General features: G+C 71.7%; 49 protein-coding genes, 1 tRNA gene, 1 other RNA gene and 3 pseudogenes (1 of these 54 running past the window's edge). 26 read left to right on the forward strand and 28 right to left on the reverse strand.

The features are described from left to right. Positions 1-130: 130 nt before the first annotated feature. The 6 genes from AAH979_RS22195 to AAH979_RS22220 all read right to left on the reverse strand — a co-directional run bounded on the left by AAH979_RS22195 (position 131) and on the right by AAH979_RS22220 (position 7069). The gene (locus AAH979_RS22195) at positions 131-610 is read right to left on the reverse strand and encodes an OsmC family protein (RefSeq protein ID WP_346260038.1); all 480 of its coding nucleotides are present in this window, start codon (positions 608-610) and stop codon (positions 131-133) included. Between the two features lie 94 nt (positions 611-704). Further along, positions 705-3410 carry a hypothetical protein gene (locus AAH979_RS22200; protein ID WP_346260039.1) on the reverse strand — a complete coding sequence of 902 codons (2706 nt, stop codon included), beginning with the start codon at positions 3408-3410 and terminating at the stop codon, positions 705-707. Between the two features lie 306 nt (positions 3411-3716). After that, positions 3717-4094, reverse strand: coding sequence for a hypothetical protein (locus tag AAH979_RS22205; RefSeq protein WP_346260040.1), 378 nt, complete (start codon positions 4092-4094; stop codon positions 3717-3719). Continuing rightward, entirely contained in the window at positions 4091-5122 is a 1032-nt protein-coding gene (locus tag AAH979_RS22210) for a hypothetical protein (protein WP_346260041.1), read from the reverse strand. Before AAH979_RS22210 ends, AAH979_RS22205 begins: the two co-directional genes overlap by 4 nt. Positions 5123-5244: 122 nt before the next feature. Then, on the reverse strand, positions 5245-5643 hold the full coding sequence (locus tag AAH979_RS22215) for a hypothetical protein (protein ID WP_346260042.1): 399 nt from the start codon (positions 5641-5643) through the stop codon (positions 5245-5247). A gap of 31 nt (positions 5644-5674) precedes the next feature. Further along, positions 5675-7069: a cellulase family glycosylhydrolase gene (locus AAH979_RS22220; RefSeq protein WP_346260043.1), complete on the reverse strand. Its 1395-nt coding sequence runs from the start codon at positions 7067-7069 to the stop codon at positions 5675-5677. Between the two features lie 161 nt (positions 7070-7230). On the opposite strand from AAH979_RS22220, the gene AAH979_RS22225 reads away from it, so the two are divergent. From AAH979_RS22225 to AAH979_RS22265, 9 genes are all read left to right on the forward strand, one after another. Beyond that, positions 7231-7635: a cellulose binding domain-containing protein gene (locus AAH979_RS22225; protein ID WP_346260044.1), complete on the forward strand. Its 405-nt coding sequence runs from the start codon at positions 7231-7233 to the stop codon at positions 7633-7635. A gap of 119 nt (positions 7636-7754) precedes the next feature. After that, complete coding sequence (locus AAH979_RS22230) at positions 7755-9320, forward strand: TIGR02677 family protein (protein WP_346260045.1); 1566 nt, start codon at positions 7755-7757, stop codon at positions 9318-9320. Then, positions 9317-10528 carry a TIGR02678 family protein gene (locus AAH979_RS22235; protein ID WP_346260046.1) on the forward strand — a complete coding sequence of 404 codons (1212 nt, stop codon included), beginning with the start codon at positions 9317-9319 and terminating at the stop codon, positions 10526-10528. Before AAH979_RS22230 ends, AAH979_RS22235 begins: the two co-directional genes overlap by 4 nt. Further along, positions 10525-14823 carry a TIGR02680 family protein gene (locus tag AAH979_RS22240; RefSeq protein WP_346260047.1) on the forward strand — a complete coding sequence of 1433 codons (4299 nt, stop codon included), beginning with the start codon at positions 10525-10527 and terminating at the stop codon, positions 14821-14823. The genes AAH979_RS22235 and AAH979_RS22240 overlap by 4 nt, the downstream gene beginning before the upstream one ends. Then, the gene (locus AAH979_RS22245) at positions 14820-16067 is read left to right on the forward strand and encodes a TIGR02679 family protein (RefSeq protein WP_346260048.1); all 1248 of its coding nucleotides are present in this window, start codon (positions 14820-14822) and stop codon (positions 16065-16067) included. Before AAH979_RS22240 ends, AAH979_RS22245 begins: the two co-directional genes overlap by 4 nt. A 335-nt stretch (positions 16068-16402) precedes the next feature. Then, on the forward strand, positions 16403-17848 hold the full coding sequence (locus tag AAH979_RS22250; RefSeq protein WP_346260049.1) for a TIGR02710 family CRISPR-associated CARF protein: 1446 nt from the start codon (positions 16403-16405) through the stop codon (positions 17846-17848). Between the two features lie 11 nt (positions 17849-17859). Beyond that, a complete protein-coding gene (locus AAH979_RS22255; protein WP_346260050.1) occupies positions 17860-21171 on the forward strand; it encodes an AAA domain-containing protein in 3312 nt (1103 codons plus the stop codon). A gap of 16 nt (positions 21172-21187) precedes the next feature. Continuing rightward, entirely contained in the window at positions 21188-22366 is a 1179-nt protein-coding gene (locus AAH979_RS22260; RefSeq protein WP_346260051.1) for a hypothetical protein, read from the forward strand. Continuing rightward, positions 22359-23915: a phosphatidylserine/phosphatidylglycerophosphate/cardiolipin synthase family protein gene (locus AAH979_RS22265; RefSeq protein WP_346260052.1), complete on the forward strand. Its 1557-nt coding sequence runs from the start codon at positions 22359-22361 to the stop codon at positions 23913-23915. The genes AAH979_RS22260 and AAH979_RS22265 overlap by 8 nt, the downstream gene beginning before the upstream one ends. A 50-nt stretch (positions 23916-23965) precedes the next feature. On the opposite strand, the gene AAH979_RS22270 is transcribed toward AAH979_RS22265, so the two are convergent. The 5 genes from AAH979_RS22270 to AAH979_RS22290 form a co-directional block, all read right to left on the reverse strand. Then, positions 23966-24580, reverse strand: coding sequence for a hypothetical protein (locus AAH979_RS22270; protein ID WP_346260053.1), 615 nt, complete (start codon positions 24578-24580; stop codon positions 23966-23968). Continuing rightward, the gene (locus AAH979_RS22275) at positions 24577-25959 is read right to left on the reverse strand and encodes a hypothetical protein (RefSeq protein ID WP_346260054.1); all 1383 of its coding nucleotides are present in this window, start codon (positions 25957-25959) and stop codon (positions 24577-24579) included. Before AAH979_RS22275 ends, AAH979_RS22270 begins: the two co-directional genes overlap by 4 nt. Further along, positions 25956-26759 (reverse strand): ABC transporter ATP-binding protein, encoded by an 804-nt coding sequence (locus tag AAH979_RS22280; protein ID WP_346260055.1) that lies wholly within the window; start codon positions 26757-26759, stop codon positions 25956-25958. The genes AAH979_RS22275 and AAH979_RS22280 overlap by 4 nt, the downstream gene beginning before the upstream one ends. A 118-nt stretch (positions 26760-26877) precedes the next feature. Beyond that, positions 26878-27672, reverse strand: a complete 795-nt coding sequence (locus tag AAH979_RS22285; protein ID WP_346260056.1) for a zf-HC2 domain-containing protein — start codon at positions 27670-27672, stop codon at positions 26878-26880. Further along, positions 27669-28220 (reverse strand): RNA polymerase sigma factor, encoded by a 552-nt coding sequence (locus AAH979_RS22290; RefSeq protein ID WP_346260057.1) that lies wholly within the window; start codon positions 28218-28220, stop codon positions 27669-27671. Before AAH979_RS22290 ends, AAH979_RS22285 begins: the two co-directional genes overlap by 4 nt. A 266-nt stretch (positions 28221-28486) precedes the next feature. Between AAH979_RS22290 and AAH979_RS22295 the strand changes: the two genes are divergently transcribed. Beyond that, positions 28487-28846 carry a hypothetical protein gene (locus tag AAH979_RS22295; RefSeq protein WP_346260058.1) on the forward strand — a complete coding sequence of 120 codons (360 nt, stop codon included), beginning with the start codon at positions 28487-28489 and terminating at the stop codon, positions 28844-28846. A 195-nt stretch (positions 28847-29041) separates the two neighbouring features. Here the strand turns inward: AAH979_RS22295 and AAH979_RS22300 are convergent, their stop codons facing one another. Continuing rightward, positions 29042-30262, reverse strand: coding sequence for a DUF5937 family protein (locus AAH979_RS22300; protein ID WP_346260059.1), 1221 nt, complete (start codon positions 30260-30262; stop codon positions 29042-29044). Between AAH979_RS22300 and AAH979_RS22305 the strand changes: the two genes are divergently transcribed. Then, positions 30252-31610 (forward strand): MFS transporter, encoded by a 1359-nt coding sequence (locus tag AAH979_RS22305; RefSeq protein ID WP_346260060.1) that lies wholly within the window; start codon positions 30252-30254, stop codon positions 31608-31610. The genes AAH979_RS22300 and AAH979_RS22305 overlap by 11 nt on opposite strands. 90 nt (positions 31611-31700) lie before the next feature. Next, positions 31701-32051: a hypothetical protein gene (locus tag AAH979_RS22310; RefSeq protein WP_346260061.1), complete on the forward strand. Its 351-nt coding sequence runs from the start codon at positions 31701-31703 to the stop codon at positions 32049-32051. Here AAH979_RS22310 and AAH979_RS22315 read toward each other — a convergent pair. Next, entirely contained in the window at positions 32039-32572 is a 534-nt protein-coding gene (locus tag AAH979_RS22315; protein ID WP_346260062.1) for a GNAT family N-acetyltransferase, read from the reverse strand. The two genes, AAH979_RS22310 and AAH979_RS22315, sit on opposite strands and share 13 nt — an antisense overlap. Positions 32573-32680: 108 nt before the next feature. On the opposite strand from AAH979_RS22315, the gene AAH979_RS22320 reads away from it, so the two are divergent. Then, positions 32681-33745, forward strand: coding sequence for a fatty acid desaturase family protein (locus tag AAH979_RS22320; protein WP_346260063.1), 1065 nt, complete (start codon positions 32681-32683; stop codon positions 33743-33745). A 117-nt stretch (positions 33746-33862) separates the two neighbouring features. After that, positions 33863-34927, forward strand: a pseudogene (locus tag AAH979_RS22325) (PLP-dependent transferase); the annotation flags it as partial. 31 nt (positions 34928-34958) lie between these two features. Here AAH979_RS22325 and AAH979_RS22330 read toward each other — a convergent pair. Then, positions 34959-35384 (reverse strand): YbaB/EbfC family nucleoid-associated protein, encoded by a 426-nt coding sequence (locus AAH979_RS22330; RefSeq protein ID WP_346260064.1) that lies wholly within the window; start codon positions 35382-35384, stop codon positions 34959-34961. Between the two features lie 131 nt (positions 35385-35515). On the opposite strand from AAH979_RS22330, the gene AAH979_RS22335 reads away from it, so the two are divergent. The 6 genes from AAH979_RS22335 to AAH979_RS22360 all read left to right on the forward strand — a co-directional run bounded on the left by AAH979_RS22335 (position 35516) and on the right by AAH979_RS22360 (position 38182). Further along, positions 35516-36082, forward strand: a complete 567-nt coding sequence (locus AAH979_RS22335; protein ID WP_346260065.1) for a hypothetical protein — start codon at positions 35516-35518, stop codon at positions 36080-36082. Then, positions 36079-36411: a hypothetical protein gene (locus AAH979_RS22340; RefSeq protein ID WP_346260066.1), complete on the forward strand. Its 333-nt coding sequence runs from the start codon at positions 36079-36081 to the stop codon at positions 36409-36411. The genes AAH979_RS22335 and AAH979_RS22340 overlap by 4 nt, the downstream gene beginning before the upstream one ends. Positions 36412-36421: 10 nt before the next feature. After that, positions 36422-37096 carry a hypothetical protein gene (locus AAH979_RS22345; protein ID WP_346260067.1) on the forward strand — a complete coding sequence of 225 codons (675 nt, stop codon included), beginning with the start codon at positions 36422-36424 and terminating at the stop codon, positions 37094-37096. Positions 37097-37131: 35 nt separating this feature from the next. Further along, entirely contained in the window at positions 37132-37389 is a 258-nt protein-coding gene (locus AAH979_RS22350) for a hypothetical protein (protein ID WP_346260068.1), read from the forward strand. Positions 37390-37461: 72 nt separating this feature from the next. Then, on the forward strand, positions 37462-37785 hold the full coding sequence (locus AAH979_RS22355; protein ID WP_346260168.1) for a hypothetical protein: 324 nt from the start codon (positions 37462-37464) through the stop codon (positions 37783-37785). Next, positions 37703-38182, forward strand: coding sequence for an integrase core domain-containing protein (locus AAH979_RS22360; RefSeq protein ID WP_346260069.1), 480 nt, complete (start codon positions 37703-37705; stop codon positions 38180-38182). Before AAH979_RS22355 ends, AAH979_RS22360 begins: the two co-directional genes overlap by 83 nt. 187 nt (positions 38183-38369) lie before the next feature. Here AAH979_RS22360 and AAH979_RS22365 read toward each other — a convergent pair. The 3 genes from AAH979_RS22365 to AAH979_RS22375 all read right to left on the reverse strand — a co-directional run bounded on the left by AAH979_RS22365 (position 38370) and on the right by AAH979_RS22375 (position 39276). Next, positions 38370-38442: transfer RNA gene (locus AAH979_RS22365), tRNA-Ala, on the reverse strand. Between the two features lie 94 nt (positions 38443-38536). Beyond that, positions 38537-39127, reverse strand: coding sequence for a YqgE/AlgH family protein (locus AAH979_RS22370; RefSeq protein WP_318402109.1), 591 nt, complete (start codon positions 39125-39127; stop codon positions 38537-38539). A gap of 11 nt (positions 39128-39138) precedes the next feature. Beyond that, on the reverse strand, positions 39139-39276 hold the full coding sequence (locus AAH979_RS22375; RefSeq protein WP_346260070.1) for a hypothetical protein: 138 nt from the start codon (positions 39274-39276) through the stop codon (positions 39139-39141). A gap of 115 nt (positions 39277-39391) precedes the next feature. Between AAH979_RS22375 and AAH979_RS22380 the strand changes: the two genes are divergently transcribed. After that, positions 39392-40195 carry an S-methyl-5'-thioadenosine phosphorylase gene (locus AAH979_RS22380; protein WP_346260071.1) on the forward strand — a complete coding sequence of 268 codons (804 nt, stop codon included), beginning with the start codon at positions 39392-39394 and terminating at the stop codon, positions 40193-40195. A gap of 129 nt (positions 40196-40324) precedes the next feature. Here AAH979_RS22380 and AAH979_RS22385 read toward each other — a convergent pair whose 3' ends face one another. The 9 genes and pseudogenes from AAH979_RS22385 to pruA all read right to left on the reverse strand — a co-directional run bounded on the left by AAH979_RS22385 (position 40325) and on the right by pruA (position 50057). Further along, a complete protein-coding gene (locus tag AAH979_RS22385; RefSeq protein ID WP_346260072.1) occupies positions 40325-40831 on the reverse strand; it encodes a hypothetical protein in 507 nt (168 codons plus the stop codon). A gap of 217 nt (positions 40832-41048) precedes the next feature. Beyond that, positions 41049-41424, reverse strand: a transfer-messenger RNA (tmRNA) gene (gene ssrA, locus AAH979_RS22390). Between the two features lie 213 nt (positions 41425-41637). Continuing rightward, positions 41638-42114 (reverse strand): SsrA-binding protein SmpB, encoded by a 477-nt coding sequence (gene smpB, locus AAH979_RS22395; RefSeq protein ID WP_346260073.1) that lies wholly within the window; start codon positions 42112-42114, stop codon positions 41638-41640. A 133-nt stretch (positions 42115-42247) separates the two neighbouring features. Next, positions 42248-43123, reverse strand: coding sequence for a permease-like cell division protein FtsX (gene ftsX / locus AAH979_RS22400; RefSeq protein ID WP_346260074.1), 876 nt, complete (start codon positions 43121-43123; stop codon positions 42248-42250). Between the two features lie 100 nt (positions 43124-43223). Further along, positions 43224-43904: a cell division ATP-binding protein FtsE gene (gene ftsE, locus AAH979_RS22405; protein WP_101369892.1), complete on the reverse strand. Its 681-nt coding sequence runs from the start codon at positions 43902-43904 to the stop codon at positions 43224-43226. A 164-nt stretch (positions 43905-44068) separates the two neighbouring features. Next, positions 44069-45190, reverse strand: coding sequence for a peptide chain release factor 2 (gene prfB, locus AAH979_RS22410; RefSeq protein WP_346260075.1), 1122 nt, complete (start codon positions 45188-45190; stop codon positions 44069-44071). A 109-nt stretch (positions 45191-45299) separates the two neighbouring features. After that, a complete protein-coding gene (locus AAH979_RS22415; RefSeq protein ID WP_346260076.1) occupies positions 45300-45812 on the reverse strand; it encodes a PadR family transcriptional regulator in 513 nt (170 codons plus the stop codon). A 449-nt stretch (positions 45813-46261) separates the two neighbouring features. Next, positions 46262-47413, reverse strand: a pseudogene (locus AAH979_RS22420) (protein kinase); the annotation flags it as partial. Positions 47414-48428: 1015 nt separating this feature from the next. Continuing rightward, positions 48429-50057: an L-glutamate gamma-semialdehyde dehydrogenase gene (pruA, locus tag AAH979_RS22425; protein ID WP_346260077.1), complete on the reverse strand. Its 1629-nt coding sequence runs from the start codon at positions 50055-50057 to the stop codon at positions 48429-48431. Between the two features lie 376 nt (positions 50058-50433). Between pruA and AAH979_RS22430 the strand changes: the two are divergent. Beyond that, a pseudogene (locus AAH979_RS22430) lies at positions 50434-51399 on the forward strand (hypothetical protein); the annotation flags it as partial. 409 nt (positions 51400-51808) lie between these two features. Here AAH979_RS22430 and AAH979_RS22435 read toward each other — a convergent pair. After that, on the reverse strand, positions 51809-52321 hold the full coding sequence (locus tag AAH979_RS22435; RefSeq protein WP_346260078.1) for a hypothetical protein: 513 nt from the start codon (positions 52319-52321) through the stop codon (positions 51809-51811). 219 nt (positions 52322-52540) lie between these two features. Between AAH979_RS22435 and AAH979_RS22440 the strand changes: the two genes are divergently transcribed. The 3 genes from AAH979_RS22440 to AAH979_RS22450 all read left to right on the forward strand — a co-directional run bounded on the left by AAH979_RS22440 (position 52541) and on the right by AAH979_RS22450 (position 54159). After that, complete coding sequence (locus AAH979_RS22440; protein WP_346260079.1) at positions 52541-52855, forward strand: winged helix-turn-helix transcriptional regulator; 315 nt, start codon at positions 52541-52543, stop codon at positions 52853-52855. Positions 52856-52883: 28 nt separating this feature from the next. After that, a complete protein-coding gene (locus tag AAH979_RS22445; RefSeq protein ID WP_318402053.1) occupies positions 52884-53111 on the forward strand; it encodes a helix-turn-helix domain-containing protein in 228 nt (75 codons plus the stop codon). Positions 53112-53457: 346 nt separating this feature from the next. Continuing rightward, positions 53458-54159 carry an Rv3235 family protein gene (locus AAH979_RS22450; RefSeq protein ID WP_346260080.1) on the forward strand — a complete coding sequence of 234 codons (702 nt, stop codon included), beginning with the start codon at positions 53458-53460 and terminating at the stop codon, positions 54157-54159. A gap of 206 nt (positions 54160-54365) precedes the next feature. Here the strand turns inward: AAH979_RS22450 and secA are convergent, their stop codons facing one another. Next, positions 54366-57224: a preprotein translocase subunit SecA gene (gene secA, locus AAH979_RS22455; RefSeq protein WP_346260081.1), complete on the reverse strand. Its 2859-nt coding sequence runs from the start codon at positions 57222-57224 to the stop codon at positions 54366-54368. 171 nt (positions 57225-57395) lie between these two features. Between secA and AAH979_RS22460 the strand changes: the two genes are divergently transcribed. Beyond that, positions 57396-57671 carry the 5' end (the start) of a GNAT family N-acetyltransferase gene (locus tag AAH979_RS22460; protein WP_346260082.1) on the forward strand. Its footprint extends 966 nt past the window's final position, so only the first 276 of its 1242 coding nucleotides appear in the window; the start codon lies at positions 57396-57398; the stop codon falls past the right edge of the window.

A 57671-nucleotide genomic window follows, 5' to 3' on the forward strand; every position in this document is an offset into this window, starting at 1 on the left:
GGGACGTCCAGACGATGGCGGTGCAGAATTCCCGCCGGCTGGCGGTGGTCGGCGCGGACCGGGTGCCGGCCTGACCCTGGCCGACCCGGCCCGCGCTCTCGTCCCCGCCAGCCGAAGCTGGTGGCGATGCTCAGGTGGGCGGCGCGACCTCGACGACCGGTTCGTGGCGTACCGGGAAGTTGACCGAGCTGGCGATGAAGCAGAGCTTGTGTGCCTGCTCGTGCAGCTCGGTCGCCCGGTCCACCATCTCCGGCGCGGCAACGGTCACCCGGGGCCGGAGGACGACCTCGGTGAACGCGCCGCCGCCGTCCCCGCTCTCGGCCATCGTGCCGACCGCCTCGTCGACGTACCCGGTGACCACCACCCGGCCCCGGGCACAGAGGCTCAGGTACGACAGCATGTGGCACTGGGCCAGCGCGGCGACCAGCAACTGCTCCGGGTTCCACCGGGCCGGGTCGCCCCGGAACGTCGGGTCGGCGGAGCCGAGCAGCGGTGCCGGACCGTCGGCGGTGACCCGGTGGTCCCGGCCGTAGTCGCGGTAGTTGACCGTGCCGGCCTCGCCGGCTCCGGTCCAGGTGACGGTCAACCGGTAGTCGTGGCTCCTCGGCACTGGTCTCCTCCTCGGCTCGCTACCGCGAGTATCGACCAGACGAGTGTGGTCTGTTACCACCTCGCCGGGGGTAGTAACAGACCACACAGTCGGGCTAGTGCTTCGCCGTGACGTCGATGTCGGTGCGGCGGGGCGGGAGCGGTGCGGCGGGGTCGAGGAAGAAGCTCGGGTGCGGTGGCTGGTTGTAGACCACGTTCTCCGAGGCGACCTGGTTGCGGTACTGCGGGTCGTGCATCAGGGTGCGGATCTTGTGCTCGGTCGGGATGACCGTGGTGTAGATCCGCAGGGCCGAGGTGCCCACCCGCCAGACGACCTCCTCGCGCCAGTCGCCGTACAGGTCGGCGGAGACGATCGGACTGCCCTTGCCGCCGTCCCGGACCGCCGAGGCGCCCGGGGCGACCAGCAGGTCGGTCTTGTTCACCGTCGCCGGCCGGCTGCCGTAGTCGGTGTTCGCCTTGGAGATGACGTTGTCGGTCAGCAGTTCCCGGGTCAGGTCGCCGTCCCAGTAGACGAGGAAGTTCGCCGGCAGGTTGCCGGAGCCGTAGAGCTGCTCACCGGTGACCGCGCTGTAGACCCGGCCGCCGCTCCAGTACTCCGCACCGGGGTTGTTCGGGTCGATGTTGCCGGCGGCACCGCGCTCGTTGTCGCCGCCGCCGTACATCGCGGCGGTCACCTCGCCGGTCTCCGGGTCGTAGACGGCGGCGCCGGGCCGGTAGCCGAGGCCGGTCTTGCCGTCCCGCCCGACCGAGTCAAGCCCGGCCGCCTGCTCCTGGACCAGGAAGACCTCGGTGCCGGGCCGCGCCGGGTCGAAGTCGCCGACGTGGTACGCGTCGCCGTGCGCCAGGTGGATGAACCGGTCGTCGGCGTCCGGTGCCGTGATCTGCGGGGTCAGGTCGACGTTGACCGGCGGCACCGGGTACGGGAACCAGGTCCCCGCCACGGTGCTCAGCCGCAGGTTCTCGTCCAGGATCATCGCGCCGTAGACGATCTCGTCCCGGCCGTCGTTGTCGACGTCGGAGGTCATCAGCGAGTGCATGCCCCGGTCCTCACCGAGGTGCGGGTCGGGCAGCGTGGCCGAGTCGAAGGTCCGGCCGAGCACCAGCTCGCCGTTGCGCAGCGTGTACGCGGCCACCGTGGTCCGGGCGTAGTAGCCGCGCGCCATGATCGCGCTCGGCCGCTTGCCGTCCAGGTAGGCGACGGCGGTCAGGAACCGGTTGGCCCGGTTGCCCTGGTGGTCGCCCCACGGGTAGTAGCCCCACCGGGTGTCCGGGTCGGTCCAGTACGGGTCCGGGATCTCGCTCGGGTCCACCGGTACCTGCTCACCCGGGCCGGAGCCGTCGCGTACCGCGCCCTGGAAGTTCGCGCCCCGGTGGTCGACCGGCGCGGCACCCCAGTTCGGCGCCCCGTACGGGAAGGCGTAGTCGACGGTGTCGACGACCCGGCCGGTACGCCCGTCGAAGGCGGTCAGGTACTCGTCGCTGGTGCCGATCGGCCCGTAGGTGTAGACCTTGCCCCACTGCCGGACGTTCTGCTCCGGCGGCGTGTTGCCCCCGGGCAGGATCCAGCTCACGTTGTAGCCGTTCATCGCGTCGTAGTACCGGTCGAGCGCGGCCTCGTCGCCGGTGGCGAAGTAGCCGGCGAACTTCTCGGCGGTGGCCTGCTCGCGGCCGATGGTGTCCCGGACCCGATAGCTTCCGTCCGCCGCGACGGTGCCGCTGGTGGTGCCGTCGGCGGTCTTCATGATCAGTTCCGCCCGCCCGTCGCCGTCGAAGTCGGCCACGGTGAGCTGGGTGTCGTGTGCGCCGGCCCGGATGTTGTAGCCGACGTTGATCCGCCAGAGCAGCGTGCCGTCCAGCTTGTAGGCGTCCACGATCGCCGGTGCGGTGAAGCCGGATTGCGAGGAGTCCTTGGCCCCGGCCGGGTCCCACTTGAGGATCAGCTCGTAGCCGCCGTCGCCGTCCAGGTCGCCGACGGTGGCGTCCCCGGGGGTGTACTCGGCCATGGTGGTCCGGATCGACCCGTCGGCGTTGCGCTGCCAGGGCAGCTTCTTGCCCCGGTCGAGTTCGTCGACGTACCGGGTGAAGGCCCGATCCAGCTCGGCGAAGAGCCTGTCGCTGATCCGGTAGCGGTCCCCCGAGACGTGCGTGGCCCGGGTGCCGAACGGGTTGCGCGGGGCCCACTCCGGATCGGCGAAGTAGGTCCGGAACGGGCTGATCAGCGCGGCGAACTCGGCCTCGGTGATGCCGTGCCGGTTGGCGTGCGCGGTCCGGATCCGGCGCAGCAACTCCATGTCGACCGGCTCGAACTGCTTGCCGGTGGTGCTGGTCGGATAGGTCTGGACCAGCGGGTACGGCGCGGCCGCCGGCCGTTGCAGCGGGATGTCCCGGTACTGCTGGGCCAGCGGGGTGGTGGCCGGCGACAGTGGCCGGGTCACCCCGTGCACGATCGCCGCCACCCGGTAGGCGGAGCTGGCGGTGCCGTCGGTGTCGGTGTAGTTGCTGGCCCCGGAGACAGTGGTCAGCACCGTGCCGTCCCGATAGATCCGGTACCGGACGTCGTCCGGCTCGTCACCGAGAAAACGCCAGCTCAGGTAGACCCCCTCGGGCACCTTCACCGCGACCAGTCCCCGGTCGAGGTGTTCGAGCTGGCGCAGCATGGGCTTGCCCTTCGGGGCCTTCGCCTGGGCGGCCGCCGGAGGCAGCGGCCCCGCCATCACCAGCGGTACGGCGGCGAGCAGCGCGACGGCGCGGCGGGGCGACCGGCGGCGGGGTGGGATATCGGATGGTGCGGTACGACGCATCGGTGCGTTCCTTCCGCCAGGGGGTGGCCAGGGACGGGCCCCCGGGGTGGTGTCGGCGAATCGGATGGTGCGGCGAGCGGTACGGCGGCGAGGGGTACGGAGGCGGACGACAGCGTCGACGGGACGGCGCCGGACATGGGTGAATCGTTTCAAGATCGCCGCTTCTCCGAAGCTAGCCGCCGCCTCGCTGAGCTGTCAAGACTTCCGGAAGCCAGGGAGGGAAGGGCTTTCCGGGGGCACGGCGCCGCGCCGCTCCCGATCCGTACGGGTCGATCAATTCGGGTCGGGCCGGGCCGGGCCGGCGGGCTACCTGCTGGGCCGGCTCTCCGGGTCCATCGGGTCGAACTCCTCGTCCTCCTCGATCGCCCGGACGATGTCGTCCCGGTGTTCCGCGACCATCCGGTCGAGATGCCCGCGCAGCAACCCGGCGTTGGGTGACTCGCCGGAGTAGATCCGGTCCCAGTCCTCCTCGCCGGCCTCCACCAGCCGGGCCAGAGTACGCATGTCGTCGCCGAGATCACCGCGCAGCGCGGCCTCCTGGAGGGCCCGGCGTTCTTCCTCGGTCGGCCGGTTCTCCCGCTGGAACCGGAGCATCTCCTGCAACGCGGACTCCATCGCCTCGCGCAGCTCGGCCGTTGCGGCCCGCATCCGCTGCTCGATGTAGGCGAAGTCGGGCGAGGTCATACCGCACCCATCGCCGGGACCGGGCCGGTCACCGGGGCGGGCGGCAGCTTCGCGACGCTGAAGTAGTCGACGCAGAGTTCGATGGTGCTGATCAGCATGGTCAGCGCGTTCAGGAAGACCTGGACGACCTTGATGGCCTTCCAGACCATCGTGATCCCCTCCTTGACCGTCTGGATCAGCTTCCACTGCCCGTAGGCGGGGATCGCGGCGTTCGACAGCGCCGCGCTGACCAGGCTGACCAGGGTCCTGATGATGTCGACCACCACCTGGGCCATCTTCACCGCATGGTCGATCATGTCCCAGAGGTGGTCGCCCATCTTCCGCATCGCACCCGCCTGCTCGGTCAGGCTGGAACTCCACCGGTCCACGTGGGCGGTCGCCGCGCTGGCCGCGTCCCCGCTCCAGGTCCTGGTGATCGCCTGCCGACCCGAGGCCAGGTTCGCCTGCGCGAGATCGAGACACTGGGCTACCGCCCGCCACGCCTCGACGTGCCGGGCGGCCTTGTCGATATCACCGGCGAGCCAGCGGGTGACCTTCTCGCGCGGGTCCGGACCGCCGACCCAGACCACGAGGTCGCAGACCTTGTCGAAGACGAAGCCGAAGGAGACCTCCGGCAGGTCCGGCATGCCGGCGCCACCGCCTCCCGGTGCGACCAGAGCACCGGCCGGCGAACCGGGATCGTTGAACCCGTTGGCCTCACCGTCGTCGGTGATGAGCCCGGTCTGCCCACCGGCCAGCCTGGTCAGCCGGCCACTCGACCGCTCGTCGGCCTCCCGGTACGCGGCGGCGGAGGAGTTGAGCCCGTCCCGCGTCTTGCCGAGCCGGAGACTGTCCTCGGACAGCACATTGTGAAACTTCGGGATCATGGCGGCGTACGGGCCGGTGATGAGCTCCAGGATCCGGCCGAAGTCGGCGTCGGCGATCTGCCCGGCGGCGTATTCCCGGGCCGAGCCCATGTCCGTGGACACCCGTCCGACCTGCTGGGCCCAGCCCCGCAGGTCGGAAAGTTCAACTGAGACAGCCGTCACGACAGACCTCCCCCGACTCCACGTGTCCGCCCCGGGTACCATCCGCCCCGCGATCGGCCATGGTGGATTGTGCCATCGGGTCCGCCGCGCTACAACCTGTCACCGGACCTCGCCGGCAGGCGTCAGTGGGTCCGCCAGAACGTCACGACCAGGACGATCTGGACGGCGACGACGCCCAGCAGGACAAGCCACTGGCGACCGAACGACCAGCGCCGGGCGATCGACCAGAACACCAGCGCGATACCGGCGACCCCGGAGCCGATCATCGGCACCATCCAGGCGATGTCCCCGCCGGTCGCCCCGAACACGGCGGCCAGGAGAGAGAAGAGGACCGCGCCCCAGACGAAGGTTTCCCGGAGAAATCCCTCGGCCAGCGCGACCGCGGCGGCCCGTAGGAAGCCGCCCCACCCCCGGCGGCGCCCGCCGGAGTCCGGCGCGTCGTCGATCTCACCTGCCCGCTCGTACGCCGCCCGGAACAGCGGGCCGTCCGCCTCGGTCGGCTCACGTCTCTGCTCGGACACACCGCCACCGTAGTCGATGCGGGCGACCGTGTCAGAAGTCGTCGGGAGTGTTGATCCGGCTGCGGACCCAGACGCCCGCCTCCTTGAGCCGAGTGGTACCGCCGAACGCGCCGGCCGCGCAGGTGCCGGTGGTGAAGACCGCGCCCGAGCGGAAGTCGTCGGAGAAGTTCCAGTTCACCCAACTGATCTTCCGGCTGGCGAAGAGGTCCAGGTAGCGCTGGGCCATCGTGAAGTCGTTGGGGCCGTCCCCGGAGTAGTCCTGGGTGCCGAACTCCGTGACGAAGAGCGGCAACAGGTCCGCCGCCCGGGTCACCGTGTCGAGGTAGTAGTCGTCGTGCGAGGCGGCGTAGAAGTGGAAGACGTACATCACGTTGCCGGCGCTCACCGGGTTGGCGGCGATGACGTCCGCGCCGCCGCCCTCGCCGGAGGCGCCCAACGACGACCAGTCGGGGGTACCGACCAGCACCACCGCGTCGGCGTCCCGGGTACGGATCACCGGGATGATCTGGTCGGCGTAGCTCTTGATGGCGCTCCAGGCCACCCCGTTCGGCTCGTTCGCGATCTCGTAGATCACGTTGTTCTTGGCCCGGTGTCGATCGGCGATCTCCGCGAAGAAGGTACGCGCCCGCTCCAGGTTGTGGTTGGGGTCGCCGGGGGTGAGCATGTGCCAGTCCACGATGGCGTACATGCCCCGGGCGCTGGCCAGCTCGATGTAGTTGTGCACCAGGTCGGTGAAGCGACGCGGGTCGGTCTCGTAGCCGCCCTCCTGGATGTACATCGAGATCCGCAGTACGTCGGCCTGCCACTCCCGGGCGAGTACGTCCAGCGAGGCCGGGGTGGCGCAGTTGGCGTACCACTGGAGACCGTGCGTGCTCATCCCGCGCAACTGGATCGCCTTGCCGGCGGCGTTGCAGAGCTGCCGGCCGCAGACCCGGAGCTGCCCGTTCGCCGCCACCGGCGTGCGCCCGCCCGGCGGCACCGTCGGTGGTACCCCGGTCGGGCTCACCGTCGGGGTCGGGGTGGGCCCGGTACCGCCGCCGCAGGGCTGGCCGTTGAGCTGGCAGCCGTTCGGGGCGCCGGTACCGCTTCCGATGAAGCCGAAGGTCACCGAGGCACCGGGGGCGATCCGGCCGTTCCAGGAGAGGTTGCCGAACGTGTGCCGCTGGCCGCTGCTGGCCAGCGTCGCGTTCCAGTGGGAGCCGAGGGTGGTCCCGGCCGGGAGGTCGAACTCCACCCGCCACGAGGTGATCTCGGTGCTACCGCCGTTGGTGATGGTGTAGCGGCCCTCCCAGCCCGACCCCCACTCGGAGACCTTGGCGAACGAGGCGGTCGGGGTCGACGCCGCCTGGGCGACCACCGCCACCGGTGCCGCCGCGACCGCCGCGACGAGCCCGACCAACAGCAGCAATCTGCGGGTACGCCTCACGATTCCTCCCGGCGCTCGACGGCGGCGACCCGACCGGCACACGGCGAGCCATCAACTCCTGTCGAACTATAAGGACAACTAACTGTGCCCGCAACACAAGGGCCACACCCGGCGTCGATGAACGCATTCCCACGCCACATCGATAGCTGTATATTGCCCCCATGGCCCTCCGGATACGCATCGCAGCACTGGCCGCACTCACCGTGTTCGCCGTGGCGCTGCACGCCGCACCGGCGAGCGCGGCGCCGGCCACCGGGTCGGCGGATCCGTTGTTGTGCGAGGTCACCACGACGACGAACTCGTGGGGCAACGGCTTCACGGTGAGCGTCACCATCACGAACACCAGCGATGCGACGATCACCTGGCGAGCGACGCTGACGTTGCAGGGCGGGACACTCTCCACCGCGTGGGGCGTGACCACCACATACGCCAACGGCAGGCACATCATCGTGCCGGAGCGGTACGGCGAGTTCATCGCGCCGAAGCAGAGCTACCGGTGGGGTTACAACGGCACCGGGCAGCCTGCCATACCCCAGGTCGTCTGCTCGTCGACAACGCGCCCGTGACCGAGGCACTGCTCGGCTGAACAGATCACGAGGTACCAGCGCCAGCGCCACCGGCCAGCTCGAAACGCCAGGGCCGGCCGGTACGACCGGCCCGGCCTCGCCGATGCGATGATGGCTCGATGTCCGCCCGGACCGAGCCCTCCGTGCAGCCCTTCGCACACCTGCAAGCCCAGAACGTCGCGCTCTACCGGGCCGTCCTGGCGACCTTCGTCCGCGCCAAGCAGCGCTTCACGGTGCACCTGCGCCCGGAGGACGTACTCGCCGAACTCGGCGCCGGTACGTCAGCCGAGGCCGTCACCGCCGCCCTGACCCAGCTCGCCGAGTGGGGAAACCTGCGGGCCGACCCCGACACCGGCCGGGTCACCACCGTCGAGGACTTCCACCGGGCCCGCTACCTCTACCAGCTCAGTCCGCACGGGCACGCCGCCGAGCAGGCGATCGCCGTCTACGAGGAGTCGGTGGCGCGGCGCGGGGCGCTCCAGTCGGTCGCGCTGTCGGACATCGCGGGTCAGTTGCGCGCGCTGCTGGTCGTCGCCACCGAGGCGGGGGCCGGCGATCCGCCGGACGCGGCCAAGACGCACCTGCTGTTGATGAGTCTGGTCGACCGGTTCACCGGGCTGGCCGACAACGCGCAGGCGTTCATGGCCTCGCTACGCCGTACCGTCGACTTCGCCGACGCGGAGGTGGAGGTCTTCCTCGCGTACAAGGAGCAACTGATCTCGTACATCGAGCGGTTCATCGCCGATCTCGCCAACCGTGGTGCCGAGATCGCCGCGCTGGCCGGGCAGATCGAGGCGGCGGGCGTAGATCCGCTCCTGGCGGTGGCGGCGCGGCGCGAGGCGATCGACGCCGCCCCGGTCGACAACACCGACGAGCAGGCGCGGCAGAGAGCCACCCGGGAGGCGCTGGCCGCGTGGCAGCAGCGCTGGCAGGGCCTGCGCGACTGGTTCGTCAGCGCCGACAGCGGCCGGCAGTCGCAGGCCAGGCTGCTGCGGTCGGCGGCGATCGGTGCGATCCGCCAGCTACTGGGCACGGTCGCGGCGATCAACGAACGGCGGGCCGGCCGATCCGACCGCTCGGCCGACTTCCGGACCCTGGCGCTCTGGTTCGCCCAGGCCCCGGACGACGAGTCCGCGCACCGGCTCTGGCACACCGCCTTCGGGCTCTCCCCCGCACGTCATCTCAGCACCACCGCGGAGAGCCTCGCCCTGGCCGAGGAGCAGCCGGTCTCCGCCTCGACACCCTGGGCCCAGGCACCGCGGCTGGAGATCAGCCCCCGACTGCGGCGGACCGGGTCGTACGAGCGGCGGGGCTCCCCGAACCGGGTGATCGACCGTTCCGAGCAGCGGCGGCTCCTCGCCGAGCGGATGGAGCTCCAGTCCGCGCAGGTGGCGAGGGCTCGGGCGGCGCTCGCCACCCCCGGCCCGATCATGCTCTCGCAGCTCGGCGAGCTGGACAGCGCCGAGTTCCGGCTCTTCCTGCAACTGCTCGGCGACGCGCTCGCCGCGCGGCGACCGGACGCCGACGAGGTGGTCACCACCACGTCCGACGGCACGCTGCTGGTCCGGCTCGCCCGGCTGGAGCATGCTCCTCCGGTACGCGTCGTCACCCGGGACGGCGTGCTCATCGGCCCCGACCACCTGATCGAGATCACCGATCTCGCCCCGGCCCTGGCCGCCCGATGAGAAGAACCAGGATCTCGGCCGGCGACGAGCCGGCGGTACGGCTGCGGCAGGCGGCGCGGATCCTGCTCGCCCGTCCACTGCTGGTCGCCGGTATCACCGACACCGAAGAGTTCCGGCTGGTCCGGGCGTGCGCCTCGGAGCTGCGGGAGTGGTTCGAACGCGAGACCGGCTGGCGACTCGTCGCCGACGCGCAGACGATCCGGCTGATGAAGCTCACCGCCGACCCGTACGACGAGACCCATCCCGCCCGCGACCCGCGCGCGAAGACCCCGTTCTCCCGGCAGCGGTACGTACTGACCTGCCTGGCCCTGGCCGCGCTGGAGCGCGCCGACGGTCAGGTCACGCTCGGCCGGCTGGCCGAGGAGATCGTGCTGGCCGCCGCCGAGCCGGCGCTGGCGGACACCGGGTTCACGTTCACCCTCGACAGACGGGAACGCCGCGCCGACATGGTGGCCGTGGTCCGGCTGCTGCTGCGCTGGGGGGTGCTGCGCCGGGTGGCCGGCGACGAGGAGGCGTATCTGGGCGCCAGCGGAGACGTCCTCTACGACGTGGACCGCCGGGTCGTCTCCGGGCTGCTCGCCGCCGCACGCGGCCCGTCGATGATCTCCGAGTCGACCCCGACCGGGCGGCTGGACGCGCTGACCCGGGAGGTCGTACTCGACCTCGACGACGCACGGAACCGCGCGCTACGCCACCGGCTGACCCGGCTGCTGCTGGAACAACCCGTGGTCTACTACGACGAACTCTCCGACCCCGAACGGGCCTATCTGACCAGTCAGCGTTTCGCGCTGCTCAACCGGATCACCCAGCTGACCGGACTGGTCGCGGAGGTGCGGGCCGAGGGGATCGCGATGGTGGACCCGGACGACGAACTGACCGACGTGCGGATGCCCGCGGAGGGTATGCAGAGCCACCTGACCCTGCTGCTGGCCGAGCGGATCGCCACGGCCGACCGGGGCGTACGGGTCAGCGAGCTGCACCGGCACACCCGGACGCTGGCCCGGGAACACCGGTCCTACTGGCGCAAGCACGCGACCGACCCGGGCGCCGAGCTCGACCTGGTGGCGACCGCGCTGGAGGCGCTGCGCGCGCTCAAGCTGATCACCGTCGAGCCGGCCGACGACCCGCTCGTGGTCGCCCGTCCGGCGATCGCCCGGTACGCCCTGGCCGACCCGACCATCCGCGAACGGAAGGAACCCGCGCTGTGACGGTGCCCACGCCCCCGGCACTGCCCCTGCCCGAGCGGGAGCGCTGGCAGCCGCTGCGTGCCGGCCTGGTGGACATCTTCTACTACGACCAGGAGGAGTTCCACTTCCACGGCGGGAGCCTGCTGCTGCGCGGCAACAACGGCACCGGCAAGTCGAAGGTGCTGGCGCTGACCCTGCCGTTCCTGCTCGACGGGGAACTCGCGCCGTACCGGGTGGAGCCGGACGGCGACCCGAACAAGCGGATGGAATGGAACCTGCTGCTCGGCGGCCGGCACCCGCACCCCGAACGGCTCGGCTACACCTGGCTGGAGTTCGGCCGCCGGGACGCCGACGGCCGGTACCACTTCCTGACCCTCGGCGCCGGGCTGAAGGCGGTCACCGGGCGCGGCATCGCCCGGCACTGGTTCTTCGTCACCAGTCAACGGATCGGCCCGGACCTGCGGTTGCTCACCCCGGCCGGCACGGCACTGGCCCGGGAACGGCTCCGCGACGCGCTCGGCGGCGCGGGCATGGTCTACGACCGGGCCGGCGACTACCGGCGGGCCGTCGACGAGGCACTGTTCGGGCTCGGCAACCGGTACGAGGCGCTGATCTCGCTGCTGATCAAGCTACGCCAGCCACAGCTGTCGAAGCGGCCGGACGAGAAGAGCCTGTCCCGGGCGCTCGGCGACGCCCTGCCACCGCTGGACGAGAACCTGATCGCCCAGGTGGCCGAGGCGTTCCGCAGCCTCGACGACGAGCGGGAGACGCTGCGGGAGCTGGCGGAGACGAAACGTGCCGCCGACGACTTCCTGGCCCGCTACCGGCGGTACGCGCAGGTGGCGACCAAACGCAAGGCCGGCGTGCTACGCCAACGGCACAGCCGCTACGAGCACCTCGGCCGCGACCTCGTCGAGGCCCAGCGGGCGTACGCGGAGGCGGACGAGCGGGTCCGGCAGGCGCAGGCCCGCCTCGACGAGTTGGAGCACCAGAACCGCGACTTGGCGGCACGGCGGCAGGCGCTCGCGGAGAGCCCGGAGGCCCGGACGGCGGAGCACCTGCACCGGCTGCGGGAGATCGCCCAGGAACGGGCCCGGCTCGCCCGCCGCCAGCGGGAACATCTGCACGACGTCGAGTCGGACGTCGCCCGCAACCGCCGCCTCCTCGACGAGATGACCGAGGAGCTGCGGCACGCCGAGGAAGCCGAGACGGCTGCCCGGCAGGAGGTGGCGGAGAGCGCGGAACGGGCGATGATCGCGGATCGGCACCGTAACCGGGTGGTCGCCGCACTGCCGACCGGGCCGACCGGCGAGCCGACCGAGGCCGCCGACCGTCCGGGCACCGATGGGCCAGCCGAAGCGGACCGCACCGGGACCGCCGAGCCTGGGACGGCGGGCCACACCGCGACCGGCGGACTGACCGAGGCGAGCCGCGCCGCCGCCGAGCTGGTCGACACCTGGACCACCGCGCTGCGTACCCTCGACCGGCTGCGCGAGGCGGCCGACGCCGCGAAGGTACGGGCGGACCGGGCGCGCCGGGAACTCGACCGGCTCGACGGGGAGCTGGCCGCCGCCGACCTGCGGATCGCCGACGCGGAGACGTCCGCGACACAGCAGGGCGACCTGCTGGTCCGGCGGGTCCGGGAACACCTCGCCGGCCTGGTCGAGCTGCCGATCTCCGACCCCGAGGCCGTCCTCGCCCAACTGGAGCAGTGGGTCTCCGGGCTGGCCGGTGACAACCCGGCGACCAGGGAGATCGCCCGGGCCGCCACCTCGGCGACCGAGGCGGTCGCTCGGCGCGACGCCGCGCTGGAGGCCGAGCAGCGCCGTACCCGGGACCGGCTGGACGAGATCGACGCGGAGTTGCGCCGGCTCGCCGACGGCGTACACCAGCCGCCGCCGACGCCGCACACCCGGGTGCCGGAGGTACGGGCGGACCGGCCCGGTGCGCCGCTGTGGCGGGTGGTGGACTTCGCGGAGAGCGTGCCGGACGCCGACCGGGCCGGCATCGAGGCCGCCCTGGAGGCCGCCGGAGTGCTCGACGCCTGGCTCGACCCGGACGGCTCGCTGCGCGACCCGGTCTCCGGCGACACGGTGCTGCGACCGACCGACCCGGTCTCCGGCGACCCGGTGCCGCGACCGACCGGTTCCGGTCCGGTGAACCTCGACGGCCTGCTCCGGCCGGCCATCGACGCCGCCGATCCCGGCGCCGCCGCGCTCACCGACCGGCAGGTGGCCGACGTACTGGCCGCGATCGGGTACGGCGCCGGGTCGGCGGTGACGTGGGTCGACCCGAACGGCCGATACGGCACCGGCATCGTCGCCGGGCGGTGGACGAAGCCGGCGGCGGAACACATCGGCGACGGGGCCCGGGCGGCGGCGAGACGTGCCCGGGTCAGCCGGCTGCGGCACGAGGCCGCCGAGCTGTCGGCGCTGGCGGACGACCTCACCGAGCAGCGCGCCGCGCTCGACGAGCGACGCCGACGGATCGTCGAGGAGGCCGAGGCGCTTCCCACCGACCAACCGGTGCACGAGGCGCACACCCTCGTCCGGGCCGCCTACGACCACCGCCGGGAGACGCTCGCCCGGCGGGACGAGGCGCGGACGGAACTGGAGGCGGCCGCCGCAGTAGCCGCCGCCACGCTGGCCGAGGCAACCGACTTCGCCGGTGACGTCGGGCTGCCGTACGCCGCCGAGCAGCTCGCCGACGTACGCGAGGGGTTGCAGGCGTACCGGGTGGCGCTCGCCGCGTGGTGGCCGACGGTGGGCGGCGCATGGACGACGGCGCGGCGGTACGGCGAGGCGCGGCGGGCGTACCAGGAGCGGCTGGCCCGGCTCGAACCGGCCGCCGAGGAGGCCGCCTCGGCCCAGCGGCAGGCCGCCGCGGCCCAGATCGAGTTCGATACGCTCGACGCGACCGCCGGAGCCTCCGTCGCCGAACTGCAACGGCAGATCGGCGAGGTGACCGGGGCACTGGCCCGGTGTGCGGAGGCACAGCGCAGCACCCGCGAGCAGGAGGGCGCGGCCCGTGACGCGCGTGGTGTCGCCAGCGGCCGGCGGGACGGGCTCGAACGGGAACTCGACGAGGTCAGCCGCGGCCGGGACGAGGCCGTGGAGGCCCTGCGCGCCTTCGCCGGCACCGGCCTGATCGGCCTGGTCTGCCCCGGGCAGGACGTGCCCGATCCACGGCAGCCCTGGGCCGCCACCCCGGCGGTGGCGCTCGCCCGTGGCATCGACCGGTCACTCGCCGAGGTCGACACCGACCACGCCCGGTGGGAACGCCTGCAACAGCAGGTCAGCGTCGACATCAAGCTGCTCGCCGACAATCTCTCCCGGCACGGGCACCAGGTGCTGCCCGCCGTACGGGAAGAAACGATGATCGTGGAGGTGGGTTTCCAGGGGCAGACCCGTACGGTCGCGGACCTCGCCGCAGCGCTCGTCGGCGAGATCGAGGAACGGCAACGGGTGCTCTCGGCCCACGAGCGGGAGGTGCTGGAGACCCACCTGGTCAACGAGGTCGCCGGCGCCCTCCAGGAACTCATCTCCGGCGCCGAACGGCAGGTCGAGAGCATGAACAGCGAGCTGGAGGCGCGCCCGACGTCGACCGGGATGCGGCTGCGCCTGCTGTGGCGGCCGACCCGGGACGCGCCCGCCGGCCTCGCCGAGTTGCGCGCCCGGCAACTGCGGCAGAGCACCGACGTGTGGAACGAGGAGGACCGCCGTACCGTCGGCGCGTTCCTGCAACAGCAGATCGACCGGGAACGCCTGCGCGACGAGGCGGCCACCTGGACCGAACAGCTCACCCGGGCACTGGACTACCGCGCCTGGCACGAGTTCGCCGTGCAGCGCCGCCAGGACGGGCAGTGGCGTCCGGCGACCGGCCCCGCCTCCGGCGGCGAACGGGTGCTCGCCGCCAGCATCCCGCTGTTCGCGGCGGCCTCGTCGTACTACGGCTCCGCCGGCAACCCGTACGCCCCGAGGCTGATCGCCCTGGACGAGGCGTTCGCCGGGGTCGACGACGACTCCCGGGCCAAATGCCTCGGGTTGCTCGCCACCTTCGACCTGGACGTGGTGATGACCAGCGAGCGCGAGTGGGGCTGCTACCCGCAGGTCCCCGGCCTCGGCATCGCTCAGCTGGCCCGGCACGAGGGCATCGACGCCGTACTGGTCACGCCGTGGCGGTGGGACGGCCGTGAGCGGCACCTGCTGCCCCGTACCACACCGCAGCCGCCCCGGCAGCGTGATTCGGAGCCCGGCGACCCGGCGACCTCCGCCGGCCCCGACGAACAGTCGCCGGGCCTGCGGGCTGTCGAGTGACCGACCCGGAGCGACTGCGCCGCCAACTCGGCGGGGCGGATACGGCCCGGCTCGTGCAACGGCTGCGTCACCGGCTGGCCCACGGCCGGGCCCTCACCGGCGTCCTCTCGCTCGACCATGCCACGGAGGATGAGCGACGGGCGGTGGAGCGGCTGCTGGGGCGGCGCCCCGGGCGTGGCACCTCGCTCACCGTCAACCTCGACGAACTCGACCGCGTCGTCCGGCGCAGCGGAATGCACAGCGAGGGCCTGGCCGCCGCGGTCGAGTTGCTCGGTGGAGCAGTCGCGGTAGTCGCGGACGTCCGGGCCGCGGAGGCGGCCGCCTGGCGTACCGCACAGGCGCCGCTGGCGGCGTTGCGCGAGCGCAGGGCAGAGCTGTCCGGCTGGTACGCCGACCCGGGCACGCTCCCGCTGCTCCGGCGGCTCGGCCGGACCCCGGAGGCGGCGGCCCGGCTCACCGCCGACCTGGTTGCCGTGCTCGGCGAACTGCCCGCTGGCGGCGTACCACTGGCGCGGCTCGCGGTGCACGCCACCGGCGACGCGCACGCGCTCGACCCCGACCGTCCGCTTTCGACGCTCGCGCTCTCCGCCGTCCGGGCCACCTGGTGGCGGGCCGGACCGCTGCCCGCCTCCGCCGCGGAGCAGCGGCGCGCGCTGTGGGACGCGGTCGGCGTACTCGTCGACGAGTTGTCCTCGACCGTGCTCGCGCTCAACCTGCCCGCCGTGGCCGGCAGCCGGCTGCACGCCCTCACCGCGTCCGCTGCCGACCTCGGCGAACCGGTGGTGCTCACCCTGCGGCAGATCGCTCGCGCGCGACCCGGCTTCCACGCGGCCCGCGTGCACGTCTGTGAGAATCCGACGGTTCTCGCCGCCGCGGCGGACCGGCTCGGCCGGGCGTGCCCGCCGCTGGTCTGTGTCAACGGCCAGCCGACGACCGCGGCGCTGCGCCTGCTCGCCGCCCTGGCGGTCGGCGGATGCGAGCTGCGCTACCACGGCGACTTCGACTGGGGCGGGGTGCGGATCGCCAACCTGCTCCGGGCCCGGGTGCCGTGGCAGCCGTGGCGGTACGACACCTCCGCGTACCTGGGTGCGGTCCACGCCGGCGTGCCAGGGTCGCTGCGCGGAACTCCGGCCGAGGCGACGTGGGATACCGGGCTGACCACGGCCATGCGCCGGCACGGCGTACGGGTCGAGGAGGAGTTGGTCCTCGACGAGTTGCTCCTGGACCTGTCGACCCCACGCTGACCGGTCCACCGCGCCGGCCCGGGCCGTTCAGCACCGATCGGATCGCCTGGCAGTTCTCTGTCTGCGCGCGGACGACTCTATGACGCGTCAAGTGGTGCCGTCGCCGGGTCCGTCGCCTGGACGGAGCTGGACCACGTTGTCGTCAGGCGCCCGATTGGGAATCGCCTACGCTGTCACGTTTCTGACCAACCCGGGGTCACCCCTTTCAGAAGCAGACCCGGCCCCTGGTCCTCACGCCGGCCAAGCAGCGCTCGGTAGACCGACTCGCGGTCTACCGGCCAGCACGCCGGATCACATCGTCGCGCAGTGAGCGACCCCGTTCGATAGGGTCAGGCATGCCGTCTGACGAAGCGGGATCCTTCGCCGAACGGGTCGAGACGATGCGCCGGATCGAACGCGGCGAGCAGCGGTACGCCGACGGCAGCCCCGCGCTCCAGGCCACCGCGTACTATCTCGACCATCTGCTCGCCGACGCGGTCGCCCGGGCCCGGGCCGCCAGCGACCTGCCCCGGCGCAAGGTCGAGGTGCTGATCAGCCTCTGCGGCTTCGCGGCCACCCCGACGGTGCTCACCTACGAGTTGCTCCGCCCGAGCCGGCTCGTCGTGATCACCTCCCGGGACGCACCGGACAGTGTGGACCTGATCGGCCAGCGGCTGGTCGGCCCGGACCGGCTGCGGCACCAGGACTTCCGGCACGTACCGGTGGACGCCAGCGACCCGCTCGACATGTACCAGCAGATCGCCCGGGAGCTGGCCGGGCGCGACGGGCGGCACGCGGTCATCGACATCACCGGTGGCCGGAAGGTGATGAGTGCCGCCGCGGCGCTGGCCGCCTGGCAGCTCAACCTCGGGCTGACCTACATCGAGAACCAGTTCGACCCGGTGACCCGGCAGCTCCGGCACGGCGAGGTCCGGCTCATCTCCCTGGAGAACCCGACCACGCTCTTCGGCGAGCAGGAACTCGCCCGGGCGCTGGAGATGTTCCGGTCCGGCGCGTTCGAGGCGGCCCGGCGCCGCTACGACGAGATCGCCGAACGGATCGCGGTGCCCGGCCGGGCCCGGCTGATGCGTGCCCTCGCCGAGCTGTACCGGACCTGGTGCGACCTCGACCTGGCCGCGCTGCCGGCCGCGGTCGCCGGGGTGGAGCAGAGCCTGCGGCAGGGCCGCCGGCACCTCCGGCCGGACACCTCGGCGACCATCGACCGGCAGCTCTCCTTCGCCCGCCGGTTGGCGGCCGGCGACGCCACCGCCTTCGTGGTCTGCTTCTACGTGCTCGGGCTGCACTACCAGCAGCTCGGCCGGCACGACTTCGCGGCGCTGCTGTTCTACCGGACCGTCGAGGCCTGCCTGACCACGCGGCTGCGGCACCGTTATCCCGGATTCGACCCGGACGACTGCGACTGGTCCCACCTCGGTGACCCCGCCGCCGTCCGGGCCGGCTACGCCGAGGTGTCCCGCTCGCTCGCCCCGCCCGCCTCCGCCGGGCCGCCCAACAAGCTGACGCTGTTCGCCGCCGCCATCCTGCTCGCCTCGCTCGACGACGAACTGGCCCGGCGTACCGGGCTGGTCGACCCGGAGCGGCTGCGCGAGCTGCGCGACCGGACCTGGGCCCGGAACAAGTCGGTGCTGGCGCACGGCACGCAGCCGATCGCGGCCGAGCACACCGAGTCGCTCCGGGCGGAGGCGTCCGGGCTGCTCACCGCGTACTGGGCGCTGCACGGGGACGGGAACGACGTCGACGAGCTCTGCGTCGAACTCCGCTTCCTCCGCGACGACCGGTGACGGTGCCCGGGATGGCACCGCTCCGCATTCCGCAGTCGTGGGCCGACGAGTACTGCCAGGCGACCGAGCCCGAGCTGTTCGCGCCGAGCGAGGCCGAGCAGACCGAGGTGTGCCTGTCGTACCCGCAACGGGCCCGCTGGCTCGCCGAGCACGGCCTCGAAGAGATCCGGGCGGACCTCGCCGGGGGTCTGCTGGTCGAGGAGTTGACCGGGAAGGACGGCCGGTACTACCGGCTGACCGGTACCCGGTTCGAGGTCTACGCCCAGTCCCGCGGCGCCCGGGACAGCGGGGTGCCGCAGGCGTACGTCACCTCGGTGAAGCCGGCGCGTGGACTGGGTCGCACCGAGACGGTCCGGCCCGGAAAGGTCCGCCTGGTGCCGGTCTGGGACGAGGAGTACTGCTACCTCCCGGAGCTGCTGGAGACGTTCACCGAGGGGCTGCGGATCGTCCAACGGCGACGGTCGCTGCGGGACTCGGCCGGCCGCGAGCTGCACCGCGGTGCCGCGCAATCCCGGCCCCGGGGCGACCTGCACGCCCGGATCCGGCGCCGCTACCAGCCGCTGATGCAGATGCTGGAGCTGCTGGAGCAGCGCAGCATTCACGAGGGCACGGTACGCGGCAGCGCGACCGTGGTCGGCGAGGGTCGGCTGGCGGAGCAGCCGGTGCTCTGGCTCCGGCTCGACCAGCCGGCCACCTTCGCCGAGGGGCGTACCGTGACGGTGCGCGCTCCGGACGCGACAGCGGACCGGGACGCGGTGCCGGCAAACGCCCCGGAGGCAACGGCGGAGCTGCGGCTGCTCTCGGTCGAACCGGACGGCGCCGCCCCGATGCTCGCCCTGGCCGCACCCCGTACGCCGATCGCGCCCCAGACCCCGGTCCGGCTGGAGCAGCAGGGCCGGTTCGCGCTCGGCAAGCACAGCGCCGCGCTGAGCCGGTTCCTCGACGAGCAGGTCGAGGGCGACTGGGAGCACCTGGCGCTGCTGCTCGGCGCCCCGGAGCGGCTGCCGGCGGTGGAGTTGCCGCCACTGCCGGCGTACTTCGACGACCGGCTCAACCCGGAGCAGCGGGCCGCGGTGAGCGGTGCCGTCCGTACCCCGCACGTCTACCACGTGCAGGGCCCGCCCGGCACCGGCAAGACCACGGTGATCACCGAGGTCGTGCGCCAACTCGTCGGCCGGGGCGAGCGGGTGCTGCTGCTCGCCCCGATGCACGTGGCCGTCGACGAGGTGCTGCGCCGGCTCGCCGACCAGCCGGGGATCCTGGCGCTGCGGATCTCCTGGGACGAGTCCCGGGTCGCCAAGGAACTCCGCCGGTACCTGCCGAAGGAGGTCAGCCGGACGTACCTGCGGCAGGCCCGCCGGCCGGCGAACTCGCAGGCCGGACGCTGGCAGGCCGAGGCCGACCGGCTGCGGGACCGGCGCGACGCGGTGGACGCCTTCCTGGCCGCCGACGCCCGGCGGCGGGCGGGGGCCGAGGCGCTGCGGTCGGCGGAGCACGATCGCCGCGCCTGGCGGGAACGGCTGGCGGCCGACCTGGCCGGCAGCCGGGCCGGGGAGGTCGAGGCGGCTGCGGCGCTGGAGCGGCTGGCGGCGGCGCTGCCCCCGGTGGCAGCCCGGACCGAGGCGCTGCGCGCGCAACTCGCGGCGGTGCCGCTGAGCCGGCGGTTCTGGTCCCGGGTCCGGGTCTTCTTCGAGGCTCCCGACGAGGTGGCCCGGCTGGGCGAGGCCTACCGGGCGAGCGAGGCGGAACGCCGCCGGCTCGACCACGACCGGCGGTCCTGGTCCGGGCGCTGGGAGGCGGCCCGGGCCCGGGCCGCCGCGCTGGAGGCGGAGCGGGTCACCGGGGAGCGATGGCACGGCGCCGAGGTGCAGCGCCGGCAGGCCGAGACCGAGGCGGCCCGCGCCGAGGCCGGGCGCGCCGGAGACCGGGTACGGACGCTGACCGACCAGGACCCGGTCGGCCGGCCCGAACCGGAGGTACGGCGCTGGCGGGACCGGTTCGACGCCGAGCTGACCCGGCGCGAGCAGCGGATCCACCTGGAGCAGCGCTGGTTCGCGCTCTCCGGGCTGGTCGGCGGCTCCCCGGAGTCGCTGGCCGACCAGGTCGACGCCGACCTGCGCCGGTCGGCGAACCTGATCTGCTGCACGACCACCGGGGTGAACCGCGATCTCGGCGACGCCGACTTCGACACGCTGATCGTGGACGAGGCGAGCCGGGTGGTGGACAGCGAGTTCCTGATCGGGGCGGTCCGGGCCCGCCGCTGGGTGCTGGTCGGCGACGAGCACCAGCTCCCGCCGTACGTGGAGCCGACCGACGAGCACCACCTGCACGCGCTCGCCGCGCTGCACATGGTCGGCCGGGGCGCCGCCGCCGACCTGCGGGCCGCGGTCGACCAGCTCGCCGCGATCTGGACCGAGGACGAGGAACTGCACCAGTTCCGCACCGACACCGTACTGGCGACCGCGGAGCGGCTGCGGGAGTCGGGGAGCTGGCGGCAGCGGTACCGGCGCACCTTCGAGGCCGCGTGGCGCCGGCTGGGCTCCGACGGTGCGGACGCCGAACGTACCCTGCTGACCGCGATGCGCGACCACCTGGTGCGCAGCCTCTTCGAGGTCTCGGTCGCCGGTGTGCCGCCAGCGTTGCGGCAACGGTTGCGGGTGCAGCGCCGGATGATCGAGCCGATCGCGTCGCTGGTCTCGGGTCCGGTCTACGGCGGCGACTACCTGACGCCGGACCGGCCCGACGTGACCCCGCTGCGGTACGGCGGCACCAACACCCCGGTGGTACTGGTGGACACCTCGGTCTACGGCGGCCGGGCGAAGGAGCGCACCGTCGGCAGTGGCTTCGTCAACGAACTCGAGGCGGACCTGGTCGCCCGGATGTGCCGCTCGTGGGAGGCGCGGCTGCGACGGTCGGGCGGCGACCGGGTGACGGTCAGCGTGCTGACGTTCTATCGCCGGCAGGCCGCCGAGATCAGGGGCCGGCTCGGCGGGCCGGCGTTCGACGACTTCCGGGCCCTCGACTTCCAGGTGGTCGACGCGATCGACAAGATCCAGGGCCAGGAGAGCGACCTCGTCTTCCTGTCGTTCTGCCGGGCCTTCGTCGGCCGGGGCACCCCGTCGGCCCGGTACGGTCGCTGGTTGCAGGACATCCGCCGGCTCAACGTCGCCTGCACCCGGGCCCGCCGGGGGCTGGTGCTGGTCGGGCACGCCCCGACGCTGCGCGGGCTGAACGGCGTACCGGCGGCGGAGGAGTTCTACCGCAACCTGTTCGGGCTGCTCGACAAGCGGTCCGACATGGAGATCGCGAAGGGCGTCGGGTGACGGTGCGGGGTGTCGCATGATCGAGTTCGTCCCGGCCGACCCGCCCGCCGAGCCGGCGCCCGGGACCGTCGCCGTACTGCCCGAGGTGCTGGTGCCGATCCGCTGGTGGCGCGGGGTGTCGTTCGAACGCGCCGCGCCGGTGCAGATGACCCCGCTGGAGCGGTTCGTGCTGGAGTTGGCGATGACCACCGGCCGGGCCGACCCGGAGGAGTTCTTCGAGATCACCAACCTGCCCGGGGTGACGCTGCTGCCGGTGGCGGCGCGCCGGCTGGTCGCCGCCGGGGCACTGGGCCGGGACGGCGACGGGTACCGGCCACTGTCGCCCGGCGCCGAGCGGGCCGCCCGGACCCGGACGGTGTACCGGAAGCGGCAGGTCAGCCTGGACGTCGTACTCCTGCCGCGCACCGGAGACCTGCTCGTGCTCGACCCGCGCTCCTCCGGGCTGCGCGAGGTCGAGCGGCTCCGCCCCCGGGCGGCCGGGAACGCCCCGATGCCGCCCCGGCTGGCCAGCAGCACGCTCACCGACGAACTGCGCGCCCGGCTGGCCGCCGGCACGGTCGCCGGGGTGGGCGAGGAGACCACCGAGGTGGCAGAGCCCGTGACCCAGTCGCCGGTGATCAGCCGCAACGGCTGGTGCCCGGTGTACCGGTGCCGGGGCGAGCTGCGGGTCGACGGCGACCGGTACCGCCCGGTCCTCACCCTGCCCGGGGACGGCAAGCGCGATCCGGTGAGCCTCGACCTGCCCGGCGCGGTCGGGCTCGCCGAACACTGGCTCGGGCTGGTCGACGCGCTGCACGACCCGGCAACCCGGGCCCGGGCCTGGGACGGGCTGCTCGGTTGGACGCAGCGGGTGGCGCCCCGGACGGACCGGACCGGACCGGGCCGGTGGCGCTGCTCGATCTCCGGGGCGATCGCCCGGCGCCTCGCCGACCAGGGCCGGAATCTCGCGCTGCCGCTCGGGTTGGCCGCCCGGAGCGAGGACGCCGTGGTCGAGGTGGCGATCGACCTGGTCGGTGCCGACCGGACGGCCGAGGCGCTGATCGAGGTGGATCGCCGGATCACCGCCGCTGCCGAGCCGGGTGCCGACGTCACGGCCCTGCCCCGCAGCCCCGAGCTGCGCGACCGGGCCTGGCGGCTGGGATTCCCCGGTCTGGTGTACGCGCTGCGCGAGGCGGAGGACTTCCGTTATGCCTGACGGTGCTGTGCTGCCGGAGGAGCTGGATCTGGGCGCGGTCACCGCACCGGAGGGATATTTCCTGCTCCGGAACGCACCCGGGCAGCCGTTCCTCGACGCGCCCGACGCCGACCGGGAATACCGGCACCGGTTCACCTACCGGGGTTCCGTCACCTCGATCCGGCGGGCGGCGATCGAGTTGATCCAGGGTGCCCGGCACAAGATTTTCCTGGCCAGTTTCCGGATCGGCGACCGGGAACTGCTGGACGCGCTCTTCGCCGCCGTGGACCGGCTGCACGGCGGGGTCTACGTCGTCACCTCCTGGACCGAGCAGTCGCTCAAGCGCGACCTGTCCAGTCTGGAGGACGTCGACGAGGTCGACGTGCAGGCCCAGAAGAAGCGGTTCGACGAGCTGACCCGGCGCGGGATCGCGCTGCGCGGGCACGAGGGCTGCCACGCCAAGTTCCTGGTCGTCGATGACAGCGTGGCGCTGGTCTCCAGCGCCAACCTGGAGACCAGCGCCCTGGTCGACACCGAGCGGAAGCGGGCGACCGGGGAGAACGGGGTGCTGGTCGGCGACCCGGCCGAGGTCGACCGGCTGGCCCGGTTCTTCACCCGGCTCTGGTTCGCCGGCTGCACCTGGGCGGCGCTGCCCGGTGCCGAGTACGCGCTGCACCGGCGTACTCCGGCACCGAGCCCGGTCACCGTGCCACCGCTGGCCGGCGGGCCGGGCGTGATCTGGACGTACGACGGCGAGGACGGTGCCGGGCCGCACCGGGAGCGGGGCATCCTCGATGCCGTACACGACGTGATCGGTCGGGCCCGGCGGGAGCTGCTGCTCGCCACCTTCAGCCTGGTCGGCATCCGGGACCGGCCCGACCTGCTGCTCGATCCGCTGCGCCGGGCGATGGCCGCGCACGACCTCGACGTACGGCTGCTGGTCCGGGCCCGCAACAACGTCCCCGAGCACCGGGCCGACACGGCGGCCCTGGCCGAACTGGGCGTGACGGTCCACGGCGACTCGGACACCCACGCCAAGGGTGTGATCGCCGACGGCCGGTACGGTGCGCTCTTCTCGGCGAACTTCGACGCCGTACACGGGATGTTCTCCGGTGTCGAGGTCGGCACCCGGCTCGACGGCCGACCGGCCCTGGCCGAGGCCCGGCGATACTTCCGGCACGCCATGGAGCACGCCGACCTGGCCTTCGTGCCGGCGCCGACGCAGCGCGAACTCGACCAGGGGCTCGGCGCCCGGTGGCGGCGCCGCTGGCCACACGGCGAACGGCTCACGGTGTCGGCGGCGGACGCCGACTGGCGGCGGCTGGTCGACGCGGCCGCCACCGGCCCGGTGCTCTGGGAGGAGGCGAAGGACCTCCGGCTGTACGTCGGGGACGTCGTCGCCACCCTCCGGCCGGCGCGATCGGCGCGGTTCCAGCTCACCGTGGCGGAGAGCCGACCCGACGCCGTCACCCGGATGCGGGACTGGTACGCCGAGCGCCCCGGCACCGGCACCGGCACCGCTCGGCCGAAGCGGGGCTGCTGCCCGGCCCTGCTGACCCGGCTCCGCTGACCCGGCTCGGCGCGGCGTACCGGGCGTTCGGCCCGATCGTCCGCGCTGCGTCAGTGGTCCGGGGCCGTCTCGGCGGCGGGGCGCGGCGGCCCGCCACGCAGGGTGTACGCGAGCAGACCGCTCACCGCCAGGACGGTGGCGCAGACGGTCGCGGCGGTGGTGCCGGCCGGTTGAACCAGCCAGCCGGCGACCTGCATGTTCAGGTTCGGGCTGGGTCCCATGAACGGCAGGACCGTGACGAGGGTCCAGGTCAGCGGGGCGATCCAGCAGCGGGCGGCGCCGAGCAGAGCAGCGCCGAGGGCGGTGAGCCCGAGCATGCCCGCGGTGTCGCGCAGCACGAGGGCGAGCGGCTCGAAGCGCGCGTCGGTGGTGGCGGTGGCGAACAGCAGCGCGATGATCGCGGTGGCGGTGACCACCAGGTGACCGGCACGGCGTACCGGCCAGTTGATCGAGGCGGTGCGGTCGAGGGCATCGTCGGCGCCGTTGAGGGTGTGCGTGAACGCGACCGCCGCGAGCATCACGGTGAGGCTCAACAGCCGTGGGCTGATCGTCGGCGTCTCGGCGAAGACCGACCACAGAGCCCAGGTCGCCGCGACCGCCGCCGCGGCGGTGGTCAGCGCGAGCGGGACCCGCCGGGAGCGCAGGTACAACCCGAGCCACCTCACAGGGTCTCCCTGGGCAGGATCGACAGCAGGGCGTCGCTCCGGCAGTCCAGCACGGCCTCGCGCGCTGCGGCCATCCGGCGTCGCTGCTCGTCCTGCGGCAGGCCGACCAGCGCCTGGTACGCGCGCTCCACCCGCCTGCGCTCCCCGGATGCCCACCAGTCCTCCGGGGCCGGTGGTTGACCGGTCAGCCAGGCAGCGGCCACGGCGCGGGCCAGGTACGCCTCGGCGCTCTGCTCCGACCCGTCGCCGCAGTCCGGCTGCCAGGCCGCCCGCAGCAGGGACGGCAGGATCGGCTCGACCGAGACGTCGGCCCGCCCGGTACGCCCGATCGGTGGTCCGGGGAAGACGAGCGTGTCGGACCGGGGCCCGGCCGTGGCCGGGACCGGCCGCGCGGGGAGGGTGATCTGGCGGCTCTCCACCGCGCGGACGGGAGCGTCGGGCAGCTTGGCCGCCATCATGGTCAGGGCCTGCCGGGCCGGGCTGACCACGTCGGGCAGCAGACTGGCGTGCACCCGGGTCACGCAGACCTGCGGGCCGTCGTTGTCGCAGACCAGTTCGACGGCGCCCGGATCGACGGCCGCCGCCGCGTCGTAGCCCCCGGTGGGCATGAGCGGTACGGCCACCGCGGCGCCGAGCACCGCCGGGAGCACGGCCAGCGCGACCGCCCGACGGCCGACCGCGCCGAGCAGCAGGAGCCCGGTCGCCGCGAGGGCCGCCAGCCACAACGCCTGGGTGAGGTTGACCCGCGCCACGACCGTCTGGAAGTCGTGCAGCTCGCCCATGTAGACCGGCGTGAGCAGCAGCGCCGCCGGCTCGACCCTGGCGGGGTCGCCCGGGTAGGCGGCGGCACTCAGCCAGTCCGGGAGCAACCCCGCCAGGGCGACCCCGGCCACGGCGAGGGCGGGTGCGGTGACCAGCCGGGGCACCGCCCGACCAACGGCCATGCCCAGCCAGCCCGCGGCGATCACCGACAGCGCGCCGACCGCGGTGACCGCGATCGCGGTGATCGGGAAATATCCCGCCGTCGGGACCACCCACCCGGCGGCGACGAGGAACGTCAGGGCGTACCCGGCCACCAGCGTGACCGCGAGCGCGGCGGCGGTCGGCAGGACCCGCTGCCACCGCGGCCTGGCGGTGCTGGCGAACAACTCGTCGACCCGGCTGCGCGCGTCGCGGCGGCCCAGCCACGCTCCACCGGCCAGCGCCAGCGGCCACGACAGCATCAGCATCAACCGGACGGCCACCGCCAGCTGCATCCAGCGCCCCGCGAAGCCCTGCGGGAACGACAGCAGCGCCGCGGTGCTGACCACCAGCGACAACAGGGCGACGCCCACGGCGGCCGAGCGGCGCAGTTCGATGCCGAGGATCCGGCCCATCACGCCGACACCTGCGCACGGTGCGCGCGCAGCAGGGCGGAGTAGCCCCGCTCGGCGGCGCTGTCACCCGCGTCGGCGGCGCCGCCCTCCTGCGCCAACTGCGTCGCGGTGCCCTGCCACACCAGCCGGCCCTCGTGGAGCAGCACCACGTCGGTGCAGGCCGCCGCGACGTCCTCGACCAGGTGGGTGGAGACCAGTACGCAGCCGTCCACGCCGATCTCGCGCAGCAGCTCGCGGAAGTCGAGGCGCTGCTCCGGGTCCAAGCCGACGGTCGGCTCGTCGAGGAGCAGCACCTGCGGGTCGTTGACGATCGCCTGGGCGATGCCGGCCCGGCGCAGCATGCCGCCGGATAGCGTCTTCATCCGGGAGTCGGCACGCTCCGCCAGCCCCACCCGTTCGACGGCCCGCTGCACGGCACCGGGAATCGTCGCCTTCGGCATCTCCTTGAGCCAGGCCATGTACTCGACGAACTCCCGCACGGTGAAGCGCGGATAGAAGCCGAAATGCTGCGGCAGGTAACCCAGGACCCGCCGTACCCGACGCAGGTCCGCACGGCCGGTGACGTCGTCACCCAGCAGGCTCAACCGCCCACCGGCCGGCGCCACGACCGTCGCCAGGGCCCGCATCAGGGTCGTCTTGCCGGCGCCGTTGGGGCCGAGCAGCCCGTGCACGCCGGTGCCCAGCGCCAGGTCGAGCCCGTTGACCGCCAGGTGCCGTCCGGCTCGGACCAGCAGCTTCTCGGCGTGCACCGCCCACGCGTAGGTGGTCGGTGTTATCTCCGCCGCGCTGACCGCGCGCATCATGATCTCTCCATTCGTCGTTCACCCGTCACGCGCATTGACATTTACCTATTCGTTGAGGCCGTGCGCCGCTGGGGCCGTACGGGAAGCGGGCGGATCGCCGGGTTTCGGCGCGCCCGGGTCAGGTGCGGCCCACGCCGAGCCGGCGATGGTCGGCGGCCCGGACGAGCACCACGGCCAGCAGCGCCACGGTGGTCGCCGCCCAGCCGGGCCAGCTACCGCCCTCCAGCACCACCGGTAGCCGGTGGACGGAGAGGCTCGGCACCACCACCGTCGCGGCCCAGGTGCCGGCCAGTGCGAGTGCCGCCCGGTCCACCCCGATCAACCCGCCCAGCGCCAGGCTTCCGGCGATGAAGGCCAGACATGGCAGCAACCACAGGGCCGGTGCGTGCCCCGTGCACCAACCCGCCACCGCCAGGACCGGTACGACCGCCGCGAGCAGCGCCAACGTGCGGCGCAGCAACAGCCACAACCCGGTACGGGGCACCGTGGCCATCAACTCCCAGGCGGGATCGGTACGCCGGCTCCACACGGCGGCCACCGGCAGCAGCGGCGCCACCGGCGCGATCAGCAGCACCAGCGAGGGCAGGTTGTCGAAGGTCTGCTCGAAGACGACCGCGGCGAGCATCAGCCCGACCGCCATGGCCAGCCAGGGCAGGACCCGGACGGCGACGCCGGTGCGCCGCAGCCGCCTCCGACGCGCCGGTGCCGGACCGGCGGCGATACCGGCGGCGATGCCGTCGGCCACCCGGTCCAGCAGGTCCCGGGTGCCCGGGTCGGCCGCGGTCGCCAGCAGCGCCCGGCAGCCGGGGCAGGACTCCAGGTGCGCCTCGACGGCCCAGACGGTCACGTCGTCGACGCCCACGGCTCCGGCGGCGTACCGGGAGATCAGGGCGGGGGTGGGATGAGTGGTCATGACAGCGCCTCCCGCAACGCGATCCGGGCCCGCCGCGCGCGGGTCTTCACGGTCCCTTCCGGTACTCCGAGCAGCAGCGAGGTCTCCCGTGCGGTCAGTCCGTCGAGGACCATCGCGCGCAGCACCTGGCGCAGCTCCGACGGCAACGCCAGCAGGGCCCGCTCCAGATCGGCGTCGATCCCGCCGGCCAGCGCCTCCTCCTCGGCCGCCGGAGCCACGGTCTCGAAGGTCCGTACCGCCGGGACCCGCTCCCGGCGGGCCCGGTGGCGGAACGCGTCTATCAGCCGGTGGGCGGCGATCGTCCAGAGCCAGCCCAGGGCGCTGCCCCCGGCCGAGGCGTGCGCCTGGCTGCCGGCCGAACGCCACACCGCCAGGTAGGTCTCCTGCAGCACCTCGGCCACCACGTCGTCGTCGGCGCAGCGCCGGCGCAGCCGTACCGTCAACCAGGGCGCGGTACGCCGATACAGCTCGTCGAAGGCACGCCGGTCGCTCCGCGCGACGCGGCGCAGCAGCTCACCCTCGTCGAGCCCGTCCAAGCTCCCTCTCACACCAGGCAAGACGACGGGCAGCCCCCTCGGAGTTCTCGGATGTCTATGGCCTCAGTCACATCAGCGACCAGACGTTCCGCCGGAACCGACGACGACCAGCGGCCGAGGTCTCCCGCCCGCAGACGACAGCCCGAGCTGGTCCGATTCGTAGTCGGACATACCGACCTCTCGAAGCCTGCAGCCCGCCACCATCGACGTGGCGTCCATGCCACTGGGCGGCAAGCGCCGATGCTGTGGTGGACGGTTTTCTGCCGGTAGGAGGACGCATGACGCTGGGGCGAACGCTGGTGATCGGTATCGATCCCGTCAGGATCCCTGGCTGGGATCCTGAGCCTGTCGTCGCGGCGATAGCCCGTGGCCAGGCCCGTTTCGCCGATCACGGCATCGAGGCCGACCTGTGTTTGGTGGTACCCGACGAGAACCCCGAGGGAGCGATCGTCGAGGCGCTTACCCGAACGGACTACGCCTGCGTGGTCATCGGGGGCGGTATCCGCAAGCACGAGCCGTTGCTCGAGTTCTTCGAGAAGGTGGTCAACCTTGTCCGGCAGCATGCACCCGGCGCGGCCATCGCCTTCAACAGCAGTCCCGAGGACACCGCCGACGCCGCACTCCGGTGGTTGCGGTAGGCGTCAATCACCCAACGTAACCTACTGACCTAGCACGGATCTGGCACGCTGCTCCCCCGTTGTGCGTGGTCGGCCGGCCAATGCTGGCCGGAGGCCGCCAGCAGGTCGGGGCCGGATTGTGCCCCGGACCCCTCAGGCGGAAGCAACGAACCAACGTCAACCTCGTCTTCCTGCCCACGTACGGGTCCTGGCTGTTCAGCGCCCGAGGACGTCCACCAGTTGCTGCCCCAGGCCGGTGCAGGCCTCCATGTCCAGGCGGTACGTCACGTAGCGGCCGCGGCGCGCCGAGATCAGCAGCCCGGCCGCCTTCAGCACCGCGAGGTGCCTGGACACCTCCGGCGCCGTCACCCGCCAAAAGTCGGCCAGCTCGCCGGTCGTGTGCGGACCTCGGGCGAGCGTGCGGCAGAAACGTAGCCGCAGCGGGTGCGCAAGTGCGGTCAGCCGAGCATCCAGCTCGTCCACCCGCAACACCGGGCGCGGGTCCCAGCCCGGCGCCGGGTACTGCAGCACGGGCAGCCAGCCGGGCGCGTACACGACGGTCATATGCGGTGCGCCGTACGCGCTCGGGATGAGCGTCATCCCGCCGCCGCGACCGTCTGCGGTCTGGTCCTGCAGCTTGTCGATCGTCAACATGCCGCGCTCGGTGTCGACCCCGATTGCGTGCGAGATCCGGCCGAGGGCGCCGATACCCTCGCGGGCCAGGTCGAAGCGTCGACGGTCGGCTTCCTCGGCGAGCGCTGGGCGGACGCGTTTCCAGACCGGGGCGAAGAAGGCGGACTCGCAGGCGAGCAGAAAGCGTCGTACCCGCTCGCGCTCGGCGGCCGGATCGGCGAGCACCCGCTCGGCCCACGCCGCCTGCCGCGGCCCTCGGGCGCGGGCCGCGGCCAGCGCCCGCTGCCGCACGATCGGGTCACGCAGCGGCGACCACATTCGCGGCGCCGGTGAGACGGCCCGATGGGCGGCGAGCGCCGCAGCGACCCAGCGCTCGTCGTCCAGGCGGTCGACGTCGTCCAGTTCCTCGCGCAGGCTCGGCCGTGGGTCGGACGGGAACAGAAAGTCGGCCCGGCCGGAGTGCCAGAGCAGACCAAATTCCTCGAGGTCTGGAGCCAGCTCTGCGGGAAGGGCAGCCGCCATCATCGCAACCGCCGCGGCGGTGTCCGGATGATGCTGCGGCTCCGCGAGCACGTGCAGCACCGCGCCGAGCTCCGCGAGCGGCGACGGCGTTATCCGGATCCGATCGGCTGGTACGCCGGCGATGTCGACCGAGGTGACCACAGTACCGATCATGGCAGGGGTCCGCGCCCGGTCATACCGATTGACGTGGTTTGTCAATCGACGAGGCATGGATTGACGACGCTGGCCAACCGGGGTCCCTTCGCAGCCGTACGGCCGGACGATCGGAGCCGTGACGACCACCCGTACGACGCTTCGTGAGCTGGTCCGCATCCCGGGCGGCGGCCGCTACGCGCTCAGCGCCACAGTCGAGGCAGCGACCTCCGGGATGCTGCGCCCGTTCATCGTGATCTACGCCGTGCTGATCGGGCTCAGCGCGTGGCAGGCCGGTATGACGCTGACCGTCGGCATGCTGGCCGGCCTCGGCGCCGTCCCGCTCGCCGGATGGTGGATCGACCACGGAGCGCGGCGGGCCCCCGCCGTCGCCGCGCTACTGGTGCGAGCGGTGGGGTCGCTGCTGCTTGCCCTGGTGCCCGGCATCGCCGGATTCGCGATCGGTGCGGTGCTCATCGGCGTCGGCACGCAGATCGCTCCACCCACCAATTCCGCGCTGGTCGCCGCGCTGGCTGGCCCGGCCCAGCGTACGGCGGCGCTGGCCGCGGGCCGCTCGCTGCGCAACGCCGGCCTGGGCGCCGGCGCCCTGCTCGGCACGGTTCTGGTCGCGAGCGGGCCGGAGGTGCTCCGCTGGCTCGCGCTGGCGACGGCGCTCGGGTGCGCGTTCGGCGCGGCGGTGATCGCCCGGGTGCCGCTGCCCCATCAAGATGTTCCGGCCCCCGCCCCGGCCGCGGCGACGAAGGAAGCGCGCGGTGCCGGCCTACGCACCGTTACCATCCTGGCTCTGGCCGGCATTCCGTACGCGTTTTACGCCGACATCCTCGAGATCGCCCTGCCGCTGCTGCTGGTGCAGGACCTGCACGCGTCCCTGGCGTGGCCCTCGGGCATCTTCGTCGCCAACACCGTCATGGTGATTGCGCTGCAGCTGGTCGTTGTCGTGCGCCTCGCGAAGTGGCCGCACCGCACCGTGCTCTTCTGGTCCGGCCTGTTGCTCGCCGGCTCCTACCTCGCCTTCTGGCTCGGCGGCGCGACCGGCGGCGGCCCCGGCACGGTGCTCGTCGCGCTGGTCATCGTGCCTTACACGCTGGGTGAAATTCTCTACACCGGCAGCAGCGTGCCGCTGGTGATCGAGTCAGCACCGCCACACCTGATGGGGCGCGCGCTCGCCCGCTGGCAGCTCAGCTACGGCCTGGCCCGGGCAGTCGATCCCATCATCATCACCGGTCTGCTCACCCTGGGCGCGGCGGCGCTGTGGCTGCCGCTGGCCGCCGCGACCCTGCTGGGCGCAACGACGGTGCGCCTGGGCACTCGACGGCATCGTCTCCACCGATCGCCCGGGCAGTCCATGAGTCATGCCGCGGCAGATGGCGAAAGCCCGGCCGTCGATGGTCCCCTGACCAAGAGCGTTCACGGTGAGACTGTTACGTCCAGATCTGTGAAAGCCGGAGGTTGGACCCCTCCCGGCTACTCGACCTGAGAGCACCAAACGCTTGGTCCCGGCTCACCCTGACCGTGCGGCCCAGGCGAGGTAGTCCAGTGGGCGGAGTCCTCCGTGGGGTGGCCCGTCGTGCTGAAGCCAGTGGCAAGCGCGGGTACGGACAACGTCGTGTCATGCGCGTCGGCGGTGGATCTGCTGGCGCTCTCCCTCACCGATCCCCCGGCATTCGCCACGCTCGACGACATCGCCTACCGGATCATCGAGCGTCCGCGTCACGTTTCCCTCATCAATCCGTACGCGTGGGGACGGGTGCCGCCCGACGACGTGCTGGCGTTCCCGGCTGGACACCAGATCCCACGGACGATCGACGTGGTGACCTCACCGGGCTTCGTCTATCTCATCTCACCGGATCGGCAGCAGATCATCAACGACTACGCCCGGATCCGCGAGATCGAGCAGGAGCATCTCTATGTGTCCTGATGAGCAGCCTTCCACGCCGCCGCCGTCACTCGGTAGAGCAGGCAGTCCCGGCCACCGCCGTCCAGGCGACGACCGTCCGGAACCGCACCGATCTTTTCGACAGCACGCCGGGAGCGGGCGTTCTCCGGAGCGATCAGGAAGATCACCGAGTCGACCTGGCGAAACGCGTGGCGCAACATAAGCTGTTTCATTTCGCCGTTGACGGCTCCACCCCAGTACTTCCGAGCGAGGAACGTCCACCCAATCTCGATCTCGCTGGCCTCGGGGTCGTACCCGTGATACCGGGACGCGCCCATGATCTCGCCGTCGGAGGTGTCCTCGGCGATCAGCGCGCCGTCGGAACCGAGCGCGTCGTCGAAGAAGCGGCGGAACGCCTGCGGGGTGTGACGCTGCCGGTCCGGGTGCTGCGCCCAGATCAGCGGATCGGAAGCCACCAGTTGCAGACCGGACAGGTCGTCGGCGGTGAGCGGCCGGAGACGGACGAGGGTGCCGGTGAGCACGGGTTGTCGGTCAAAGGACACGACGATCAGGCTACGGGTCGGCGGAGCGCGACGGGGATCGCTGTTGTGCACCAGTTCGGCATCACGAGACTTGAGAGATCACGGAGGTTCGGTCTTGGGCGCCATCACATGGGCGTATCAGGGCAGGCGGTACACGATGTACCGTTTCCCGGCCGACGTCGAGAAGGACATCAAGACGCTCAACACGAGCGACAACTGGCACCCCTGCTCGCCTGGAGCACGGACATCGCCCTGATCGCCGGATACGCCGCCGCCTGCCACCTGATCTCGTGGTGGCTGTATCCGGTAGCGGTCCTTGTCATCGGCGCACGCCAGCGCGGCCTGTCGACCATTCTGCACGACTGCGCCCACGGCGTCGGCCGCCGCCGACAGGAGGCCGCAAATAATCATCGGTACGGTGCTGACAGGTACCCGATCTTCCAGACGCACTATGCCTACAAGACCTCCCACGTCTTCACCCATCAACCCAGACCGGGAGATCCGGATGGTGACCCGGACCTGCAGTTCTTCATGGAGGAGAAGGTTTACACGCCAGCCTCGCGGGCCCGGTACATCGGTCGCGTACTGGTGTGGCCGGCTCTCGGCCGACAGACCGTCGCATATCTGCGTTACCTGGTCCGCAACCGGTACCTGGTCTTGCAGGGCAAGGGCCGGCCCGAACAGACGCGGTCACCGGTTCAGCGCCGGAAGAAGCGCTTGGACGTGGCGGCCTTCTGGTCGTTCTGGACCGTCGTCGCCGGTCTGTGCTGGTACGCAGGCGCCCTCGACGGACTGCTGCTGTTCTGGGTGATCCCGTTCCTGACCAGCTTCCAGATCCTCGGTTGGTACATCGAACTGTCCGAGCACACGCCACTGGTCCGGGACCACAGCATCGATCTCTACATGACACGCAACCGCAAGAGCCGCGGCCTGGAAAAATGGCTGACCGGAATTCACAACGACAACTACCACCTGGAACATCACCTGGATCCTCGGACGCCGTTCTGGAATCTGCACAAGGCCCGGCAGATCCGGCTGCGGGATCCCAACTACGCGGCGCTGGACGCGGCCATCGGCGGACTCTGCACCAAGGGTCCGGAGGACCAAACGAGTGCCCTCACCAGCATCATCCCCATGCTCGACGAGCAACCGGCACCGGCCGGTAGGACGGAGCCGCACCGTGTCGCGGCATGACGAGGCGGGCCGCGCCCAAGGTGCGGAACCGGGCGGGGCCTACGTCAACCGGGAGAGCGCCGCCGTCCATGGCGGTTCCGAGGTTCGGCTGGGCCTGACAACACCGGTGGTGACGCCGCGCTCGCGGTGGCGTCCGGACAGGCGGCGACCGCCCTGGCGGTGCTCAACCTGTGCCAGGCCGGCGACAACCTGGTCAGCTCGCAGGAGTTGTACGGCGGCAGCTGGCTGCCGCTGGCCAAGACCCTGAGCCGGTTCGGCATCGAGACGCGCTTCGTCAGCCCGGACGACCCGAAGAACTTCGCGGCCGCGACCGACGACCGGACCCGATGCTACTTCGGAGAGACGCTGCCCAACCCACGGTTGCGACTGTTCCCAATCGAGGAGGTGGCCAAGCTGGGTCGTGCCTTGGGCGTTCCGCTGATCCTCGACAACACGATGCTTCCGTACGCCTGCCGGCCGATCGAACACGGCGCCGATATCCTGATCTATTCGGCGACCAAGTGCATCGGCGGGCACGGCTCGACGTTGGGTGGCCTGATCGTGGACAGCGGGCGCTTCGACTGGGCTGAGCATGCAGGCCGGTTCCCGCTGCTGACCCAACCCGACGAGGCGCACGGCGGTGTGGTGTGGACCCGGACGGGCACGAAACTGAGCGGCGCGCTCGGACGCAGTGCCTATCTACTGAAGATGCGCGAGACGCTGCTGCGTGATCTCGGACCGTGCCTGAGCCCGTTCAACGCCTTCCTTCTGCTGCAAGGCCTGGAGACACTTCCGCTGCGGATCCGCGCGCACTCGGACAACGCGCTGGCCGTCGCACGGTTCCTGGCCGAGCACCCTAAGGTTGCCGGTGTCATCCATCCGAGTCTGGCCACCGGGACGGAAGCCGAGCGCGTCGCGCGCTACCTGAACGGTGGCTTCGGGCCCCTGGTCTTCTTCGAACTGACCGGCGGCCACGCGATGGGCGTCCGGTTCATGGAGACGCTCCGGCTGATCTCCTATGTTACGAATATCGGGGACGTGCGGTCGTACGCCACCCATCCCGCCTCGACGACCCACGCGCAGCTTCCGGAAGCCGAGCAGCGGGCGGCCGGGGTGACGCCGGGCGGCGTCCGCGTGGCGGTCGGCGTCGAGCATCCGGACGACCTCATCGCCGATCTCGCGCAGGCGTTGGAGCGGGCGTGACCGGCCGGCGACGGGTGCGGAACTTCGACTCCTATCTGCCGTCGATAGCGTCGAAGAGGCGCCGGCGCATCACCTCGAACTCCCCGGACACGTCCTGGGCCATTCGATCGAGATCATCGGCAGCTCGGGCGGCATCGGCCGCAGCGGACGGAGTACCGGCAGGGTCACCAGCATCGGCGGCCCTGGCAAGCTCCTGTCCCACCTGAACGCCCAGATCCTCGTGCGCGTGGCGCAGCGCCTCCAGGATCGACGCGCTCAGCGCCGCAGGGGCCTGCCGCATCGCCTCGGCGTCGATGGTGAGTTCGCTGGGGATGCCGCCACCGTTGATGGCGGCCCGCACCAGCCCGTCCTCCGATCGCCCATGTCCGCTGACCCGGTCAAGGGCAGCCAGCACCGGATCGGCGACGGGTCCCGCTCGGGCTCGCGGCTCATTACCATGGGTCCACCTCTCGACCACTCAGCGATGCCTCACCATACCGTCGATGCAAGTTCGATCGGAGGCCGCGAATGGATGTATCGCCCGAGGCGCGATCGACGATCCGAACTCGTCCTGCCGGTGGCGCGTCCCGCTCGGCGCTCGGCCGAGGTATGGAATTCGCGGGCGCCGCGCTGCTGGCCGCCTCGACCGTCGTGGCGATCGTCGCCGTCGTGCTGCTCGGCATCCGGTGGGTGTCCGGGGACGACCTACGATTCGCCACCAGTCTGTTCCTCTGGGCGGGACGAGGGATCTGCGTCGCCGCACCGCTGATGTTCGTCGGCAGGTACCTCCGTCGCCAGGCAGCGCTGCTCAGAGACTTCACGTTGGTGCTCGACGACGCCGGAGCGCACTGGTCCGGCGCCGTCGCCGGATCCGTCGCCTGGACGGAGCTGGACCACGTCGTCGTCACGGCCCGACCGCGCCGGTCGCGTCGGCTGATCTTCGCGAGGCGGGTACCCGGACAGGCCGGCCCGACCGACGCGACCGTCCAGGCCTCCCCCGTGAGACATCTCGTGCAACGCCTGGTCAACCCGTCCCGCTGGATCCTTGACGTACCCCTCGACCGCTTCGAGCAGCCACCGGAGGCGCTGGTGAGGGTCATACGTTCGGCGTCCGGCGGCCGATTTCCCGATCTCTACCCGACCGAGCAGTTTCCCCAAATCGAGGAGACCTCATGAGCGACATATCGGCCGACCCAGATCACCTGCGCGGCGTCGCAGCCAGGCTGGCAGAGCTGGCGGGCCGGGTTGACGTCCTGTCCCGCGGCCTCAGCGACGGGGGCGCGGTGCCGGACCGGAGCCAGTTCCCGGAACTCCCCGTCGGACAGCAGGCCGCCACGGTCTGGAGCGACGGAAACTCGGCCTTCGTCGACGGTCTCTCGCTGGTCGGACAAAGCCTCTCCCGGTTCACTGACGGCATCCTGGCGGCAGCCGCCGGGTACGAGCAGGCCGATCTCCGCGGTGCTGACCGGATGCTACGCAACCTGCCGGGAGAGACACATGGCTAACGTGGCCGAGATGTACGGCATCGACATGTCGGACGTCCGGCGGATAGAAGGCCTATACGGCCAGAGGCTGCCGGACATTCTTGAACCCCTGCGTCAGGCTGACGCCAATTTCGAGGCGCTGCGATCCGCCGCCGAGCGGCATCGCTCGGTTGCCGAGGAGGCCCTCCGCGTACACGGCGACCTGACGCAGCTCCGCAGCGACATGGCATGGGGCGGGCAGGCCGGCAGTGCCGCCGCGAACGCCCTCGACGTGGTGCTGACGGTGCTCAAGTGGATTGCCGCGATCATCCTCTTCGTGGTCGGGGCGCTGCTCGCGCTCATCGCGATGCTGCTCTACGCGATCGCCGCGATCCTCCGGTGGATCGGAAAGGCCCTCGCGGCCTGCGCCGCCGTCGTCGCGGTCGTCGTCACGATCATCGTGATCATCAGGGCGGGCGGACGGGGACAGTCGGGACGACTCAACATGATCTGGGCGGCGCTTCGGGCCGTCTTCAATACGACGTACCTGGCCGCGCTCGGCATCACCGGCGCGCTCGGCGACGGGTTCGGCTGGGTATTCGAGCAGGCTGCCAAGGGCGTCATGTGGCTGGCGCTCTACCTGATCGAGGTTGGCGGGAACCTGACGGGTACCCCGGACGAGGAGATGGGTCCGCTGCGCGAGGAACGCAACAAGCTCTTCGACTGATCCCGCGTCGCACCCCGCCCGGTATGGTCATGCGGTTGCTGTACCTGGGAATGATCCACCTGTTCAGCGATTTGGGGTTGCTGATCCGCAGCGACAGAGCGTTGCTGGTCGAGGTCCTCGCGCTACGGCACGAGACAGCGGTGCTACGCAGCCACGTTCATGGCCGGCCGCGGCTGTCCTGGCCGGACCGGGCGATCCTGTCCGCCCTGGCCCGCCTGCTGCCCCGCCGGGTACGGGCACACCGGATCGTCACCCCGGCCACGTTGCTGGCCTGGCATCGCCGGCTGGTGTGACACCGCTGGACCTACCCGAGCAAGCCCGGCCGGCCACCGGTCAGCGACGAGGTCCGGGACCTTGTCCTGCGGCTGGCCGGAGAGAACCCGCGATGGGGACACCGCCGCGTTCAAGGCGAACTACAGCGGCTCGGCTATCGGATCGGCGCCGGCACGATCCGACGGATCCTGGCCCGCCGCCGTGTCGGCCCGCCGCCCCGCCAGCAGGACACCAGCTGGCGGGCCTTCCTGCGCAACCAGGCGGCGGGTTTGCTGGCGATCGACCTTCCACCTGGACACCGTCCTGCTGCGGCGCCTGTACGCGCTGGTGGTCATGGAGGTGGCCACCCGACGGGTCCGCCTCCTCGGCATCACCGCCCACCCCACCGGGCAATGGGTGACCCAGCAAGCCCGTAACCTCCTCATGGACCTGGGCGAGCATGCCAACCGATTCCGGTTCCTCATCCGCGACCGCGATACCAAGTACACCGCCGCCTTCGACGCGGCGTGCACCGCCGAGGGCATCACGGTGGTCAAGACCCCGCCCCGCACCCCGCGAGCGAACTGCTTCATCGAACGCTGGGGGCGCAGCCTCCGGGAGGAATGCACCGACCACATGCTGCTCTACAACGAACGGCACGCGCAGGCCGTGGTCGGCGAGTACGTCGACCACTTCAACAACCACCGACCACACCAAGGACGACAGCAGCGCCCACCCAACCACGACCCGACCGTCGTCATCCCCATGGACAAGCCCGTACGACGCCGAAGACGACTCGGTGGAGTGATCAACGAGTACCACCGAGCAGCCTGAGCCGATCTTCAGAAGACCAGGTCAAGGCCGTCGTACTAGTTTTGGCACGCTACAGGCAAGAAGCACGGCCGCCACCTGATCTGGCACAGATCTGGCACGCAGAGGAATTCGACGCCCTAAGCCAGTGGTAGCCCTGGTTCCTCGGGGTCGCTCCCGACCAGGGCTACCGCCATGTCTCACGCAAGGGTGGAGCCGAGGGGACTCGAACCCCTGACCCCCACACTGCCAGTGTGGTGCGCTACCAGCTGCGCCACGGCCCCTTGCTTTACTGCCTGCCCGGTCTCCCGGGCACCCGCGCAATAGTACACACCCTCGCGGCCCGGGTCATCCGAGGGGCTACCGTGCCGCCCTGGGTCAGTTGAGCAGTACGTCCGGCGGGAAGTGCGCAACCGCCGCCATGATCCCGCCCTGCCGGCGGAGCACCATCGGCCACAGGTCGTCGGGGCGCTCCATGAACGCGTCGCCGGGCAGCGCGTCCAGGACGAACCAGGAGCCCCGGGCGACCTCCTCCTCGACCTGTCCCGGCGACCAGCCCGAATAGCCGGCGAAGACGCGTATCCCGGTGACGGAATCCCGGAGCCGGTCCGGGTCGACCGAGAGGTCCACCGTGCCGACCGCCCCGGTGACCTGGTGGATGCCCTTCACCCGCTGGGTCGGGGTACGCATCCGGGCCAGGCAGATCGCCGACTCCGGCTGCACCGGACCACCCTCGAAGAGTACTGCCGGGTCCCGGGCCAGTCCGCCCCAGGCGCCGAGCACCTCGGAGACCGGTACCTCGGTGGCCCGGTTGAGCACCACCCCGAGTGCGCCACCCGCCTCGTGGGCGACCAGCAGCACCACGGTCCGGTCGAAGTTCGGGTCCTTCAGCGCAGGGGTCGCGACCAGCAACTGCCCGGTCATCGACTCCATCGACCGTCCCCCGATCGCCTGCCCCTCGCCGAACACGCCAGCCACCGCTACTCGGCCGGCCCGAGGACCAGGAACCACTCCCCGGACCGCCGCCGCGTCTCGTCGTCGGTCACCACGACCCGGCCCTTCACCGGCCTCGCCGGATCCACAGGATCGATGGTGATCCTGCGCGCAGTAAACGCCATGCCACGCACCATAGCTTGCGGCACTGGTGCTGGTTAAGGTCTGTAGGGCTAGTCCACAGAGCGCTTTGACGACAATTGGCAGCCCGGACGAGAGCTGAGCAGGAGAGGCGGGGGCATGGGTCCGCAGGCGGAACTCGCGGTGATCGGCGGATCCGGGCTCTACGCCCTGCTTGAGGAGGCCACCGAGCACCGGGTCGAGACGCCGTACGGGCCGCCGTCCGATCCGATCACGGTGGCGCAGGTGGCGGGTCGTACGGTCGCCTTCCTGCCCCGGCACGGACGCGACCACCGGTTTCCACCGCATCTGATTCCCTACCGGGCGAACCTGTGGGCGCTGCGGTCGCTCGGCGTACGCCAGATTCTCGCCCCCTGCGCGGTCGGCGGGCTGCGGCCGGAACTCGGCCCGGGGACGTTCGTGATCCCGGACCAGCTCATCGACCGGACGAGCGGCCGCGCGCAGACCTACTACGACCGGGGCGCGGTGCACGTCTCGTTCGCCGACCCGTACTGTCCACGGGGCCGGGACACCGTGCTGGCCGCCACGGCCGCGCATGGGATCGAGGCGCACGACGGTGGCGCGATGGTGGTAGTGGAGGGGCCCAGGTTCTCCACCCGGGCCGAGTCGCGCTGGTTCTCCGCGATCGGTGGCGCGGTCATCAACATGACCGGGCACCCGGAGGCGGTACTCGCCCGCGAGTTGGCGCTCTGCTACACCGCTGTGGCGCTGGTCACCGATCTCGACGCCGGAGTGGAGGGTGGGCACGCGGTGACCCAGGAGGAGGTGTTCCGGGTCTTCGGCGAGAACACCGCGCGGCTGCGCGAGGTGTTGCTCGACGCGGTCGGCCGGCTCTCCACCGACCGCGACTGCCCGTGCCCGCACAGCCTCGACGGCATCAAGCTGCCGGTCGAGCTGCCCTGAGCAGGGCCGACAGCCTCGACGGCACCACGCCGCCGGTCGAGCTGCCCTGAGCAGGGCCGACAGCCTCGACGGCAGCACGCCGCCGGTCGAGCTGCCCTGCGCACGGGCGCGGCCAATGCGGAAGTCCGGTCAGGTCTCCCCGCCGATGTCCGTCTGGTACGCCTCGTAGACCAGGTCCGCGCCGCGCTGCCGGTGCCGGGACAGTTCCCGGAGCAGATCGGTGGCCCGGTTCCGGAGTTCGGTCACGCCGATGTCCGGCAGGTCGACCCGGCGTTGCAGGGCGGCCATCGTGGCGACCACCGCCGCGTGTTCCCGGATCAGCACGTGTACGCCCCGAGCAAGTCGCGGCGCGTGGTCCAGCAGTTCGGCGTAGAGCCCGTCAGGTCCCTCGGTGCTCACCATGTGCTCGGCGAAGGCCCCCCGCAGTCCACCCAGGCTGGACCGGACCCGGGGTCGCCAGCCGGGATCCCGGGCCGGCGCGGCGATCGCCTGCTCAAGGACGTGGATCTCGCCCAGCAGTGCGGCCCGGCGCCGTCGGGCCATCCGTAACGTCGTCGACCCGGTCGGCGTTGCCAACGACGGCACCGCGGACGGCACGGAGATCGATAGTTGGTGCTGGTTCGGGTCGGTCGGCATGACCACCTCCCGCAGAGCGGCACCTACCGGAACGTAACCCCGATGGTGCGGCCCGCCGTGCACCGCTGTCGACCCTTGCGGTCCGGCTCATTTGTCCCGTAGGTCCCACCGGGCACAGCGGCCCCACCAGCCACGGCGACGGCTCCGAGTCCCGCCGGGTCGGGCTGACGTGGAGACGGCGGCGCCCCGGTCCTGCCGGACCGGGGCGCCGCTGTTGTCGTGGAGGTGCCGGGAATCGAACCCGGGTCCTTCGTCGCCTTGCCAGGGCTTCTCCGAGCGCAGCTCGCTGTGCCTCTACTCGGCCCCTCCGATCACGCGAGCGAGTCGGTGTGACGGGCCCAGTCGCTGATTAATCTCGCCGCACGGACCCCGCGACCGGGTCCGGTTGGCCAGCCTCCTAGCTGATGCCGGCTAACTGGGTCGAAGGCACTCCCAGGCCGACAGACTTGCTACCCGCCTCAGGCGGCGAGAGCGAAGTCAGCGCGATTCTGATTGGCGCTTATTGGTTTCCGACGAACGATTCTCGAGACGACGTCGGCTTCCTCGGCTCGCTTCCCCTGCCGTAACGTACGAAGTCGAAACCAGTCACCCCCTGTGTCCCACTGGTCCGGACGCGGACCGGTGGAGTTTCCGCACCGCCTGTCGGCGGCCACCCCAAGCCTAACGCCTCGGCCCGCCGACTTCATTCCAGATACCGCCCCGCCACACCGCTCGAACCGGACGACTCGGCGGTAACGTCCGTCACAGCCGTCCCAGACGCGACTCCGGGGCCGCGACGGGCGCCGCCGGACGGCCGGACCAGACCGTCAGCCCATGCCCTTGCCACGCCGGCCGGCGACCCGGGAGATCTCGCGTTCGGCGTCCCGCTTGGCCAGATCCTGCCGCTTGTCGTACGACTTCTTGCCCTTGGCCAGGCCGATCTCGACCTTGGCCCAGCCGTCGGAGAAGTAGACCGAGAGCGGCACCAGGGTCAGGCCGCTCTCCTTCAGCTTGCCGATCAGCCGGCTGATCTCCTGGCGGTTGAGCAGCAGTTTGCGGGTACGCCGGGGTTCGTGGTTGGTCCACGTCCCCTGGGCGTACTCCGGGATGTGCATGCCGTGCAGGTAGATCTCGCCGTCCCGCTCCTGGGCGAAGGCGTCGACCAGGGACGCCCGGCCGGCGCGCAGCGACTTGACCTCGGTGCCGGTCAGCGCCATGCCCGCCTCGTAGGTGTCGAGGATGGCGTAGTCGTGCCGCGCCTTGCGGTTGGAGGCGACGACCTTCCGCCCCTTCTCCCGTGGCATCGGCACACACCCCTTCCTCGTCGTACCCGTGGACAACCGCGCAATGCTACCTCGCGACGCAGGGCCCCTGGCGCGTGCTTTTCACGCGCCAGGGGCCCTGCGGTTGATCGACAGCCGCGACCGCGGCAGAGAGCTAGACCCTCAGGTAGAACCGGAGCGTCACCCAGGCGGTGATCGCGCTGACCAGGCCACCGACTCCGGCCATGAACGGGAACATCAGCAGCACCGTGCTCCACTCGATCGGCGTGAGCAGGTCGGTCAGGTCCCGCAGCGAGCCGTCGAGCAGGAAGATCTTGCCCAGCACGAGCGCGCCGAACCCGATGATCGCGCCGAGCAGGCCGGCCACCACGGCCTCCAGCACGAACGGTGCCTGGATGAACCAGTTGGAGGCACCGACCAGCTTCATCACCGCGACCTCACGGCGCTTGCTGTAGGCGGCCACCTGGATCGTGTTCGCGACCAGCAGCAGCGCGGCGATCGCCATCACCGACGCCGAGACCAGCGCCATGTTCTGGATCGCGCCGAGGATGTTGAAGATCTGTTCGAGCAGCCGGCGCTGGTCGATGATGTCGTCGATGCCCTCGCGGCCCTTGTAGGTGTCGAAGATCTTCTGGTACTGCTCCGGGTCGACGAGGTTGACCCGGAACGACTCGGGAAGCTTGTCCGCCTGCACCGCCTTGACCAGGTCGGGTGAGTCCGCGAACAGCTTCTGGAAGCGCTCGTACGCCTCCTGCTTGGACTCGTACTTGACCTCCCGGACGAGCGGGTCGCCCTCCAGGTCGGTCTGCAACTGGGTGCGCTGCTCCTCGGTCACGCCCGCGACGAGGAAGATCGACACCTCGATGTCCTTGTAGTACGCGTCTTTCATGGCGTCGACCTGGAGGTACATCAGGCCGCTCGCGCCGAGCATGGTGAGTGAGACCGCCATCGTGATGATCATCGCGATGGTCATGGTCACGTTGCGCCACAGCCCGACCAACACCTCGGACAGGACGTATTTCAAGCGCATCGGGGGGTTCCTTCCGGATCTCCGCAGGAGTCGTTCGTCGTCGAATCAGGGCCGGTGCCGGGCGCGACCGAGGGCTGGCCGCGACGGCACGACGGGGAGGTCAGCCGTAGACGCCCCGGGCCTGGTCACGCACGATGCGACCACTCTCGATCTCGATGACGCGACGGCGCATCTGGTTGACGATGTTGGAGTCGTGGGTGACCATCACGACCGTGGTACCGGTGCGGTTGATCCGGTCCAGCAGGCGCATGATCTCGATCGAGGTGTCCGGGTCGAGGTTTCCGGTCGGCTCGTCGGCCAGCAGGATCAGTGGCCGGTTGACGAAGGCCCGCGCCACCGCGACGCGCTGCTGCTCACCGCCGGAGAGTTCGTGCGGGTAGCGGTGCTCCTTGCCGCCGAGCCCGACCAGCTCCAGCACCTCGGGCACGACCCGGCGGGCGACCGCCTTGGTCTTGCCGATGACCTCGAGGGCGAACGCGACGTTCTCGTAGGCGGTGCGGTTGGGCAGCAGCCGGAAGTCCTGGAAGACGCAGCCGATCGAGCGCCGGAAGTTCGGGATCTTCCAGGAGCGCATCGAGGTGACGTCCTTGTTGTTGACCATGACCCGACCCTTGTTCGGGGTCACCTCGTGCAGCAGCAGCTTGATGATTGTCGACTTGCCGGAACCGGAGGGGCCGATGAAGAAGACGAACTCACCCTTCTCGATCGAGACCGACACGCTGTCGAGCGACGGCCGGGACGCCTTCGGGTACGTCTTCGTCACTTGCTCAAGCTGAATCACGGGTGGTGAGTCTACGCGTCGTAACGAAAAGGCCAAGCCCGGAGCCCGGCCTGTCCGGCCGACATTTATCCCGAAACTGCACTGCGTCCGGCGTCCCTCACGCCCCGCACATGGAAACGATCACCGATGTCGACGCACCGCAGCGAGGTGGACGCGAGCCGTGTTCACGCGGCGTCACCGGCGAGCTGGCGCTGCTTGCGCCACCGGATGCCCGCCTCGATAAATCCATCCAAATCACCGTCGAACACCGAAGCCGGGTTGCCGGTCTCCTGCTCCGTACGCAGATCCTTCACCATCTGATACGGGTGCAGGACGTACGACCGCATCTGGTCCCCCCACGACCCCGCGGCGTCAGTCTTCAGGCCCTCCAGTTTGGCCTGCTCCTCCTGGCGCTTCCGCTCCAGCAGCCGGGCCTGGAGCACGCGCAGCGCGGACGCCTTGTTCTGGAGTTGGGACTTCTCGTTCTGGCAGGTGACCACGATGCCCGTCGGGATGTGTGTGATCCGCACCGCCGAGTCCGTGGTGTTCACGCTCTGTCCACCCGGCCCTGACGAACGGTAGACGTCGACCCGCAGCTCGTTTTCCGGAATGTCGATATGGTCCGTCTGTTCGGTGACTGGCAGCACCTCGACCCCGGCGAAACTGGTCTGCCGGCGCCCCTGGTTGTCGAACGGGCTGATCCGGACCAGCCGGTGCGTGCCGGCCTCGACACTGAGCGTCCCGTAGGCGTACGGGACCTTGACCGCGAAGGTGGCCGACTTCAGGCCCGCCTCCTCGGCGTACGACGTCTCGTAGACCTCGGTCGGGTAGCCGTGCCGCTCGGCCCAGCGCAGGTACATCCGGAGCAGCATCTCGGCGAAGTCGGCCGCGTCCACGCCACCGGCACCCGCCCGGATCGCCACCAGCGCCTCCCGGGAGTCGTACTCCCCGGACAGCAGGGTGCGAACCTCCATCTCCTGGATGGCCTTGGTCAGCCCGCCGATCTCCGTCCCGACCTCGCCGAGCACGCCCGCGTCGGCCTCCGCCTCGGCGAGTTCCAGCAGCACCCGGGCGTCGTCGAGCCGACCGCGCAGGCTCTCCAACTTGGCGATCTCCCCGTTGACGTACGAAAGCTTGGAGGTCACCTCCTGCGCGCGAGCCTGGTCGTCCCACAGGTCCGGCGCGGAGGCCGCCTCCTCCAGCTCCGCCTTGGCCTGACGCAGACGATCGACATCGAGGACGGCCTCGATGTTGCGGAGCGTAGCGTCAAGATCCTTGAGTTGGTCGGCGTATTCGGCAGCGGTCACGACAGTCAAGAGTACTGGTCGTCCGCGGGACCGGGTCGCCACCGCCAGCGAAGCGCTTCGGCGCGTCCGCCGGGCGTCACCCGGACCGCCCGGCCGGGCCGGATCCGGGTCAGACCGGCGCGCTCTTCAGCCAGGACAGGGCCGCCTTGTGGTACGCCACCGCGAACTCCAGGGCGGCGGCACCGTACGAGTCACCGGCCTTCTTGGCGTCCCTGGCCTGCTCCCGGGCTGCCGCGAGCGCCTCGGTGTGGTACTCGTTGGCGCTGCTCACCAGGGTGCGCAACTGGGTGGCCGAGTGCTGCGGGCCGAAGGCCACCCGGAGTGCGGTCGGGTTACGCACCGTGTCCCGCCCCGGCGTCTCGGTGAGCCAGCGGGAAAACGTCCGTTTCCCGGCCGCGGTGATCGCGTACGGCTGGCTGGACCGGGGGCCGGGCTTGCCGAGCCGGACCAGTCCCTGCTCGGCCAACGCCGGCAACTCCCGGTAGACCTGGCTCCGGGTCATCGACCAGTACGGCGCCAAGCGCCGCTCGGCGGCAGCCATCAGTTGGCCGCCTGTCATCGGTCCTTCGTGGAGCAGCCCGAGCAGGGCTGCCGCGGTGGGATTGATTGCAACATCCGCCATGCCCTCCACGCTGCCACTTTGCTGGCGCCGCGTCCAGGATTTGGCACTATCCGCTGGTTCGTCATCTCCATTGTGCACTGTTCTGGGACGACAGTCGGATGAGGACGATCGATGGATCGGGGCTCACCGGGCACGGCGGAGCCGACCACCCGACGGGCGCGTACCGGCCCCGGTGGCGCCGTCCCGGCGCCCTCCCGGCGGCCGCACCGCGCCACTCCCGGCGGCCGCACCGCGCGGGTCCCGATCGCCGTCGGCGGCCGGGACGGTCAACTTCGCGGTCCGGCGGGATCGGGTACCCCTGGGGGTCCGCTCCCGCGCGGCTCCTCGGTCGACAGCCGGCGGCTCCCTGGTCAGGGCAAGTGTCAATTGCGGAGGTTAGTCAACTTTCATCGCTTATGTGGGCTTTTGCCGCAAGGTGCTGCCTGGCCGTCCGCCCACCGATGGGCGGCTCACCGGCCGGCACAGGGCGTACACCCGCACCGGTCCGGGCCGTCGAGGCTGGACAGCATCCTGCCGTACGCCTGGCCGTTCCGCGCTGAGGGCGGGCGGTTCGGCGAACGGGGGCAAGTCGGCTCCGACCCGGACCGCTCCAGCCGGGCGTCGGGCTCGCCGGGCGGCGTCGTACCCGGCTCGTCGGGACCGACCAGCGGATCCCGGCCGCTCTCCGGCGCGTCCGGGTCCCCGGGTCCCGGGGTGTCGCCGGGCACCGGGATCGTCCCGCCCGGTGCCGGCTCGCCGTCGACCGCCCCGGTCGGAGCGGCCGACGGCACCCCGTGGGCGGTACGCGTCGGCCCGGCACCGGACGTCGGCGGCAGGCTGCCAGCCGGCGACCCGGCACCCTCCGGCGCCGATCCGACCAGACTCGGTGCGACGGGGACGGCTCCCCGGTGCCGATCGGGCATCGTCCCCGCACCGGTCGACAGGGCGGCCAGCACTGCGGCGGTGACGATCGCACCGGCACCCGCCAGCACCGCCGCGACAGGTGGCCGACGGCGGCGGCCGAGACCCGGCACCGTCGACGGGGCGGGCGGCACACTGTTGTCGGCCGAACCGGACCGGCGCCGCCCGGCGGAAACGGACGCGCCCGGGCCGGGCGGAGCGGGAACGGACGCGCCCGGGCCGGGCGGAACGGTGTCAGCCGAACCGGACCAGCCCCGGCCTGCGAGTACAGAAGTGCCCGGTCGGTAGGGGGCGCGGCCGGCGGCCGGGGCGGGCGAGCAGCCGACCGGGGCCGTCCCGGTGGCCGTGCCGGCGGCCCGGGGCCACCAGGTGACCTGGTCCGCGGCGGGCCGGGGCAGCGCGGCCAGGCCGTCCAGCGCCGGCTCCATGCCCCGTAGCCGGGCGGCGGCCCGCGCCGCGTCGGGGCGGTCGGCCGGATCGGCCGCCAGGCAGTCCTCGATGAACTGCCAGACCATCGGCGGCAGTCCCGGCGGCGGCACGGGGCGGCAGTGCCGGTGCCGGTCGAGTATCTCGGCCGGCGGCCCGCCCCGATACGGGCTGCGCCCGCTGACCAGTTCGAAGAGCACGATGCCGAGCGCGTACACGTCGCTGGCCGGGGTGGGTGGGGCGCCGTCGACCACCTCCGGCGCCACGTACTCGGGAGTGGCCTGGGTGTTCGGCCAGGCGGGTCCGGCACCACCCGGCGGGCCGCGCCGAAGTCGACCAGCCGGACCAGGCCGCCGTCGGCCGGCACGACGAGGTTGCCCGGTTTCACGTCACCGTGCACGATGTCCCGGCCGTGCAGGTACGCCAGCGCACCGGCGAGTTGTGCCGCCACCTCGGCCGCGATCGCTGGCGGGACCGGTCCGGTGCGGTGCAGCCGCCGGCGCAGATCCTCCCCCTCGACCAGCTCCATCACCAGCGCGCGGTCCCGCCCGTGCCCGAGCACGTCGCGGGGGCGTACCAGGCACGGGTGGTCGAGGCCGACGACGATCTCCGTCTCGGCGGCGAACGCTGCCACCAGGTCCGGCCGGGTCGCGGCCAGCGGGCGCAGCAACTTGACCGCCACCGGCTCGCCGTCGCGCAGGTCGACGGCCCGCCAGACGACCCCGGTCGCGCCGGAGGCGACCTCCCGGGTGAGCCGGTAACGGCCGTACAGCACCCGATCCATCACATGCCCTCCCCTGACCCCGGGTCGCCGTCCGTCCCACCGCCGCTGGCCGACGGACGGTCACCTTCCGCTGTCTGGAAGTGACGCTAGGTCGACCGGATCAGGTGGCGAGCCGACCCCGGCCGGGCTGGCACGAACCGGGGACGCCGGGCGGGACCGGCTGGCACGAACCCGGGACCCGGCGCCGGCCCGGACCCGACATGGAACCGGGGCCCGGCGGTGTGCCGGGCCCCGGGGTGTCGGAGCAGGAGCCGGACCGGACGCCCGGGGGTATCGCAGCAGGAGCCGGAACGGGGCCGGACTTTCGTCGACCGCCGCCGGCCCGATCAGCCCGGAGCCGGAACGCGACGCCGAGACGGCGGAGTCAGGCGCGGGCGATGACCCGATGAACCTTTTCAACCTGAACCGCGCGGCGCCCACGCACCGCGTCCGACCTGTGGTCCCCGGACCGCAAGGGGAGGTTGGAACAGGTTCAATGACCGCCGGGAGTCGAGCCCCGTGGGGGGTCAGTCCATGTGCGGGTAGCGGTGGTCGGTTGGCGGGGCGAAGGTCTCCTTCACGGTGCGCGGCGACATCCACCGGGCCAGGTTGTGCCAGGAGCCGGCCTTGTCGTTGGTACCACTCGCCCGGGCACCGCCGAACGGCTGCTGCCCGACCACCGCACCGGTCGGCTTGTCGTTGATGTAGAAGTTGCCGGCCGCGTAGCGCAGGGTCTCGGTGGCCCAGTCGACCACCCGGCGATCGGTCGCGAAGATCGAGCCGGTCAGGGCGTACGGGGCGACCGACTCGGCCTGCCGCACCGCGTCCTCGAATCGCGCGTCCTCGTAGACGTGCACCCCGAGGATCGGCCCGAAATACTCGGTGGTGAACGACTTGTGCCCCGGGTCGTCGCACTCGAAGAGGGTCGGCCGGACGAACCAGCCGACCGAGTCGTCGGCCGTGCCGCCGGCCACGATCCGGCAGGCGGGGTCACCGGAGATCATGTCGAGTGCGGCGGTGTGCCGGGCGAACGCCTTGGCGTCGATCACCGCACCGCCGAAGTTGGTGAAGTCGGTGACGTCGCCGTACGCCAGCCCGTCGGCGGTGGCGGCCAGCCGGTCCCGCAGGCCGCCCTCCCAGAGCGAGCGGGGCACGTACGCCCGGGACGCGGCCGAGCACTTCTGCCCCTGGTACTCGTACGCACCGCGGATCAGCGCGGTGTGCAGTGCGTCCACGTCGGCGCTCGGGTGCGCGACCACGAAGTCCTTGCCGCCGGTCTCGCCGACCAGCCGGGGGTAGCCCCGGTAGTTCGCGATGTTCGCGCCGACGCCCTGCCACAGCTTCTGGAACACCTTCGTCGACCCGGTGAAGTGGATGCCGGCCAGGTCGGGGTCGGCGAGGGCGACCTCGGAGACCGCGATGCCGTCCCCGGTGACCATGTTGATCACGCCGGGCGGCAGGCCGGCCGCCTCGAAGAGCCGCATGGTGAAGTGTGCCGCGAGTTGCTGGGTCGGTGCCGGCTTCCAGACCACCGTGTTGCCGACCAGCGCGGGCGCGGCCGGCAGGTTGCCGGCGATCGCGGTGAAGTTGAACGGCGTGACAGCGTAGACGAAGCCCTCCAGCGGCCGGTGGTCGAACCGGTTCCACACTCCGCTCGACGACAGCGGCTGCTCGGCAAGGAGCTTGCGGGCGAAGGCGACGTTGAAACGCAGGAAGTCGATCAGCTCACAGGCGGAGTCGATCTCGGCCTGGATCGCCGTCTTGGACTGGCCGAGCATCGTCGCCGCGTTCAGGGTGTCCCGCCAGGGTCCGGCGAGCAGGTCGGCGGCCCGGAGGAAAACGGCGGCACGGTCGGCAAAGGACAAATTACGCCACATCGGGGCGGCTTGCTTCGCAGCCGTCACCGCCGCCTGCGCATCCGCGTTGGTTGCGTTGTGGGTGACCCCCAGCACATGCTGGTGCCGGTGCGGCGCTACGACGTCGATCGCGGCACCCGCGCCCATCCGTTGCGTACCGCCGATCGTCATCGGCAGTTCGAGCCGAACGGCTGCCAGCTCGCCGAGCCGGCGTTGCAGGCTGGCCCGCTCGGCGCTGCCCGGCGCGTAGTCACGGACCGGCTCGTTGCGCGGTTCGGGTACGGAGAGAACGGCGTCCATGGGATTCTCCTGGGCGATCTCGACAGCGACGGCGAAACCGGACCCGCGGGTGCCGACCGGTCGGCCGGGCACCTCGACCCCGTGCCCCGGGAGATGCCGGGAGTACGGGGGCGGGACCTGCGCCAATCCTTACATGGTTGCCGCCGCCGGCCCCCTCGCCGGTGGGCGACCGCGGCGGCCGTGCCGGATCATCACCCGTCCGGTACTTCCCGGGCAGCGCCGCCCGCCGCGGAGGTCCGTTCCGTCCCGTCGGTACCGGCACCGAGCCACCGCCCCGACGGGCCCGCGTACGCTGAGGGACCGGCGGCTGGGCCACGCCACCGCAGCCCCGTCGCCGCCCCGCCGCCACGGCCGGCCACCTGCTGAAGGGGAGATGATGACGAAAGAGTCCGGCACGACCGCGACCTCCGCTCCCGACCAACCGGTCGAGCCGGAGGCGCCGGTGACGGCCGCCCCGTCCCTGGTGCCGGCGCCCGGCGCGCTCGTCCTCGCACTGCTCGCCCTGGGCTGGCTGGCCGCGATGCTCTGGTCGGCCAAGGCCGAGATCTCTTCCTCCGGCATCACCTCGATGGCGATCACCTCGGCCGCGTACGCCCTGCCCGGGGTCATCTCGGCGAGCCTGGTCAGCGGTGCCGCGGTCAGCCTGGTCCTGGGCAACCTGATGACCCGGCTCGGGGTGTGGCGCAGCACTCCCCGATTCCTCGTGTCGCTGGTCGCCGGCCTCGCCACCGGCTTCCTCTCGGCCCTGGTGGTGACGCTGAGCTACGGCGGGGGCCCGGCGATCATGGTCCTCGCCGGCACCACCGCGGCGGCCGCCACGGTCGGCGGGATCGCCGGAGGGCTGCGCAACACGCTGGTGGTGGCCGCCGTCGTCGCCGCCGGGCTGGCCGTTTTCGCGGTCGGCTTCGCGCTGAGCTACTTCCAGGACCCGGTGCTCAACCTCTACGGCTCCGGCGACACCCAGGCGTCGCAGCTCACCGCCTTCCGCTGGTTCTCCCGGACCTCCTCGCTGGCCAGCGGGCTGGCCGCCGGGCTGCTGGCATTCGGCTACCTGCGGGTCGCCGGACGGCGGGCCGTCGAGCGGGCCACCGGCCCGGTGCCGTCGCCGCGCTGGCCGGCGTACCTGATCGCCGGCGCCGGGCCGGGCCTGCTGCTGCTCGCCGCCGAGGTGCTGACCCGGACGGCCGGGGCCGAGGTCCTCCGGCTGGCCGGAGCGGTCAGCGAGGCGGACCGGGCCGCGCAGAGCCTGCTCGGCGGCTCCCGGATCAACCACGCGCTGCTGGTGCTCTTCCTCGGCTCGCTCACCGCGATCATCGCCTTCGGCCGTACGCTCCGGCCCGCCGAGGAGGCGACCGGTACGCCGCCCGGCCCCCGCGACTCCGACCAGGACGGCGCCGAGGGCGACCGGCCGACGGACGAGGTCGAGGAGGACGCTGTCGAGGAGGACGCTCCGGGCGGGAACCCGAGGGCGGAGTCCGACGGGCCGGCCACGGACGACGCCGATGCCGGCGCCGACGTGGGGGACGCCGACGCCGGGAAGGATCACGAACCGGCGGACCGTCCCGAGCCGGTCGCCGGCCGCTGACTGATACGTCGCCGGCCGCTGACTGAACCTTTGTCAACCTGGACCGCGCGGCGCTCACGCACCGCGTCCGACCTTGCGGTCCGTCAGACCGTAAGGAGAGGTTGAAAAGGGTTCCGGCACGTCCTGAGGCACGTACCGCGACCGCGACTGGCGTACCGGTCCCGGGTCAGCCGGTGGCGCCGGAGAGCGAGTCGAGTTCCGAGGGGTCGTACCACTCCAGTTCGTGGTCCTCGGCGCTGTCCACCGTGAACTGCGCGTCCGGGTCGCCGGCCAGCGCCTGCTCGACGACGTCGACCGCGGCCTCGACGTCGTCGGTCGCGTCGGCACCGTCCACGTGGATCGCGGCGACCGCGTCGATCCCGATCCGCCCGGCCAGCCGTACGGTGCTGGAGCCGAGTTCGGGGTCGCCCCGGTGCACCACCCCGGGCGGCAGGTCCACGGCGACGACGACCCGGCGCCGGGGCGCCCCGGGATCGGCCCGGAGCAGCCGCAGCGCCTCCTGGGCGGCCCGGGTGAAGGCGACGTACTCCAACTCCTCCTCGTCGCCCTCGGCGTACCACTCGCGCAGTTCGGGGGTGACCGCGTGCCCCTGGGCTGTCATGATCCAGCCCTCCTGGCGCAACTCGGCGAGCATCGGCAGGGTGGCCGGGACGTACACCCGGACGAGCTGCTCTGGCACGTAGGTCTCCCCCGCTCGACGCTGGCCCGCGACGGCGCCCGGTCCGGGCAGGACGTCGCTCCGTTCACCCGCGACGGTAATACACCGACGGCGCGCCGAGCGGCAGCGGACCCCGGAGCGGGTCGGGCCGCGCCGCTCAGTGCGACCGCACCGGGGCGGTCAGCGGGCCGCCGGCCCGGGTCACCAGGTCGGCCCTGCCGCCAGGCGACCAGGTCCCGGGTGTCCAGCAGGACGAAACCGGGCTCTCCGGCCTCGACGGCAGCGTGCACGTCAGAGACGTCCGTCTGCGCCGAACTCGCCCGGCTGGTGGCGATGTCGCCGAGCGCGGTGACCGAACGGGTACGACGGCTTGAGGAGGCCGGGGTGGTCGCCGGCTACCGGGCGGTGGTGGTGCCGGAGCGGATCGGCCTGGACATGGTGGCGGGCCGGATCGCCGGGCTCGGCTCGGTCACCACCAGCGTGGACTACTCCAGTCCGCTGCCGGGGCGGGACCTGACGGCGGAGGCGACGACACCGCAGTCGGTGGCAAACTAAGGCAGCCACCGACTACCGGGAGTTCTCCGTGGAACCCAGGTTCCTGCTCTTGTCCGACGTCGCCGCCGAGCTGAACGTCTCGGACTCGCAGGTCTACCACATGGTGCGCAGCGGCGAACTGCCAGCGATCAAAATCGGCGGCCGGGGCCAGTGGCGGGTGGAGCGGGCCCGCCTGGAGGAGTACATCCAGCGCAAGTACGCCGAGACCGCCGAGTGGGTGGCCGGTAATCCGCTGGTGGAGCGCCTCCCCGAGTAGTCGGCGTACCGCTTCCGACAGCGGTGTCAGACCGCTCGGCTACCGTCCGTTCCGACCGGACGCCCGCTCCTTTTCCCGAGCCGCCTCGATGTGGCGGAGACCTCGCCGCGGCCTCGGCCCGAGGGCCCGTCGCCGCACGTCCACCGCCGTTCTCCACGCCTGCGGGCCGGGCCGCCCGTCCCGGAGACCGGGCACGGTTTGCGGTCTCGGGGCAGCAGGGCAGGCCGGGACGTCCGCGACGGTCCACCGACCGGCGTGGAGTCATTGACGACGGCTAGTGGATGGGCTAGAAATTAGCCTGTCGGAGGCAAACGAAAGCAAACGCAAGATCAAGAAGGGAGTGAGGATGCCCCTCGCCCGCACCCGGCCGCCCGTCCGGCCCACCGTGCGCCTGCGCCCCGTGCCGCCCCTTGATCCGCCCTTCGACGACGAATGCGTCCCGGAGACCTGGGTCAACCCGGCACCCCCGCCCGGGGGCGTCCCGGCCGCCGTCGAACGGTTCCGGTCGGCCGTCGCCGAGCGCCCCCACCCCGGCCGGAGCGCCCGCCCGGCCGCTGTGCCGACGAGCCCGACCCGATCCACCGAACGGCTGGCCACCCCGGGTGTCCGGCCCGGTCCAAGCACCTCCTGGGCCGCCGCTCCCCCGGATCCAGGCACCTCCCGGGCAGCCGCCGGCCCCCCGGTCGCGGACGCCGTGGCTGGCGCCACGCCCGAGGCGAAGCGGGCGGCGAAGCGGTTCCTGGACACCTGCCTGGAGATCGTCAACGGCTACCGGCCGGCCTGGCACCTACGGGCCCTCGCCAGTCCGCCCGACGCCGCTGGCATGGTCGCGCAACTCGCCTCCGCCACGAGCCGGGTTTCCGGCCGGCGCCGGCCCGGCGAGCCGGTCCGCACCGTACGGCTGCGCCGGCTCAGGGTCTGTGAACCGCGGCCCGGGGTCGTCGAGGCGGCCGCTGTGGTCGGCGTCGCCGGGCGTACCTGGGCGATGGCGTTCCGGATCGAGCGGCGCCGGGGAAGCTGGGTCGGCACCGCTGTCGCCCTGCTCTGACCGGACCAGGCTTCACCGCGACCGTCTCGCCGGCTGGCCGGTGTCACCGCTGCCCCTCCGGTCGGGCACCGGTGCCGGCGAGCGGTGCTGGGGACCGGGTTCACCGACGGTGAGGCGTTGAGGTTCAGCGCCGATGTCGACATCCACCCCGATCCGGAGACAGCGGTGCCCCCGACCACGGACGGCGGTCGGGGGCACCGGGACGATCAGGCGGCGCCGGGCGCCCCGTGGCAGCGCTTGTACTTCCGGCCCGAGCCGCAGGGGCAGGGGGCGTTCCGGGACGGGGCGTTGGCACCGACCGCCTGGCCCTGGGCCGGCCGCCGGGACGCCGAGGGCGGCGGCGGGCCGCCCACGCCGAGCGCCGGTGCCTGGGGCTGCGGGCGCTCGACCGCCACCCCGCCGGTCGCCGGAGCCTCGCCGTCGATGGTCGGTGCCGAGTACTGGAGACCCTGGGTCCTGGGCGCCCGGCCCAGGCCCTTGGCCCGGATCTCGACCGGCGGCTCCGCCGGCATCGGCATCGGCGCCGGACCGGAGTCGGCCGGAGCCGGCTTCGCCTCCTCGACCTGGACCTCCAGGTTATAGAGGAAGCCGACCGTCTCCTCCTTGATCCCGTCCATCATGGTGGCGAACATGTCGAAGCCCTCGCGCTGGTATTCCACCACCGGGTCGCGCTGGGCGTAGGCGCGGAGGCTGATGCCCTCCTGGAGGTAGTCCATCTCGTAGAGGTGCTCGCGCCACTTGCGGTCGATGACCTGGAGCAGCACCATCCGCTCCAGCTGGCGCATCGCCTCGCTGCCTAGCTCCTCCTCACGGCGCTGGTACGCCGCGAAGGCGTCCTGCTTGAGCTGCTCCAGCAGGAAGTCGGCGTCCAGGGTGTTCCGCTCTCCGCCGGACTCCTCGACGATGTCGTCGATGGTGACGCCGATCGGGTAGAGCTGCTTGAGGCTGGACCAGAGCTGGTCGAGATCCCAGTCCTCGGCGTAGCCGTCCGAGGTCGCCCCGGTGACGTACGCCGTCACCACGTCCTCGATCATGTGCTGGATCTGGTCGTTCAGGTCCTCGCCGTTGAGCACCCGCTTGCGCTCGGCGTAGACCACCTGGCGCTGCTTGTTCATCACCTCGTCGTACTTGAGGACGTTCTTGCGGATCTCGGCGTTCTGGCCCTCGATCTGGGCCTGGGCGCTCTTGATCTGCCGGGTCACCATCTTGGACTCGATGGGGACGTCCTCCGGGATGTTGAACCGCTCCATCACGGCCTCGACGGCGCCGGCCCGGAACCGCTTCATCAGCTCGTCCTGCAACGAGAGGTAGAACCGGGACTCGCCCGGGTCGCCCTGCCGGCCGGACCGACCGCGGAGCTGGTTGTCGATCCGCCGGGACTCATGCCGCTCGGTACCGAGCACGTAGAGGCCGCCGACCGAGGAGACCTCCTCGGCCTCGGCGTCGCACGCCTCCTTCCAGCGCGGAAGGATCTCCTCGAGCGCCTTGGCGTACTCGTCGGCGTGCTCCACCGGGTCGAGCCCGCGCTGCCGCAGCTCGGTGTTGGCCAGGTATTCGGGGTTGCCGCCGAGCAGGATGTCGGTGCCCCGGCCGGCCATGTTGGTGGCCACCGTGACCCCGCCCTTGCGCCCGGCCTGGGCGATGATCTCCGCCTCCTTGGCGTGGAACTTCGCGTTGAGGACGGCGTGCGGGATGCCCCGGCGGCGCAGTAGCTGGGACAGCACCTCGGAGTTCTCCACCGAGACCGTGCCAACCAGGACCGGCTGGCCGAGGGCGTGCCGCTCGGCGATGTCCTCGACGACCGCGTTGAACTTGGCCCGCTCGGTCTTGTAGATCACGTCCGGCCGGTCGATCCGGATCATGTCACGGTGGGTCGGGATGGTCACCACACCGACCTTGTAGACCTTGTTGAACTCGCCGGCCTCGGTCTGGGCCGTACCGGTCATGCCGGAGAGCTTGTTGTAGAGCCGGAAGTAGTTCTGCAGGGTGATCGTGGCAAGAGTCTGGTTCTCCTGCTTGATCTCCACGCCTTCCTTGGCCTCGATCGCCTGGTGCATGCCCTCGTTGTAGCGGCGGCCGTGCAGGATGCGGCCGGTGAACTCGTCGACGATCAGGACCTCGCCCTCGCTGACGATGTAGTCCTTGTCGCGCTTGTAGAGCTCCTTGGCCTTGATCGCGTTGTTCAGGTAGCCGACCAGCGGGGTGTTCACCGACTCGTAGAGGTTGTCGATGCCGAGCCGGTCCTCCACCTTGGCGACGCCGCGCTCGGTCACCGCGATGGTCCGCTTGGCGTAGTCGACCTCGTAGTCGCCCTCGCCGTCCTTGCCGGGCTGGAGCCGGGCCACCACCCCGGCGAACTCCGTGTACCACCGGGCGGAGTGCTCGGCCGGGCCGGAGATGATCAGCGGCGTCCGGGCCTCGTCGATCAGGATGGAGTCGACCTCGTCGACGATCGCGAAGTTGTGCCCGCGCTGGACCAGGTCCTCCCGGCTCCAGGCCATGTTGTCCCGGAGGTAGTCGAACCCGAACTCGTTGTTGGTGCCGTAGGTGATGTCGGCCTCGTAGGCGGCCCGGTGCTCGGCGGCCGGCCGGTTCGGCAGGATCACCCCGACGGTCAGGCCGAGGAACTCGTGCACCCGCCCCATCCAGGCCGCGTCCCGCTCGGCGAGGTAGTCGTTCACCGTGACGATGTGCACGCCCTTGCCGGAGAGGGCGTTGAGGTAGGCCGGCAGCACCGAGGTCAGGGTCTTGCCCTCACCGGTCTTCATCTCGGCAATATTGCCGAAATGCAGCGCCGCGCCACCCATGACCTGCACGTCGTAGTGCCGCTGGCCGAGCACCCGCGAGGCCGCCTCGCGCGCCGTGGCGAACGCCTCGGGCAGCAGGTCGTCGAGGGTTTCGCCGTCGGCCAGCCGCTCCCGGAACTGGTCGGTGAGCGCCCGCAGCTCCTCGTCGGTGAGGTTGACGTAGTCGTCCTCGATCGAGTTGACGGCAGCGGCGATCGCCTTGAGCCGGCGCACCATGCGCCCCTCGCCCGCGCGGAGGACCTTTTCCAGAATCGACACGGATCAACGCTCCCCTAGACAGTCTGCCGAACCATCGTAGGCGCATCACCGGCCCAATCGTCAGTCGCGCCGCCCCTCCCGTTCAACTAACCGGACATTCTGTCCGATAGCAGCCTTGAGGGCCGGTAAATCCGGTTACGCCCAGGGCGAACCCTCCGGCACGATGAGCCGATGAACCAGAACAGCCGGCCGGACGGGGTCGAGATCGTCGAGGCGGGGCTGCTGCTCCGGCCGTGGCGGGCCGAGGACGCCGAGGAGGTACGCCGGGCGTGCCAGGATCCGGACATCCAGCGCTGGACCACCGTACCCAGCCCGTACCGGCTGGAGGACGCGATCGACTTCGTGACCAAGCGGGCTCCGCAGGCCTGGTCGACCGGGTCCGGAGCGCCGTTCGCGGTCTGCGACGGTGCCACCGGCGAACTCCTCGCCTCCTGCGGGCTGATCACC

Source organism: Plantactinospora sp. ZYX-F-223, from assembly GCF_039649625.1.
Classification (GTDB): Bacteria; Actinomycetota; Actinomycetes; order Mycobacteriales; family Micromonosporaceae; genus Plantactinospora.

Coding starts and splice junctions, on each gene's coding strand:
- AAH979_RS22255 (WP_346260050.1), top strand. CDS start 17,860: ATGGCACCGCTCCGCATTCCGCAGTCGTGGGCCGACGAGTACTGCCAG.
- AAH979_RS22320 (WP_346260063.1), top strand. CDS start 32,681: ATGGGCGTATCAGGGCAGGCGGTACACGATGTACCGTTTCCCGGCCGA.
- AAH979_RS22235 (WP_346260046.1), top strand. CDS start 9,317: ATGAGAAGAACCAGGATCTCGGCCGGCGACGAGCCGGCGGTACGGCTG.
- AAH979_RS22415 (WP_346260076.1), bottom strand. CDS start 45,812: ATGGCGGATGTTGCAATCAATCCCACCGCGGCAGCCCTGCTCGGGCTG.
- AAH979_RS22375 (WP_346260070.1), bottom strand. CDS start 39,276: ATGGCGTTTACTGCGCGCAGGATCACCATCGATCCTGTGGATCCGGCG.
- AAH979_RS22345 (WP_346260067.1), top strand. CDS start 36,422: ATGTACGGCATCGACATGTCGGACGTCCGGCGGATAGAAGGCCTATAC.
- AAH979_RS22295 (WP_346260058.1), top strand. CDS start 28,487: ATGACGCTGGGGCGAACGCTGGTGATCGGTATCGATCCCGTCAGGATC.
- AAH979_RS22335 (WP_346260065.1), top strand. CDS start 35,516: ATGGAATTCGCGGGCGCCGCGCTGCTGGCCGCCTCGACCGTCGTGGCG.
- AAH979_RS22285 (WP_346260056.1), bottom strand. CDS start 27,672: ATGACCACTCATCCCACCCCCGCCCTGATCTCCCGGTACGCCGCCGGA.
- smpB (WP_346260073.1), bottom strand. CDS start 42,114: ATGCCACGGGAGAAGGGGCGGAAGGTCGTCGCCTCCAACCGCAAGGCG.
- AAH979_RS22260 (WP_346260051.1), top strand. CDS start 21,188: ATGATCGAGTTCGTCCCGGCCGACCCGCCCGCCGAGCCGGCGCCCGGG.
- AAH979_RS22360 (WP_346260069.1), top strand. CDS start 37,703: ATGGAGGTGGCCACCCGACGGGTCCGCCTCCTCGGCATCACCGCCCAC.
- pruA (WP_346260077.1), bottom strand. CDS start 50,057: ATGGACGCCGTTCTCTCCGTACCCGAACCGCGCAACGAGCCGGTCCGT.
- AAH979_RS22385 (WP_346260072.1), bottom strand. CDS start 40,831: ATGCCGACCGACCCGAACCAGCACCAACTATCGATCTCCGTGCCGTCC.
- AAH979_RS22380 (WP_346260071.1), top strand. CDS start 39,392: ATGGGTCCGCAGGCGGAACTCGCGGTGATCGGCGGATCCGGGCTCTAC.
- AAH979_RS22225 (WP_346260044.1), top strand. CDS start 7,231: ATGGCCCTCCGGATACGCATCGCAGCACTGGCCGCACTCACCGTGTTC.
- AAH979_RS22230 (WP_346260045.1), top strand. CDS start 7,755: ATGTCCGCCCGGACCGAGCCCTCCGTGCAGCCCTTCGCACACCTGCAA.
- ftsX (WP_346260074.1), bottom strand. CDS start 43,123: ATGCGCTTGAAATACGTCCTGTCCGAGGTGTTGGTCGGGCTGTGGCGC.
- AAH979_RS22200 (WP_346260039.1), bottom strand. CDS start 3,410: ATGCGTCGTACCGCACCATCCGATATCCCACCCCGCCGCCGGTCGCCC.
- AAH979_RS22280 (WP_346260055.1), bottom strand. CDS start 26,759: ATGATGCGCGCGGTCAGCGCGGCGGAGATAACACCGACCACCTACGCG.
- AAH979_RS22450 (WP_346260080.1), top strand. CDS start 53,458: ATGCCCCTCGCCCGCACCCGGCCGCCCGTCCGGCCCACCGTGCGCCTG.
- AAH979_RS22265 (WP_346260052.1), top strand. CDS start 22,359: ATGCCTGACGGTGCTGTGCTGCCGGAGGAGCTGGATCTGGGCGCGGTC.
- AAH979_RS22205 (WP_346260040.1), bottom strand. CDS start 4,094: ATGACCTCGCCCGACTTCGCCTACATCGAGCAGCGGATGCGGGCCGCA.
- AAH979_RS22250 (WP_346260049.1), top strand. CDS start 16,403: ATGCCGTCTGACGAAGCGGGATCCTTCGCCGAACGGGTCGAGACGATG.
- AAH979_RS22340 (WP_346260066.1), top strand. CDS start 36,079: ATGAGCGACATATCGGCCGACCCAGATCACCTGCGCGGCGTCGCAGCC.